General features: G+C 37.2%; 59 protein-coding genes and 2 other annotated features (2 of these 61 cut by a window edge). Of the genes, 49 read left to right on the top strand and 10 right to left on the bottom strand.

Going from position 1 to position 57,671, the window contains the following annotated elements; translation table 11 throughout:
• Both tgt and yajC read left to right on the top strand, forming a co-directional pair.
• A protein-coding gene (gene tgt / locus DN408_RS22915) for a tRNA guanosine(34) transglycosylase Tgt (protein WP_002015319.1) crosses the window boundary here: on the top strand, positions 1-155 show its final stretch. Its footprint begins 985 nt before the window's first position; only the last 155 of its 1,140 coding nucleotides appear in the window; its start codon lies off the left edge, out of view; its stop codon occupies positions 153-155.
• 27 nt (positions 156-182) lie between these two features.
• On the top strand, positions 183-443 hold the full coding sequence (yajC, locus tag DN408_RS22910; RefSeq protein ID WP_002015317.1) for a preprotein translocase subunit YajC: 261 nt from the start codon (positions 183-185) through the stop codon (positions 441-443).
• Between the two features lie 37 nt (positions 444-480).
• On the opposite strand, the gene DN408_RS22905 is transcribed toward yajC, so the two are convergent.
• Positions 481-864: a TIGR04086 family membrane protein gene (locus tag DN408_RS22905; RefSeq protein ID WP_002034133.1), complete on the bottom strand. Its 384-nt coding sequence runs from the start codon at positions 862-864 to the stop codon at positions 481-483.
• A 103-nt stretch (positions 865-967) separates the two neighbouring features.
• Here DN408_RS22905 and DN408_RS22900 point away from each other — a divergent pair, with 103 nt between their 5' ends.
• A complete protein-coding gene (locus tag DN408_RS22900) occupies positions 968-1,624 on the top strand; it encodes a DUF421 domain-containing protein (protein WP_002143230.1) in 657 nt (218 codons plus the stop codon).
• 29 nt (positions 1,625-1,653) lie between these two features.
• Here the strand turns inward: DN408_RS22900 and spoVB are convergent, their stop codons facing one another.
• Positions 1,654-3,213 carry a stage V sporulation protein B gene (gene spoVB, locus DN408_RS22895; RefSeq protein WP_002015313.1) on the bottom strand — a complete coding sequence of 520 codons (1,560 nt, stop codon included), beginning with the start codon at positions 3,211-3,213 and terminating at the stop codon, positions 1,654-1,656.
• A 186-nt stretch (positions 3,214-3,399) separates the two neighbouring features.
• Between spoVB and DN408_RS22890 the strand changes: the two genes are divergently transcribed.
• The 11 genes from DN408_RS22890 to DN408_RS22845 all read left to right on the top strand — a co-directional run bounded on the left by DN408_RS22890 (position 3,400) and on the right by DN408_RS22845 (position 18,129).
• Positions 3,400-3,684 (top strand): post-transcriptional regulator, encoded by a 285-nt coding sequence (locus DN408_RS22890; RefSeq protein WP_002112000.1) that lies wholly within the window; start codon positions 3,400-3,402, stop codon positions 3,682-3,684.
• Between the two features lie 282 nt (positions 3,685-3,966).
• Positions 3,967-6,231 carry a protein translocase subunit SecDF gene (gene secDF, locus DN408_RS22885; protein WP_003191552.1) on the top strand — a complete coding sequence of 755 codons (2,265 nt, stop codon included), beginning with the start codon at positions 3,967-3,969 and terminating at the stop codon, positions 6,229-6,231.
• A 307-nt stretch (positions 6,232-6,538) separates the two neighbouring features.
• A complete protein-coding gene (locus DN408_RS22880) occupies positions 6,539-7,432 on the top strand; it encodes a cation diffusion facilitator family transporter (protein WP_078177929.1) in 894 nt (297 codons plus the stop codon).
• 101 nt (positions 7,433-7,533) lie between these two features.
• Positions 7,534-9,855: a single-stranded-DNA-specific exonuclease RecJ gene (gene recJ, locus DN408_RS22875; protein ID WP_147740405.1), complete on the top strand. Its 2,322-nt coding sequence runs from the start codon at positions 7,534-7,536 to the stop codon at positions 9,853-9,855.
• 65 nt (positions 9,856-9,920) lie between these two features.
• A complete protein-coding gene (locus tag DN408_RS22870; RefSeq protein WP_002015305.1) occupies positions 9,921-10,433 on the top strand; it encodes an adenine phosphoribosyltransferase in 513 nt (170 codons plus the stop codon).
• A gap of 211 nt (positions 10,434-10,644) precedes the next feature.
• Entirely contained in the window at positions 10,645-12,828 is a 2,184-nt protein-coding gene (gene relA / locus DN408_RS22865; RefSeq protein ID WP_078177927.1) for a GTP diphosphokinase, read from the top strand.
• 17 nt (positions 12,829-12,845) lie between these two features.
• On the top strand, positions 12,846-13,286 hold the full coding sequence (locus DN408_RS22860) for a D-tyrosyl-tRNA(Tyr) deacylase (RefSeq protein ID WP_078177926.1): 441 nt from the start codon (positions 12,846-12,848) through the stop codon (positions 13,284-13,286).
• A 289-nt stretch (positions 13,287-13,575) separates the two neighbouring features.
• On the top strand, positions 13,576-13,752 hold the full coding sequence (locus tag DN408_RS31600) for a hypothetical protein (RefSeq protein ID WP_001242605.1): 177 nt from the start codon (positions 13,576-13,578) through the stop codon (positions 13,750-13,752).
• 54 nt (positions 13,753-13,806) lie between these two features.
• Positions 13,807-14,037: a binding site (T-box leader), on the top strand.
• 69 nt (positions 14,038-14,106) lie between these two features.
• Positions 14,107-15,378 (top strand): histidine--tRNA ligase, encoded by a 1,272-nt coding sequence (hisS, locus tag DN408_RS22855; protein WP_033728251.1) that lies wholly within the window; start codon positions 14,107-14,109, stop codon positions 15,376-15,378.
• Between the two features lie 12 nt (positions 15,379-15,390).
• Positions 15,391-17,166 (top strand): aspartate--tRNA ligase, encoded by a 1,776-nt coding sequence (aspS, locus tag DN408_RS22850; protein WP_002015297.1) that lies wholly within the window; start codon positions 15,391-15,393, stop codon positions 17,164-17,166.
• 195 nt (positions 17,167-17,361) lie between these two features.
• Positions 17,362-18,129 (top strand): tRNA threonylcarbamoyladenosine dehydratase, encoded by a 768-nt coding sequence (locus DN408_RS22845; protein ID WP_000903181.1) that lies wholly within the window; start codon positions 17,362-17,364, stop codon positions 18,127-18,129.
• 156 nt (positions 18,130-18,285) lie between these two features.
• On the opposite strand, the gene DN408_RS22840 is transcribed toward DN408_RS22845, so the two are convergent.
• Both DN408_RS22840 and DN408_RS22835 read right to left on the bottom strand, forming a co-directional pair.
• The gene (locus DN408_RS22840; protein ID WP_002034101.1) at positions 18,286-18,927 is read right to left on the bottom strand and encodes an RsfA family transcriptional regulator; all 642 of its coding nucleotides are present in this window, start codon (positions 18,925-18,927) and stop codon (positions 18,286-18,288) included.
• A gap of 37 nt (positions 18,928-18,964) precedes the next feature.
• Positions 18,965-20,251, bottom strand: a complete 1,287-nt coding sequence (locus DN408_RS22835; RefSeq protein WP_002167638.1) for a replication-associated recombination protein A — start codon at positions 20,249-20,251, stop codon at positions 18,965-18,967.
• Positions 20,252-20,646: 395 nt separating this feature from the next.
• On the opposite strand from DN408_RS22835, the gene cymR reads away from it, so the two are divergent.
• The 7 genes from cymR (at position 20,647) to DN408_RS22800 (ending at position 27,053) form a co-directional block, all read left to right on the top strand.
• The gene (gene cymR, locus DN408_RS22830) at positions 20,647-21,063 is read left to right on the top strand and encodes a cysteine metabolism transcriptional regulator CymR (protein ID WP_000704117.1); all 417 of its coding nucleotides are present in this window, start codon (positions 20,647-20,649) and stop codon (positions 21,061-21,063) included.
• 35 nt (positions 21,064-21,098) lie between these two features.
• A complete protein-coding gene (locus DN408_RS22825) occupies positions 21,099-22,244 on the top strand; it encodes a cysteine desulfurase family protein (protein WP_002129219.1) in 1,146 nt (381 codons plus the stop codon).
• Positions 22,245-22,260: 16 nt separating this feature from the next.
• Positions 22,261-23,376 carry a tRNA 2-thiouridine(34) synthase MnmA gene (gene mnmA, locus DN408_RS22820; protein ID WP_002088752.1) on the top strand — a complete coding sequence of 372 codons (1,116 nt, stop codon included), beginning with the start codon at positions 22,261-22,263 and terminating at the stop codon, positions 23,374-23,376.
• 110 nt (positions 23,377-23,486) lie between these two features.
• Positions 23,487-24,146, top strand: coding sequence for a tetratricopeptide repeat protein (locus DN408_RS22815; protein ID WP_002088750.1), 660 nt, complete (start codon positions 23,487-23,489; stop codon positions 24,144-24,146).
• Positions 24,147-24,253: 107 nt separating this feature from the next.
• Entirely contained in the window at positions 24,254-26,590 is a 2,337-nt protein-coding gene (recD2, locus tag DN408_RS22810; RefSeq protein WP_002184924.1) for an SF1B family DNA helicase RecD2, read from the top strand.
• 127 nt (positions 26,591-26,717) lie between these two features.
• Complete coding sequence (locus tag DN408_RS22805) at positions 26,718-26,906, top strand: hypothetical protein (protein WP_002015288.1); 189 nt, start codon at positions 26,718-26,720, stop codon at positions 26,904-26,906.
• Positions 26,907-26,924: 18 nt separating this feature from the next.
• Positions 26,925-27,053 carry a YrzQ family protein gene (locus DN408_RS22800; protein WP_002015286.1) on the top strand — a complete coding sequence of 43 codons (129 nt, stop codon included), beginning with the start codon at positions 26,925-26,927 and terminating at the stop codon, positions 27,051-27,053.
• A gap of 36 nt (positions 27,054-27,089) precedes the next feature.
• Here the strand turns inward: DN408_RS22800 and DN408_RS22795 are convergent, their stop codons facing one another.
• Positions 27,090-27,302: a hypothetical protein gene (locus DN408_RS22795; RefSeq protein ID WP_002015285.1), complete on the bottom strand. Its 213-nt coding sequence runs from the start codon at positions 27,300-27,302 to the stop codon at positions 27,090-27,092.
• Positions 27,303-27,478: 176 nt separating this feature from the next.
• Here DN408_RS22795 and DN408_RS22790 point away from each other — a divergent pair, with 176 nt between their 5' ends.
• On the top strand, positions 27,479-28,546 hold the full coding sequence (locus tag DN408_RS22790) for an AI-2E family transporter (protein ID WP_002129216.1): 1,068 nt from the start codon (positions 27,479-27,481) through the stop codon (positions 28,544-28,546).
• Between the two features lie 38 nt (positions 28,547-28,584).
• On the opposite strand, the gene DN408_RS22785 is transcribed toward DN408_RS22790, so the two are convergent.
• Positions 28,585-28,929 carry a PH domain-containing protein gene (locus tag DN408_RS22785; protein WP_002129215.1) on the bottom strand — a complete coding sequence of 115 codons (345 nt, stop codon included), beginning with the start codon at positions 28,927-28,929 and terminating at the stop codon, positions 28,585-28,587.
• 237 nt (positions 28,930-29,166) lie between these two features.
• Positions 29,167-29,385: a binding site (T-box leader), on the top strand.
• Between the two features lie 41 nt (positions 29,386-29,426).
• Here DN408_RS22785 and alaS point away from each other — a divergent pair.
• The 12 genes from alaS to DN408_RS22725 all read left to right on the top strand — a co-directional run bounded on the left by alaS (position 29,427) and on the right by DN408_RS22725 (position 41,550).
• Positions 29,427-32,069, top strand: coding sequence for an alanine--tRNA ligase (gene alaS, locus DN408_RS22780; RefSeq protein WP_002015283.1), 2,643 nt, complete (start codon positions 29,427-29,429; stop codon positions 32,067-32,069).
• A 78-nt stretch (positions 32,070-32,147) separates the two neighbouring features.
• Positions 32,148-32,414 (top strand): IreB family regulatory phosphoprotein, encoded by a 267-nt coding sequence (locus DN408_RS22775; protein ID WP_000348591.1) that lies wholly within the window; start codon positions 32,148-32,150, stop codon positions 32,412-32,414.
• A 3-nt stretch (positions 32,415-32,417) separates the two neighbouring features.
• Positions 32,418-32,831: a Holliday junction resolvase RuvX gene (ruvX, locus tag DN408_RS22770; protein WP_001221204.1), complete on the top strand. Its 414-nt coding sequence runs from the start codon at positions 32,418-32,420 to the stop codon at positions 32,829-32,831.
• Positions 32,832-32,843: 12 nt separating this feature from the next.
• A complete protein-coding gene (locus DN408_RS22765; protein ID WP_002034112.1) occupies positions 32,844-33,122 on the top strand; it encodes a DUF1292 domain-containing protein in 279 nt (92 codons plus the stop codon).
• 241 nt (positions 33,123-33,363) lie between these two features.
• On the top strand, positions 33,364-34,434 hold the full coding sequence (gene mltG / locus DN408_RS22760; RefSeq protein ID WP_002129212.1) for an endolytic transglycosylase MltG: 1,071 nt from the start codon (positions 33,364-33,366) through the stop codon (positions 34,432-34,434).
• A gap of 215 nt (positions 34,435-34,649) precedes the next feature.
• Complete coding sequence (locus tag DN408_RS22755; RefSeq protein ID WP_002129210.1) at positions 34,650-35,291, top strand: O-methyltransferase; 642 nt, start codon at positions 34,650-34,652, stop codon at positions 35,289-35,291.
• A 7-nt stretch (positions 35,292-35,298) separates the two neighbouring features.
• Positions 35,299-36,228: a peptidase U32 family protein gene (locus DN408_RS22750; protein WP_078177925.1), complete on the top strand. Its 930-nt coding sequence runs from the start codon at positions 35,299-35,301 to the stop codon at positions 36,226-36,228.
• Positions 36,229-36,246: 18 nt separating this feature from the next.
• The gene (locus tag DN408_RS22745) at positions 36,247-37,527 is read left to right on the top strand and encodes a peptidase U32 family protein (protein ID WP_002015275.1); all 1,281 of its coding nucleotides are present in this window, start codon (positions 36,247-36,249) and stop codon (positions 37,525-37,527) included.
• Between the two features lie 17 nt (positions 37,528-37,544).
• A complete protein-coding gene (gene udk, locus DN408_RS22740) occupies positions 37,545-38,183 on the top strand; it encodes a uridine kinase (protein ID WP_002015274.1) in 639 nt (212 codons plus the stop codon).
• Between the two features lie 276 nt (positions 38,184-38,459).
• Positions 38,460-38,936, top strand: coding sequence for a transcription elongation factor GreA (greA, locus tag DN408_RS22735; protein WP_078213491.1), 477 nt, complete (start codon positions 38,460-38,462; stop codon positions 38,934-38,936).
• Positions 38,937-39,028: 92 nt separating this feature from the next.
• Entirely contained in the window at positions 39,029-40,783 is a 1,755-nt protein-coding gene (locus DN408_RS22730; protein WP_078177924.1) for a peptidoglycan D,D-transpeptidase FtsI family protein, read from the top strand.
• Positions 40,784-40,899: 116 nt separating this feature from the next.
• Entirely contained in the window at positions 40,900-41,550 is a 651-nt protein-coding gene (locus DN408_RS22725; RefSeq protein ID WP_002167642.1) for a YrrS family protein, read from the top strand.
• A 36-nt stretch (positions 41,551-41,586) separates the two neighbouring features.
• Here the strand turns inward: DN408_RS22725 and DN408_RS22720 are convergent, their stop codons facing one another.
• Entirely contained in the window at positions 41,587-41,802 is a 216-nt protein-coding gene (locus DN408_RS22720) for a YrzA family protein (RefSeq protein ID WP_002015268.1), read from the bottom strand.
• A gap of 137 nt (positions 41,803-41,939) precedes the next feature.
• On the opposite strand from DN408_RS22720, the gene DN408_RS22715 reads away from it, so the two are divergent.
• From DN408_RS22715 to DN408_RS22655, 13 genes are all read left to right on the top strand, one after another.
• Entirely contained in the window at positions 41,940-42,578 is a 639-nt protein-coding gene (locus DN408_RS22715) for a class I SAM-dependent DNA methyltransferase (RefSeq protein WP_002129200.1), read from the top strand.
• A gap of 14 nt (positions 42,579-42,592) precedes the next feature.
• Entirely contained in the window at positions 42,593-43,288 is a 696-nt protein-coding gene (gene mtnN / locus DN408_RS22710) for a 5'-methylthioadenosine/S-adenosylhomocysteine nucleosidase (protein ID WP_002015266.1), read from the top strand.
• 82 nt (positions 43,289-43,370) lie between these two features.
• Positions 43,371-44,294, top strand: a complete 924-nt coding sequence (locus DN408_RS22705) for an O-acetylserine dependent cystathionine beta-synthase (RefSeq protein WP_002129198.1) — start codon at positions 43,371-43,373, stop codon at positions 44,292-44,294.
• A 3-nt stretch (positions 44,295-44,297) separates the two neighbouring features.
• Positions 44,298-45,431 carry a bifunctional cystathionine gamma-lyase/homocysteine desulfhydrase gene (locus DN408_RS22700; protein ID WP_002067265.1) on the top strand — a complete coding sequence of 378 codons (1,134 nt, stop codon included), beginning with the start codon at positions 44,298-44,300 and terminating at the stop codon, positions 45,429-45,431.
• Positions 45,432-45,692: 261 nt separating this feature from the next.
• Entirely contained in the window at positions 45,693-48,296 is a 2,604-nt protein-coding gene (adhE, locus tag DN408_RS22695) for a bifunctional acetaldehyde-CoA/alcohol dehydrogenase (RefSeq protein ID WP_147740404.1), read from the top strand.
• A 126-nt stretch (positions 48,297-48,422) separates the two neighbouring features.
• Positions 48,423-48,659 carry a YrhC family protein gene (locus DN408_RS22690; RefSeq protein ID WP_078177922.1) on the top strand — a complete coding sequence of 79 codons (237 nt, stop codon included), beginning with the start codon at positions 48,423-48,425 and terminating at the stop codon, positions 48,657-48,659.
• 147 nt (positions 48,660-48,806) lie between these two features.
• Positions 48,807-49,754: an ABC transporter substrate-binding protein gene (locus DN408_RS22685; RefSeq protein ID WP_078177921.1), complete on the top strand. Its 948-nt coding sequence runs from the start codon at positions 48,807-48,809 to the stop codon at positions 49,752-49,754.
• A gap of 5 nt (positions 49,755-49,759) precedes the next feature.
• Positions 49,760-50,788, top strand: coding sequence for a FecCD family ABC transporter permease (locus DN408_RS22680; RefSeq protein ID WP_078177920.1), 1,029 nt, complete (start codon positions 49,760-49,762; stop codon positions 50,786-50,788).
• Positions 50,775-51,593 (top strand): ABC transporter ATP-binding protein, encoded by an 819-nt coding sequence (locus DN408_RS22675; RefSeq protein ID WP_002129193.1) that lies wholly within the window; start codon positions 50,775-50,777, stop codon positions 51,591-51,593. Before DN408_RS22680 ends, DN408_RS22675 begins: the two co-directional genes overlap by 14 nt.
• Positions 51,560-51,955 (top strand): ankyrin repeat domain-containing protein, encoded by a 396-nt coding sequence (locus DN408_RS22670; RefSeq protein ID WP_078177919.1) that lies wholly within the window; start codon positions 51,560-51,562, stop codon positions 51,953-51,955. The genes DN408_RS22675 and DN408_RS22670 overlap by 34 nt, the downstream gene beginning before the upstream one ends.
• A gap of 294 nt (positions 51,956-52,249) precedes the next feature.
• Entirely contained in the window at positions 52,250-52,777 is a 528-nt protein-coding gene (locus DN408_RS22665) for a GNAT family N-acetyltransferase (RefSeq protein WP_078177918.1), read from the top strand.
• Between the two features lie 58 nt (positions 52,778-52,835).
• Positions 52,836-53,294: a GNAT family N-acetyltransferase gene (locus DN408_RS22660; RefSeq protein WP_002129190.1), complete on the top strand. Its 459-nt coding sequence runs from the start codon at positions 52,836-52,838 to the stop codon at positions 53,292-53,294.
• Between the two features lie 110 nt (positions 53,295-53,404).
• Positions 53,405-53,782: a hotdog family protein gene (locus tag DN408_RS22655; RefSeq protein WP_002129189.1), complete on the top strand. Its 378-nt coding sequence runs from the start codon at positions 53,405-53,407 to the stop codon at positions 53,780-53,782.
• Positions 53,783-53,821: 39 nt separating this feature from the next.
• Here the strand turns inward: DN408_RS22655 and DN408_RS22650 are convergent, their stop codons facing one another.
• Positions 53,822-54,367, bottom strand: coding sequence for a helix-turn-helix domain-containing protein (locus DN408_RS22650; RefSeq protein ID WP_002015249.1), 546 nt, complete (start codon positions 54,365-54,367; stop codon positions 53,822-53,824).
• Between the two features lie 156 nt (positions 54,368-54,523).
• Here DN408_RS22650 and DN408_RS22645 point away from each other — a divergent pair, with 156 nt between their 5' ends.
• Together DN408_RS22645 and DN408_RS22640 are read left to right on the top strand one after the other, a co-directional pair.
• Positions 54,524-54,928 (top strand): DoxX family protein, encoded by a 405-nt coding sequence (locus tag DN408_RS22645; protein ID WP_002015248.1) that lies wholly within the window; start codon positions 54,524-54,526, stop codon positions 54,926-54,928.
• A 21-nt stretch (positions 54,929-54,949) separates the two neighbouring features.
• Positions 54,950-55,807, top strand: a complete 858-nt coding sequence (locus DN408_RS22640; RefSeq protein WP_050000293.1) for a VOC family protein — start codon at positions 54,950-54,952, stop codon at positions 55,805-55,807.
• Positions 55,808-55,823: 16 nt separating this feature from the next.
• Here DN408_RS22640 and DN408_RS22635 read toward each other — a convergent pair whose 3' ends face one another.
• Together DN408_RS22635 and DN408_RS22630 are read right to left on the bottom strand one after the other, a co-directional pair.
• Entirely contained in the window at positions 55,824-56,138 is a 315-nt protein-coding gene (locus tag DN408_RS22635; protein WP_002167644.1) for a 4a-hydroxytetrahydrobiopterin dehydratase, read from the bottom strand.
• Positions 56,119-57,671: the 3' portion of an aromatic amino acid hydroxylase gene (locus tag DN408_RS22630; protein ID WP_078177917.1), read on the bottom strand. It continues 202 nt past the right edge of the window; only the last 1,553 of its 1,755 coding nucleotides appear in the window; its start codon lies beyond the right edge, outside the window; it ends in the stop codon at positions 56,119-56,121. The genes DN408_RS22635 and DN408_RS22630 overlap by 20 nt, the downstream gene beginning before the upstream one ends.

Genomic DNA, 57,671 nt, shown 5'->3' with positions numbered 1-57,671 from the left:
TCGGAATTCGTTTAACGTCTTATCACAACCTTCATTTTCTGTTAAACTTAATGGAGCAGGTGAGACAAGCTATTCGTGAAGACCGTCTTGGCGATTTCCGCGAAGAGTTCTTTGAACAGTATGGCTTTAATAAACCGAATGCTAAAAACTTCTAATACATAATTTAAAAGGAGGAACACAAGATGAATGCAGGTATGATGAATATCGTTATGATTGTTGCGATGTTTGCGATTTTCTATTTCTTATTAATTCGCCCGCAACAAAAGCGTCAAAAAGCAGTTGCACAAATGCAAAATGAAATCAAAAAAGGTGATGCTATCGTAACAATCGGTGGTTTACACGCTACAATCGAATCAGTGGATGAAACAAAAATTGTTGTTAAATCTGGTGGTGCACACTTAACTTTCGATCGCAATGCGATTCGTGAAGTTGTGAAAAACTAATGATGAAGGCCCTGCATGAAATGTGCAGGGCCTTTTTTTAACTATTTTGTTTTGACATATTTACACCGAAAATACCTCCGAGTGTACTCGCACCCATTAATGCTAATTGGTAGAGTAACTGTGAGTTCGATAAAGTTTGAGAGAAGCCTAAATAGTTAACGAGAAAGACGAGAATAGCGAATGTAAGGCCTGTTGTGAAACCTACTAGCCATCCTTTTCCTTGTGCCTTTTTACCAGCAATAAATCCAGACATAAGCATAGACAGAAGGGCTATTATAAAAATAATAATTACTAATGTCCCTTCATTAATATTCGTAAATTTTAATAAAAGAGCCATGACCATACTTGTAATAGATGCGAGGATTAATAGGGTAATAATACCGAAGCCGATTGCGCTCGATAATTTTTTCGTTCCATCCATTATGCATTCCCCCTTTTTAATACAAGCATATTTTCATTTTGTTTAAGTTAGACTAGTTTCTTTTTTGTAGGGGAGCCTATAAGTAAAAAAAGGGGATGTAGAAATGGAATGGGTATCAATAATCGGACGAACAATGCTTTTGTATATAATCATTTTAATTATTTTTCGTCTTATGGGTAAACGTGAAATTGGAGAATTAAGTGTATTAGATTTAGTTGTATTCATTATGCTCGGTGAAATGGCTGTAGTGGCAATCGAAAATACAGATAAATCACTTTGGCATCAATTAGTTCCAATGACTTTTCTTATGTGTATACAAATCATTTTGTCGGTCATTTCTTTAAAGTTTCAGCGTTTTCGGCATTTAATAGAAGGGGAGCCTGCGATTCTTGTGAATGCAGGTAAAATTGATGAAAAAAAGATGCGGAAGCAGCGATATAACATAGATGATTTATTGATGCAACTACGTGAGCAAGGAATCGGAGATGTGCGTGATGTAGAATACGCTATTTTAGAACCATCTGGAAAGTTATCTGTCTTTCAAAAACAAAAAAGTAAAAAGAGCAAAAATGATACACCAATTTTTACACTCCCACTAATTATTGATGGAGAAATTCAATACAATCATTTGCAAATGATCGAACATACAGATGGGTGGCTCGTTGAGAAACTGAATAACTTAGGTTATAAAGATGTGAAACGGATTTTATATTGTAGTTTTCAAAATGGACAGTTTTTCGTTGATTTGAAAGAAAATTAGAGGCTTACCATTTTGAATGGCAAGCCTGCTTACTTCAAAAATGAAAGTTTCCGAATGATAGGGAGACGACTTAATTCTTCTTTTCGAATGAGTTTGAAAACGAAGAGGAGAACGATATAAACGATTGTTGTTAAAGTGATTTCCCATAATGTTTGTATGCCAAGTGAATGAGAAAAAACGATATACTTATGAAGATAAAAACCGAAGGTACCAGCAATCCCGATAGCAATTCCGCCGAAAATATAGTCTTTTGCATAAATGGTAAATGCAATTTTCTTTAAAACAGTGGCGTAGTGAAGGAATGTTACGGTTACTATATTTGCTGCGATGGCGAGGGCAACCCCCATCATTTGGAACTCTGGGCGTGAAGCGAGTACAAAGATAACGATTAATTTTACGATAGCGCCAATAAATGTGTTCATCATAGCAGCGCGTGCTAAGTTTAAAGCTTGCAACACAGATGTAAGGGGGCTTTGAAAATAATGAAATAAAAAGCAAGGTGCAAGAAGCTGGATGAAAGCGGCCGCGTTGTCTGATCCGTACATGAGAGTTAAAACTGGAGAAGCAAATACATATAATATAACGACTGACCATCCGCCGGTTATTAAGGAAATTCGAAGTGCTTGTTGTAATCGGTGTTCTACTAATTTGTGTTGTCTCTTTGCCATTGCCTCGCTAATTGATGGGACGAGTGCTGTAGAAAGAGCATATGTAATAAAGGCTGGCAGTGATAGAAGTGGGAACGCATATCCGTTTAATATACCGTATTGCTGAGTTGCGACAGAAGCAGCAACGCCGGCGATCGCTAAGCTTTGCATAACGACGATAGGTTCAAAGAAATAAGAAACGGAACCAATTAAACGGCTTCCTGTAGTTGGTAAAGCAATGTCCATAAGAGAATAAAATGTATTTTTGCTCTCCTTTACAGTAGTGAAAAATCCAGAGCGTATAGATAAATGTTTTTCGCGTTGGAATAAAGTAAGTAAAAATAATAAAGATGCAACTTCACCTAGAACAGCTGATAGCATGGCACCGGCTGCAGCATATTCTACGCCGTAAGGTAAAAATAACCGAATGCATACAGCGATAATTGTAATGCGGACAACTTGTTCTATGACTTGAGCGTAAGCGCTCGGCTTCATGTTTTGTTTCCCTTGGAAATAACCACGTAAAACGGAAGAAACTGCAATAACGGGGACGACAGGTAAAATAGCCATTAATGGATAGTAAGTTCTTTCATCTGTTAATAATGTTTTTGCTAAAATAGGTGTGAGTAGCATAATCCCAATTGTTAAAATGATACTAATAATGGATGTAACGGCTAGTGAGACAGTTAATATTTTTTTAACTCTTTGCTTATCGTTCACTGCTTCTGCTTCTGCTACAAATTTTGCGATTGCAACAGGAAGGCCAATTTGTGTTAATGTAATTGCTAAAATGAAGGTGGGGACAGCCATCATATAAAGGCCGACGCCTTCTTCGCCTAAAATACGTGCCATTACAATGCGGTTAATAAATCCAAGGATTTTTGTAATAAAACCGGCTATCATTAAAATAAATGCGCCTTTTAAAAAGCTTTGTCTCGTCATACTCTTCTCCTACCTTCTCAAAATCAATGGAATGATTTACAATAATTTATATGCACGTATGAGACAAGAATGACAAGCATTTAAGAGAGTGAAGTATGAATGGTACTCTTGAAAGAAGTTATTACTGTCCATTAGAGCGGGATTAAAAGCGACTTTTCGTGCTGAAATAAGAAGGAGATGTTATATATGTTGGATAAAGAGGCTTTGGTAGAATCATACCGCGGACAGTTACAAGTCGTTTTAGAAAGTAAAGTAGAAGAGTTTCAAATGTTCGGTTACGACCGAGTGACAGATAATGATATTTGGAAGTTTCTCAAGGCGAAAAAGTGGAAAAAGATAGATAGTGATGTTAGGTTATATGAATTAGTAAATGATGTATTAAGAGTAAGTACTAATGAATATATGAATTATTTAACTGTTGAAGCATATCAAGCACCACTTTGGTCGTTTGATGAATATGAAAATAAATAACCGACTGTAATTGGTTTGTTCTTCCTTTTGCAGTATAATGATAGGTATTGATAAAGAGGAATTAATTATGTCTAAGATTATATATAAAGGAGGTAGTGAAGAGGAAAAATAAATAATGAATAGTGTAGGTATTGTGAAAAGCTTACCGACACAGCTAGTGATGAACTAGCGGAAATACATGTATTTTATAGAAAGTAAGTCTACTAACTAGGCGTATGCACACGTGCGAAAATGAATCGTAAGAGATTTATTGAAAGTGTTAGTAGCAGAAAGAGGGTACATATGGCAAAGCGTGGTACAAGAATTGCCGCCTTTTTCCTCATCGTTTTATTAATTGGTGGAGTAATTGGTGCGGCAGGAAAAGACATAGCAAAAGGAATTAGTCTAGGACTAGACCTTCGCGGTGGTTTTGAAATTCTGTATGAAGTAAAACCAGCCAAAAAAGGTGATAAAATCGATCGTGATGCACTTGTAAGTACAGTAGGTGCTCTTGAAAATCGTGTCAATGTTCTTGGTGTAAGTGAGCCGAACATTCAAATCGAAGGGGAAGATCGAATTCGTGTACAGCTTGCTGGTGTACAAGATCAGCAAAAAGCACGTGAAATGTTATCAACACAAGCGAAACTAACATTCCGTGATGTGGATGATAACCTTCTTATGGACGGAACGGATTTAAAAGGCGGCGGAGCGAAGCAAACATTTGATGAGCAAGGCCGTGCGAGCGTAGGTCTTACACTAAAAAGCGCTGAAAAATTCCGTGAAGTAACTGAAAAGATTTCAAAAATGCCACCACCAACGAATTTAATGGTAATTTGGCTTGATTTTGAAGAAGGAAAAGATTCATATAAAGCAGAATCTGCAAAACCAAATCCGAAGTTTTTATCAGCAGCAACAGTAAGCCAAGTATTTAACCAAGCTGAAGTATCTATCGTAGGTGGAAACTTTACAGTTGAAAGTGCGAAAGAACTTTCATCTTTATTAAATGCAGGTGCACTTCCTGTTGATTTAAAAGAAATGTATTCAACATCTGTTGGAGCGAAATTTGGTCAACAAGCATTAGAGCAAACGATTTTCGCTAGTGCGATCGGTATTGCTATTATCTTCTTATTCATGCTTGTATTCTACCGTTTACCAGGACTTGTAGCGGTTATTATGTTAGGTTTATACATTTTCGTTACATTACTTGTCTTTAACTGGATGCATGCAGTTCTTACGTTACCGGGTATTGCGGCATTAGTGCTCGGGGTTGGTATCGCAGTTGATGCGAATATCATTACGTACGAGAGATTGAAGGAAGAGCTTAAAATTGGTAAGTCGATGATGTCAGCATTCCGTGCTGGTAACCATCGTTCATTAGCGACAATTTTAGATGCGAACATTACAACAATTGCAGCAGCTGGTGTATTATTCGCTTACGGTAATAGCTCTGTAAAAGGATTCGCAACAAGTTTAATCGTAAGTATTTTAGTTGGTTTCATTACGAACGTATTCGGTACTCGTTTCTTACTAGGTTTACTTGTAAAGAGCCGTTACTTTGATAAGAAACTATCTTACTTTGGTGTTAAGGAAAAGGATATTATTCCATTAACAAAAGGTGTAGTACATCCACCGACGAGATTTGATCGTATTAACTTCGTAAATATCGGTCATAAATTTTTCTTATTCTCAATTGTAGTTGTAATTGCTGGGGCAATTATATTACCGATTTTCAAAATGAATCTTGGTATTGACTTTGCAAGTGGTACACGTATCGACTTGCAATCAAAACAAGCAACTACTGTTTCTAATGTTCATAAAGATTTGAAAGAATTGAACATCGATGTGAAGGAAGAAGATATTGTACCGACCGGAGATGACAATAAAGGTTTCGCAGTTCGTACAGTAGGTGTTCTATCGAAAGATGAAATTGCGAAAACAAAAACATTCTTCCACGATAAATACGGTACAGATCCGAATGTAAGTACAGTTTCGCCGACAATCGGTAAAGAGATTGCACGAAATGCATTTATCGCAGTACTAATTGCTTCTGCAGTAATCGTTTTATACGTAAGTATTCGTTTCCGTCTTACGTACGCAGTATCTGCAGTAATCGCATTATTACATGATGCATTCGTTATGATTGTTGTATTTAGTCTTTTCCAGATAGAGGTAGACTTAACGTTTATCGCTGCGGTATTAACGATTATTGGTTACTCTATCAATGACTCGATTGTTACGTTTGATAGAAACCGTGAGTTATACAAACAGAAAAAACGAGTTCGCGACATAAAAGATTTAGAAGAAATCGTAAACTCAAGTATTCGTCAAACAATTGGTCGTTCAATTAATACAGTGTTAACAGTGTTATTCCCAGTAATCACACTACTTATTTTCGGTAGTGAATCACTGCGTAACTTCTCACTTGCATTATTAATTGGATTAGTTGTAGGTACGTACTCTTCTATTTTCGTTGCTTCTCAAATTTGGTTAATGCTTGAAAACCGTCGTTTGAAAAAGGGCAAAAACAAGAAGAAGGTTGAGAAAGAAGAACCTGAACCGCAAGTATAAAAAAGATGATGTCTCATTATGAGGCATCTCTTTTTTCGTTTGTGGATACAATAAGATAGCAACTTTTGAAAGAATGAAATGGAATAAAGTGGTGATGTTATCGCTGATTTTGTTAAAATAAAGTGAAACTTTAATAAGTGGGGGTTTTGTTCATCCCTACTTATTATTAGCCCTCACCAATCGGGCTTTTACGGGCAGTTGATCTCCCACCTAACTTCCTTGTATTTGCCGGATTTTGAGGTGGGGGGCTTACTGCCCGCAAATAGCGGGATAAAAAGATAGGTTAAGAAAAGAAGGGATTTCAATTATGGAAAAAGATGAACGTTTTAAACAGGCCGAGTTTGGTGCTATTGTCGGAATCGTTGGTAATATTATATTAGCGATTGTAAAAGCGGTAATTGGTTATATTGGAAACAGTAAGGCACTTTTAGCGGATGCAGTGCATTCTGGATCAGATGTAATTGGCTCGTTAGCTGTACTTTTTGGATTACGAGCGGCAAAGCAACCGCCTGATGAAGATCATCCGTATGGTCATGGTAAAGCGGAATCGATTTCAGCGATTATTGTTGCGGTATTATTATTTATTGTTGGAATAGAGATAGCGATTTCGTCTATAAAAGCTTTTTCACAAGATTTGGAACCACCAAAAGGAATTACGATTTTTGCAGTTATTCTTTCGATTGTAGTGAAAGAAGGGATGTTTCAGTATAAATATCGATTAGGGAAGAGGATAAATAGTGCTGCAATTATTGCAAATGCATATGAACATCGTTCGGATGTGTTTTCTTCAATTGCAGCTTTAATCGGCATTTGTGCAGCTATTATCGGCGGTAAGTTAGGTATAGATTGGCTTGTATATGCCGATCCAATTGCGGGATTATTTGTTTCAATTCTCGTTGCTAAGATGGCGTGGAGTATTGGAGCAGAAGCTATTCATGCAACGCTCGATCATGTTCTGCATGAAGAAGATGTTGTTCCGCTTAGGGAGGCAGTTTTTCAAGTGGAAGGTGTGAAAAAAATCGGCTCTTTATATGCAAGAGAACATGGCCACTATGTTATTGTCGATATTAAAGTATCTGTAGATCCATATATCACTGTAGAAGAAGGTCACCGCATCGGAAAACATGTAAAAGAAAAACTTATGGAACAAGATAACGTACAAAACGTTTTTGTACATATTAATCCGTATTCTCCAAATTAAACATAACGAATATTTAATTATATAGATATCTAATCGTAGTTTGCATTATATTGTCACCCCTTAATCTGTCTTGTATAATGGATAGGTTAAGGGGTGATTTCGTGTTACAACCGAAGACGCGTTGGAAAGAAAAAGAATATAATGAGGAACTAGTGAGTGAATTAGCAAATAAATTGCAACTATCACCTCTTGTGACTTCATTATTTCTTGGCAGAGGCTTAAATACAGAAGATAAGATTGTAGACTTTTTAAATACAGCAGATCAAGAATTCCATGATCCATTTTTACTTGAAGGAATGGATCGGACTGTAGAACGTGTGAAAAAAGCTATTGAAAATGGAGAACAAATATTAATATTTGGCGATTACGATGCGGACGGAGTAAGTAGTACGACTGTGTTATATCTTGCTCTCAAAGAATTAGGTACAGAAGTAGAGTTTTATATTCCAAATCGTTTTACTGAAGGCTATGGGCCAAATGAAGAAGCGTTTCGTTGGGCGCACAGTGCAGGGTTCTCACTAATTATTACTGTCGATACTGGTATCGCAGCGGTACATGAAGCGAAGGTAGCGAAGGAACTTGGAATAGATCTTATTATTACAGATCATCATGAGCCACCACCAGAATTACCAGAGGCACTTGCGATTATTCACCCGAAATTAGAAGGCGGTGTTTATCCGTTTCATTATTTAGCGGGTGTTGGTGTTGCATTTAAAGTTGCACATGCACTTTTGGGCCGTGTGCCAGAGCATTTGTTGGAAATTGCAGTAATCGGTACGGTAGCCGATTTAGTATCGCTTCATGGTGAAAATAGATTGTTAGTACAGCGTGGACTGAAGCATATGCGAATGACTCGGAATATCGGTTTAAAGGCGTTATTTAAAGTTGCTAACGTTTCGCAAAGCGAAATTACAGAAGAAAGCATCGGGTTCGCACTCGCACCTCGTATTAATGCAGTTGGTCGTTTGGAAGATGCAACACCTGCTGTACACCTTTTATTATCAGAAGATCCAGAGGAAGCGAAAGAGCTAGCTGAAGGAATTGATGAGCTGAACAAACTTCGAAAAGATATTGTAAAGCAAATTACTGAAGAAGCTATCGCTGAAGTCGAAAATAATTTCCCGCCAGAAGAAAATAAAGTATTAGTCCTTGCAAAAGAAGGTTGGAATCCAGGGGTAATTGGAATTGTCGCTTCTAAGTTAGTCGAACGTTTTTATCGTCCGACGATTGTATTAAGCATTGATCCTCATAAAGAAACAGCAAAGGGATCGGCTCGTAGTATTGCAGGATTTGATTTGTTTGCAAACCTTTCAGATTGCCGTGAATTGTTACCGCATTTCGGAGGTCATCCGATGGCAGCGGGAATGACGCTTAATATGAATGATGTGGATGAATTAAGACGCAGGTTAAATGAACAAGCAGATGTAATTTTAACAGCAGAAGATTTTATTCCGATTACAGCAGTGGATGCATTTTGTAAAGTAGAGGATGTAACGCTTGCCGCGATTGAGGATATGCAAAAGTTAGCGCCATTTGGCGTAGGAAATCCGAAACCGCGTATTGCGGTGAAAGATGCCGACTTAGAAAGTATCCGTGCAATTGGATCTGATGGTTCGCATTTGAAAATGGCTCTTCGTGATGGACAAGCAACACTGGACACGATTGGATTTGGATTTGGTACTTATGCGAAAGAAATCTCTCCAGTTGCGAAGGTTTCTGTAGTAGGAGAAGTGTCCATTAATGAATGGAATAACTTTAAAAAGCCGCAATTAATGGTGCAAGATATTGCTGTAGAGGCATGGCAATTATTTGACTGGCGTAGTATGCGTAATGTAGAAGCAAATTTAGCAAAACTTCCGAAAGAAAAAATAACAATGGTGTATTTTTCTGAAGAGGTATTGAATAAATTTTCTTTAGAAGGCTATAAAGAACAGCTCGTGCATGCATCAGAGGTAGCTCATTTTGATGATCAATACATTGTGCTACTCGATTTGCCGAAAGGAACAGATGAATTAGGTGATGTATTTAAGGCTGGATTCCCAGCTCGAATTTACACGCTATTTTATCAAGAGAATAATCACTTATTTAGTACGGTCCCAACGAGGGAACATTTTAAATGGTACTATTCTTTCTTAAGCCAAAAAACACCATTTTCTTTAAGGCAATATGGGGAACAGCTGTGTCGTCATAAAGGTTGGTCAAAAGATACAGTAAATTTCATGACACAGGTGTTTTTTGAGTTAGAATTTGTTACAATAAAAGACGGTGTCATTTTTATGGCAGACAAAAAACAAAAGCGTGATTTAATTGAATCGAACACATATCGTGAGAAAATGAACCACTTACAATTAGAGAAAGAATTGGTTTATAGCACATATCAGCAACTATATACATGGTTTGAAACGATTCGTGATCATAAATAAGTAGAACAGTTAGGGTAAAGGATTTGTATTTACAAACCTTTTATATCTGAGGAGGATTCAGAAATATGGATTTCAAGCAACATATCGCAATTGTACCAGATTATCCGAAAGAAGGTATTGTGTTTAAAGACATTACACCTTTAATGAACGACGGAAAAGCATATAAAGCAGCAACAGATGCAATCGTTGAGTATGCAAATAAAAGAGACATTGATGTTGTAGTAGGACCAGAAGCGCGTGGTTTTATTATTGGTTGCCCAGTTTCTTATGCATTAGAAGTAGGTTTCGCACCAGTTCGTAAATTAGGGAAATTACCACGTGAAGTAATTACAGTTGACTACGGTAAAGAATATGGAACGGACGTTTTAACAATCCATAAAGATGCAATTAAGCCAGGCCAACGTGTATTAATTACAGATGACTTATTAGCTACAGGTGGAACAATCGAAGCGACAATTAAACTAGTTGAAGAACTTGGTGGAGTTGTAGCAGGAATTGCATTTTTAGTAGAGCTTACTTACTTAGATGGTCGTAAAATGTTAGATGGTTACGATGTATTAGTATTAGAAAAATACTAATCATTATATAGGTGAAACTACGGTGATAAAAAAGTACCCGTGAATCTCTTGGAGAGGAGCGGGTACTTTTGTATAATTGCACAAAAAAACATGGTGAAATGTCAGTGAAATCTTTTCCTTTTCACAATTCACAATCATTGGGTTATAATGATAGAATATAATTTATTCTATTCAATAAAGATAAAGTCAATTTTCAATAAAAGGTGATTCGATGGCAAATGAGCAAGTACTAACAGCTGAACAGGTACTCGAAAAAGCAAGTCAATATTTAGCGGATGGAGATATTGAGCTAGTGGCACGTGCCTATGAATATGCGCGTGATGCACATAGCGAACAATATAGAAAATCGGGTGAACCATATATTATTCACCCAATTCAAGTTGCAGGTATTTTAGTTGATTTACACATGGATCCGGCTACAGTATCGGCAGGTTTCTTACATGATGTAGTGGAAGATACAGAAATTACATTAGAAGACATTGAACGGGAATTTAATAAAGAAATCGCTATGCTTGTCGATGGTGTTACAAAGCTTGGAAAGATTAAATATAAATCCCATGAGCAGCAACAAGCAGAAAACCATCGCAAAATGTTTATTGCAATGGCTCAAGATATTCGAGTTATTTTAATTAAACTAGCTGATCGTCTTCATAACATGCGTACATTGAAACATTTGCCTCAAGAGAAGCAGCGTCGCATTGCGAATGAAACGTTAGAAATCTTTGCACCTTTAGCACATAGACTCGGAATTAGTACTATTAAATGGGAGTTAGAGGATACGTCACTCCGCTATTTAAACCCACAGCAATATTATCGTATTGTAAATTTAATGAAGCGTAAACGTGCAGAGCGTGAAGAATATTTAGATGAAGTAATGACTGGTATTCGTGAGAAATTAAAAGAAGTTTCAATTCAACCTGAGATTTCTGGAAGACCAAAACATATTTACAGTATTTATCGTAAAATGGCATTGCAAAATAAACAATTCAATGAAATTTACGATTTACTAGCTGTACGTGTCGTTGTGAATAGTATTAAAGATTGCTATGCGGTGCTTGGAATTATTCATACGTGCTGGAAACCAATGCCAGGTCGTTTTAAAGATTATATTGCAATGCCGAAAGCAAATTTATATCAATCTCTTCATACGACTGTAATTGGACCAAAAGGTGATCCGCTAGAAGTGCAAATTCGTACGAAAGAAATGCATGAGATTGCAGAATTCGGAATCGCGGCACACTGGGCGTATAAAGAAGGAAAAACAGCAGAAACAACTGGTACATTAGAGAAGAAACTAACTTGGTTCCGTCAAATATTAGAATGGCAAAATGAAGCTTCTAATGCAGAAGAGTTTATGGAATCATTAAAAATTGATTTGTTCTCTGACATGGTATTCGTCTTCACACCGAAAGGCGATGTAATGGAATTACCACTTGGATCTGTTCCAATTGACTTTTCGTATCGTGTCCATTCAGAGATTGGGAATAAAACAATTGGTGCAAAAGTAAATGGGAAAATGGTGACCCTTGATTATAAATTAAAAACGGGTGACATCATTGAAATTTTAACATCGAAACATTCTTATGGCCCAAGTCAAGATTGGGTAAAGCTTGCTCAAACATCTCATGCGAAAAATAAAATACGTCAATTCTTTAAGAAACAACGTAGAGATGAAAATATTGAAAAAGGCCGTGAGCTTGTTGAAAAAGAAGTGCGTGGCTTAGAGTATGAGATGAAAGAAGTATTAGCGCTTGATAATTTAAAACGTGTCGCTGAGAAGTTTAACTTTGCAAATGAAGAAGATATGTTTGCAGCAGTTGGATATAACGGAATTACAGCAGCGCAAATTGTTACGCGACTAACGGACAAGTTCCGTAAACAACGTGAAGAAGAAGACATCGTTGAAGTTAAAGAAGTTCGTAAACCGATGAAAATTCGAAAATGGGATTCTGGTGTAAAGGTAAGTGGTGCAGATAATTTGTTAATTCGTTTATCAAAATGCTGTAACCCAGTTCCAGGTGATGATATCGTTGGTTATATTACGAAAGGTCGAGGCGTATCAATTCATCGTTGCGATTGCGTCAATGTGCATACAGAAGAAGCGATGGAGCGTTTACTAGAAGTAGATTGGGAAGGTAGTCCTGAAAAAGAAATTGAGTACAATGTTGATATTGAAATTTCAGGCTATGATCGTCGTGGTTTATTGAATGAAGTATTACAAGCTGTTACAGAAACGAAGACGTATATCTCAGCTGTTTCTGGTAGAAGTGATCGTAATAAGATGGCAACGATTAACATGTCGATTTCTATTCGAAACTTACAACACTTGAAAAAAGTAGTAGAGCGCATTAAACGTGTTCCAGAAATTTATGCGGTACGACGCATGATGCATTAATAGGGAGTGTAGAAAAGATGAGAGTTGTTTTACAACGATCAAAGGAAGCGTCTGTCACAGTAGATGGCGAGATTGTAGGACAAATTCCATTCGGTTTAACATTACTAGTTGGCATTACGCATGAAGATACAGAAAAAGATGCAACTTATATCGCAGAAAAAATTGTAAACCTACGTATTTTTGAAGATGAGAGCGGAAAGATGAACCACTCTGTACTTGATATGAAGGGACAAGTTCTATCTATTTCGCAATTTACATTATACGGAGATTGCCGTAAAGGAAGACGTCCAAACTTTATGGATGCTGCGAAACCTGATTATGCAGAACATTTATATGATTTCTTTAATGAAGAAGTTCGTAAACAAGGACTGCATGTGGAGACAGGACAGTTCGGAGCAATGATGGACGTTTCTTTAATCAATGATGGTCCGGTGACCTTAATTGTGGATAGTAAATAGTGTTGCTTAAGAAGAGGGGATTATATAATCCTCTCTTTTTTATACATTGTTGTATGTTTTGTTTATTTATCCCGCTATTTGTGGGAGTAAGACTCTCATCTCAAAATTCGGCGACTGCGAGGGAGTTAGATTGGGAGTCGGACGAATAATCAGTGGAGATGGACAAAACCCACTGATTAAAGTTTCACTTTAATTGGAATCAATAGCTGTTTTCAGTTATGTATAACTCTTTCATCAATATGGAACAATAACAAGTAAAACATCCATATTGAATGTGAGGGATATACGTATGCGTATGAATGAAAAAGGGCATTCTGTTACAAATGGTGCAAATCAACTGTTTAACGTGAATTTTCATGATTTTATTTCAAAAGAGCAAAACAATACTTCAATGGAGCTTGCTTCAGAGTTCGGAATTTCACTGCAAGATGTAAAGCGCCTAAAGAAGCAGATTGAGCGCTCTTAGAGTACTTGACAATCCTACTCAACAAACGTATAGTAATTTTATATTTACATATGAATATAACCGTTGATAGAGAAGAGTAAATGAGACACACATGGAAAGAGAAGAAATGTCTTAGGCTGAAAACATTTCTGCATGATGACTGATTGAATGACACTCTAGAGGTTTCAACTTGAACGGCATATATGCTTAGTAGAGATGAACGCAAATTTAAGCGTTATTAAAAAAGTGGAAGCATACGTGCTTCAATTAGGGTGGCACCACGGGTATAATACTCTCGTCCCTACTGTTCAAACAGTAGAGGCGGGAGTTTTTTTATTTTTATTAAGATTAAAACAATTTGAGGAGGAACTGAATATGTCTATTCAAATCCCACGCGGAACGCAAGATATTCTTCCAGGTAGCGTTGAGTTATGGCAGTATATCGAAGGGCAAGCACGCGAAATTTGCCGTCGTTACAATTATAAAGAAATTCGTACACCAATTTTTGAACACACTGAGCTATTTTTACGTGGTGTTGGTGATACGACAGATATCGTACAAAAAGAAATGTACTCATTCCAAGATCGTGGAGAGCGTAGTTTAACATTACGTCCAGAAGGTACTGCACCTGTTGTACGTTCTTACGTTGAAAACAAAATGTTCGGTGATGCAACACAACCAACAAAATTATACTATATCGGCCAAATGTTCCGTTATGAAAGACCACAAGCAGGTCGCTATCGTCAATTCGTACAATTCGGTATTGAAGCAATTGGTAGTAACGATCCAGCAATTGATGCAGAAGTAATTGCACTTGCTGTAGAGTTTTACCGCGGCATGGGCTTAAAAAATATTAAAGTTGTATTAAACAGCTTAGGTGATGCAGCGAGCCGTCAAGCGCACCGTGATGCGTTAATCGCACACTTCGAGCCACGTATCGGTGAGTTCTGTTCTGACTGCCAATCTCGTTTAGAAAAGAACCCTCTTCGTATTTTAGATTGTAAGAAAGACCGTAACCATGAATTAATGGGAACAGCACCATCTATTACAGAATACTTAAACGAAGATTCAGCAGTATACTACGACAAAGTACAAGAACTACTAACGATGATGGATGTTCCATTTGAGAAAGATCCGAATTTAGTACGTGGTTTAGACTACTACCAACACACTGTTTTTGAAATTATGAGTGAGGCAGAAGGTTTCGGTGCTATCACAACATTAAGTGGCGGTGGCCGTTATAACGGACTTGTACAAGAAATCGGTGGACCGGAAATGCCAGGTATCGGTTTTGCGATGAGTATTGAGCGTTTAATTATGGCGCTGAAGGCTGAAAATATTGAGTTACCAATTGAACATAGTATTGATTGTTACGTTGTAGCACTTGGTGAAAAAGCGAAAGACCGTGCTGCAAAAGTTGCGTTCGATCTTCGTAAAGCTGGATTATCAGTTGAAAAAGATTATTTAGATCGCAAAATGAAAGCACAATTTAAATCTGCAGATCGTTTAAATGCGAAATACGTAGCTGTATTAGGGGAAGATGAGCTAGATAAAGGCATCATTAACTTAAAAGATATGGCAACAGGCGGACAAGAAGAAGTAGCGTTAGATGTATTTGCTTCATATGTAGCAGAGAAATTAATATAGGGGGAACTTAAAGTGGCTGAAAGAACACATGCATGCGGAAAAGTAACAGTAGAAGCGGTTGGACAAACAGTTCAATTAAAAGGTTGGGTACAAAAACGCCGTGATTTAGGTGGATTAATCTTTATCGACTTACGTGACCGTACAGGTATCGTACAAGTTGTATTTAATCCAGAAACATCAAAAGAAGCGTTAGAAGTAGCAGAAACGATTCGTAGCGAATACGTATTGCACGTAGAAGGTACAGTTGTTGAACGTGGTGAAGGCGCAATTAATGATAATATGGCAACTGGTCGTATTGAAGTACAAGCATCGAAAGTAAATGTATTAAACGCAGCGAAAACAACGCCAATCATTATTGCTGATGATACAGATGCATCAGAAGATGTGCGTTTAAAATATCGTTACTTAGACTTACGTCGTCCTGCAATGTTTAACACATTCAAAATGCGTCATGACGTAACGAAAACAATTCGTAACTTCTTAGATACAGAAGAGTTCTTAGAAGTTGAAACACCAATTTTAACGAAGAGCACGCCAGAAGGAGCTCGCGACTATTTAGTACCAAGCCGTGTGCATGATGGTGAATTTTATGCATTACCTCAATCTCCGCAGCTATTTAAACAGCTTCTTATGGTCGGTGGATTTGAGCGTTACTATCAAGTAGCACGTTGTTTCCGTGACGAAGATTTACGTGCGGACCGTCAACCGGAATTCACGCAAATTGATATCGAGGCATCATTCTTAACACAAGATGAAATTTTAGAAATGATGGAGCGTATGATGACGAAAGTCATGAAGGATGCAAAAGGTGTAGAAGTTAGTGCACCATTCCCTCGTATGAAATATGCTGATGCAATGGCTCGCTTTGGTTCTGATAAGCCGGATACACGCTTTGAAATGGAACTAAAAGACCTATCTGAATTTGCAGTAGGTTGTGGATTTAAAGTATTTACAAGTGCTGTAGAAAACGGCGGACAAGTAAAAGCGATTAACGCAAAAGGTGCAGCGAGCAAATACTCTCGTAAAGACATCGATGCATTAACTGAATTCGCCAAAGTATACGGTGCAAAAGGTCTAGCTTGGCTTAAAGTTGAAGAAGACGGCTTAAAAGGACCGATTGCGAAATTCTTCGGTGAAGAAGAGGCAAACGTGTTAATGAGTACATTAGAAGCGGATGCTGGTGACTTATTACTATTCGTAGCAGATAAGAAAAGTGTTGTTGCAGATAGCTTAGGTGCACTTCGTTTACGTCTAGGTAAAGAACTTGAGTTAATTGACGAAAGTAAATTTAACTTCCTATGGGTAACTGATTGGCCACTTCTTGAGTACGATGAAGATGCAGATCGTTACTTCGCAGCTCACCACCCATTCACAATGCCATTCCGTGAAGACGTTGAGTTATTAGAAACAGCACCAGAAAAAGCACGTGCACAAGCATATGACCTTGTATTAAACGGTTATGAGCTTGGTGGTGGATCACTTCGTATTTACGAGCGTGACGTACAAGAAAAAATGTTCAAAGCACTTGGATTCTCACAAGAAGAAGCACAAGAACAATTCGGATTCTTATTAGAAGCATTCGAATACGGTACACCACCACACGGCGGAATCGCATTAGGTTTAGACCGTCTTGTTATGTTACTTGCAGGTCGTACGAACCTTCGTGATACAATTGCATTCCCGAAAACAGCAAGCGCAAGCTGCTTATTAACAGAAGCGCCAAGCCCAGTTGCAGAAGCTCAGCTTGAAGAGCTAAGCTTAAAATTGAGCTTGAAAGAAGAGAAGTAAGAATAGAGTCTAGATGGTTATACTAACCCCATCTAGGCTTTTTTTATAGAGGTTGTTTAAAAAGTCCGGTTTACATTATGTTTTCCTTGTTTGAAATATGTATTTTTAGGAATTCTATAACTTTTTCTATACAAATAGTCGGAAAAAGGCTAGAATACATGGTAGACCATTTTTGTAATAGGAGTGTAGAGCTGAATGTTACATCAATTTTCACGTAATGAATTAGCCTTTGGAAAAGAAGGCCTTGAAATATTAAAAAATAGTACAGTCGGTATTTTAGGTATTGGCGGCGTAGGATCATTTTCGGCAGAAGCGTTAGCACGTTCTGGCGTAGGACGTCTTGTATTAGTTGACAAAGATGTTGTAGATATTACAAACGTAAACCGTCAAATTCACGCGTTAGTATCTACTGTAGGACGTTCAAAAGTAGAATTAATGAAAGAGCGTATTGCAGATATTAATCCAGAGTGTGAAGTAATTGGACTAGAGATGTTTTATACAGATGAAACATATGAAGAGTTCTTTAAACACGGTTTAGATTTCGTAGTAGATGCATCTGATACGATTACGTTCAAAATTCATTTAATTAAACAATGTTTACGTCGTAAAATCAAAATTATCTCATGTATGGGTGCGGCAAATAAAATGGACCCAACTCGTTTCCGTATTGCGGACATTTCTAAAACACATACAGATCCAATTGCGAAAGTAATTCGTACGAAGCTTCGTAAAGATGGTATTAAAAAAGGTGTAAAAGTTGTCTTCTCTGACGAAAACCCAATCGTAATTCGTGAAGAAGTACGTAAAGAAATCGTACCAGACGAAAATGCAAAAATTCGTAAAGCGAAATTACCACCTTCTTCAAATGCGTTCGTACCATCTGTGGCTGGTTTAATTATGGCAAGTCACGTTGTACGTGAGCGTATTAAAAACGTAGAAGTGAAGCGTGTAGGGCAAGAATAAAAAGGAAGCATATATCGTTTAGGATATATGCTTTTTGTATGTTTTAAAGAAATGTCGATGTCGAATCGTTAATATAATTTCATTTACTGTGGTGCTTTTTCACTAAGGGAAAATAAACAGGGATGTCACTTAGTTGAAAAAGTGGCATCCCTGTTTTTAGTTTTCTGCAGAATATATAATATCTAAATTTCCATTTTGATCGGTTTTGAAAATCGGAGCAATTTGCTCTTCTTGTTCTTCGACCGAAACAAGTTTTCGAGCACGATCCATAATTCTAACAAGCATTGCATAATCTTCTTCGATTGCTTGTTGTTTTTTTGTGAGAACAGCTAATTTTGCTTCAAGTTCATTATTCATTTTTTGCAGGGAAGTGAGCTGATCTTGTAATACGTCATTTTCAGTTTGTAACTTTGCGAGTGAAGGGTTATTGTGCTCCAAGTTTTGCAAAAATGAGATGACATTTTGCATTGTAAGATCTTGTTTATTTGGGACAATATCTTCTGAAAACTCGGCATCGATTACGAGCTGCCGAGTTTGTGTGAACTGCTCTTTTTCTATTTTAGCTTCCGAACGCTTTAATTCTTTACGTTGTTTTTTTGCGATTTGCACCGCATCTTCATAATATGGTCTTACTTCAGCATTCCATCTAAAGCCACAAGCTGCTGAAGTTCGGTTTAATGTATCACCAACTTCATCGAATGCTTTTATTTGTGTACTTCCGCTGCGAATATGTCGTAAAACAGTTTCTGCTAAAAGGAGATCGTCTTCTTTTGTCCATGCATCTTGACGTGTTTTCATAAGCGAACCCTCCGTAATGGTGACGTTTTCGCTTATATTACCCTTTATTCTTCGTTTTATGCGAACTTTGTAATCTTTCATAAACAGTAGAAAGTACTTGTTCAAATTTTCCTGTCGTTTTCGGTTTATAATATTGCTTGTTTTTAATTTTATCAGGTAAGTATTGTTGTTGTACCCAACCGTTTGGGTGATCGTGTGGATATAAGTATCCGATGCCTCTTCCTAACGATTCGGCTCCTTTATAATGACTATCTTTTAAATGACTTGGAATATCGCCTGTTTGGCCATTACGTAAATCGTGTAGTGCGGCATCGAGTGCTTTATAGGCCGAGTTTGATTTCGGTGATAGACAAAGTTCAATAACAGCATTTGCAAGTGGTATGCGTGCCTCTGGGAAGCCGACCCGTTCAGCTGATTCAATCGCTGCAAGTGTACGTTGTCCAGCTTGTGGGCTAGCAAGTCCGATATCTTCATATGCCATAATAAGCAGACGTCTACCGATGCTTTGTAAGTCACCAGCTTCAATAAGACGTGCTAAATAATGAAGTGCGGCGTTCACATCACTTCCGCGTACTGATTTTTGAAAAGCAGATAAAACGTCATAGTGAGCATCGCCACCTTTGTCGTGAACGAAACTCTTTTTCTGTAAGCATTCTTCTGCGATTTCAAGTGTAATTTCCGCGGCTTTGTCGTCAGTTGTAAAGCTAGATAAAACAGCTAGTTCAAGTGCATTATAAGCTGAGCGCATATCTCCGCCTGACGCATTTGCAAAGTGATGTAATGCTTCATCCGTAACAGTTACATCATATTCCCCAAGCCCTTTTTCTTTATCTTCAAGCGCTCGTTTTAAGCCAATTAAAATATCATCTTCTGTTAATGCGTGTAATTCGAAGATTTGACAACGACTTCGAATAGCAGAATTAATAGCATGGAACGGATTGCTTGTCGTTGCACCAATTAAAGTAAGAAGTCCGCTTTCTAAATGGGGTAATAGAAAGTCTTGCTTCGCTTTATCTAGCCTATGAACTTCATCCAAAATTAAAACGAGGTGCCGATGCATCTTCGCTTCCTGTACGACAACTTCCATATCTTTTTTATTATGAGTAACAGCGTTTAAGAGGCGAAACAGGGTTCCAGTACTTCCTGCAATTGCGCTAGCGATTGATGTTTTTCCTGTGCCTGGAGGACCGTATAAAATCATTGATTGAAAATGATTTGCTTGGACCATACGCCATAAAATCTTGCCTTCACCAACTAAATGCTGTTGTCCGATAATTTCTTGAATATTTGTAGGGCGCATTCGATGTGCGAGTGGTTGTTTCATTTGACCCTCTCCCTTAATGTATAATCTCATTCTATCGTACCATTTTTTTTGATGAACTTTGAAATAGGATGCTGTTTTGTGGGGGGGGATGAATATGAATATTCCTATTTTTCTTTCAATTGTAATAATTTCCGAGTTTTTCAATGTGATTTTATGTTATCATTTTGATACACAAGTTGAAATTTCTTATAATACTATATTATGCTATAATTTCATAGGATTTTAAATTGTGTTCTTTTATAAAGTGAAACTTTAATTAGTGGGGGTTTTGTTCATCCCCCACCTAACTTCTTTGCTCCAGCCGAATTTTGAGGTGGGAGTTTTACTGCCCGCAAATAGCGGGATAAATAAGATATAACCAATAGAAGTGAAAATTTGAAATGAGGTGCAAATAGATGAAGATTTCAACGAAAGGCCGCTACGGCTTAACAATTATGATCGACCTTGCAAAAAAGTTTGGTGAAGGCCCAATTTCATTAAAATCAATTGCACAGGCACATGACCTATCTGAGCATTACTTAGAGCAATTAATTTCACCACTTCGTAACGCTCGTCTTGTAAAGAGTACGCGTGGTGCATATGGCGGATATGTATTATCTGATCAGCCAGTCAACATTACAGCTGGAGATGTAATCCGTGTACTAGAGGGTCCAATTAGTGTTGTAGAAATGATAGAAGAAGAAGAACCAGCACAACGCCAATTATGGATGCGTGTTCGTGATGCAGTGCAAGAAGTATTAGATAGTACAACTTTAGAAGATTTAGTACGTTATGAGGAAGAAAATCACGGGGGCTATATGTTTTACATTTAATTCCTTGTGAAACGATTTGGAAAGAAGGAGATTTAATGGAACGCATTTACTTAGATCATGCTGCGACATCTCCGACTCACCCAGAAGTGGTCGAAAAGATGATTCCATATATGACAGAAACATTTGGAAACCCGTCTAGTATTCACTTTTATGGGCGTCAAACGCGCCATGCGGTAGATGAGGCGAGACGTGTGTGTGCACGTAGCATTCACGCGAGTCCAAATGAAATTATATTCACGAGCGGTGGTACAGAAGCTGATAATTTAGCACTTATAGGTGTAGCGCGTGCGAATCGTCATAAAGGTAACCACGTTATTACAACGCAAATTGAACATCATGCGATTTTGCATACGTGTGAATTGTTAGAGCGTGAAGGATTTGAAGTGACGTATTTACCTGTTGATGAAACAGGGCGTGTTCAAGTTTCGGACATACAAAAGGCACTAACGGAAGAGACGATTCTTGTATCTATTATGTTCGGGAATAATGAAGTAGGGACAATACAACCAATTGTGGAAATAGGTAAGCTGTTAAAAGAGCATCAAGCTTATTTCCACACAGATGCTGTACAAGCTTACGGTTTAATAGAAATAGATGTGAAAGAGTTTGGTATTGATTTATTATCGATTTCCGCTCACAAAATTAACGGCCCAAAAGGTGTAGGGTTCCTATATGCTGGTGCAAATGTGAAATTTGAACCGTTATTAATAGGCGGAGAGCAAGAAAGAAAACGTCGTGCTGGTACTGAAAATGTACCTAGTATTGTTGGACTTCAACATGCAGTTTCGCTAGCAGAAAAAACTCGTGAGCAAAAAAATGCCCAATATGAAGAGTTTAAAGATATAATGGTATCTGTCTTCAAAAATGAGGACATTCATTTCGAGGTAAACGGAGACTTGGAATATCGCTTACCACATGTGTTTAATATAAGTTTTACAGGAATGAATATTGAACCGTTTCTTGTAAACCTAGACTTAGCTGGTATTGCAGTATCAAGTGGTTCTGCTTGTACAGCTGGTTCGATTGATCCATCACATGTATTAGTGGCGATGTTCGGAAAAGACTCCGATCAAATACGTTCATCCGTACGCTTTAGTTTCGGACTTGGAAATACGAAAGAGCAAATTGAAAAAGCGGCGTACGAAACAGTGAAAATCGTGAAGCGATTAACACAAAATTAGCATGGGAGGTGACATGATGAACAAACTACCTCAAGAAACACGCGTTGTCATCGGGATGTCCGGTGGCGTCGATTCATCTGTAGCAGCTCTTTTATTAAAAGAGCAGGGTTATGATGTAATCGGAATTTTTATGAAAAACTGGGATGATACAGATGCAAATGGTGTCTGCACAGCAACAGAAGATTACAATGATGTAATTGAAGTGTGTAACCAAATCGGCATTCCGTATTATGCAGTAAACTTTGAAAAACAATACTGGGATAAAGTATTCACGTACTTTTTAGATGAGTACCGAGCTGGTCGTACACCAAACCCAGATGTAATGTGTAACAAAGAAATTAAATTTAAAGCATTTTTAGAGCATGCAATTGCACTTGGTGCTGATTATGTAGCAACAGGTCATTATGCACGCGTTGCTTATATGGACGGCGAATATAAAATGCTTCGCGGCGTTGATGACAATAAAGATCAAACATATTTCTTAAATCAATTAAGCCAAGAGCAACTATCAAAAACAATGTTCCCATTAGGTGAATTAAAGAAACCACAAATTCGCGAAATGGCGACAGAAGCTGGTTTAGCGACAGCGGCGAAGAAAGATAGTACTGGTATTTGCTTCATCGGTGAGCGTAACTTTAAAGATTTCTTAAGTAACTATTTACCGGCGCAACCAGGTGTGATGCAAACATTATCTGGTGAAGTGAAAGGGAAACATGATGGTTTAATGTATTATACAATTGGACAACGTCATGGCCTTGGTATTGGTGGTAATGGTGATCCGTGGTTTGCTGTGGGGAAAAACTTGAAAGAAAACATTTTATATGTTGATCAAGGATTCCATAACGAACTTCTATATGGTGATGAAGTTATTGCTACGAATGTAGGCTGGGTAAGTAATAAAGCGAAGGAAAAAGAATTTACGTGTACAGCGAAATTCCGTTATCGTCAAGCAGACAATAAAGTAACGGTTCAAATCGTTGATGAAAATACAGTTCGTATTCTTTGTGATGAGCCAATTCGTGCAATTACGCCAGGCCAAGCAGTTGTTTTCTATGATGGAGATGAGTGCTTAGGCGGCGCTACAATTGATGAAGTATATCATAGTGGTAAGAAATTAGATTATTTAGGATAACACGAGAAGCCTCTGCCGATTAGCGGTTAGAGGTTTCTTTTACATAAAGCGAATTTTTGTTCGCTTGGAAAATACATTCTTTGTTATAATTTGTTGTAGAGGTGAAGGATATGTCAAACAAACTTGAAACAGGTATTAAATATATGCAAGAAGGAAACTGGGAAGAAGCAGCTGAAAATTTCACAGAAGCAATCGAAGAAAACCCGAAAGATGCGCTTGGATACATTAACTTTGCGAATTTATTAGATGTATTAGGTGATAGTGAGCGAGCAATTTTATTTTATAAACGTGCATTAGAATTAGATGGTAAATCTGCGGCTGCTTATTATGGCTTAGGAAACGTATATTACGGTCAAGAGCAATTTGCAGAGGCGAAGGCTGTATTTGAACAAGCGATGCAAGTGGGATTACAATCAGCTGACGTAACATTTATGTTAGGTATCACACATGTGCAACTTGGAAATGATCGTCTTGCACTTCCATTTTTACAAAGAGCGACGGAATTAGATGAAGGCGATGTAGAAGCTGTTTTCCAATGCGGACTTTGCTTCGCACGACTAGAACATATTCAAGAGGCAAAACCTTATTTTGAAAAGGTGTTAGAAATGGATGAAGAGCATGCAGATGCGTATTATAATTTAGGTGTTGCGTACGTATTCGAGGAGAATAACGAGAAAGCTCTTACTTTATTTAAGAAAGCGACTGAAATTCAAGCAGACCACTTTTTAGCTGGTAATGGTATTCGTTTATTAGAGCAAGAAGCTGAATAAAGTGAAATTATAGTTTAATGCGCAGTTACCCCTCATCTAAAGATTGTGAAAGAGGTGGGGGATGTACTGCTCATTAAAGTGAAAAGAACTCGGAAAGGAGAGGAAATATGGGAAATCAACATGCAATGGATTTGTTTGAGGAAGAAAAAAAATTTATAAAAGCGCAAGTTCTTCATACCATTTTCCACAACGAAGAAAACCTCTATTCCGTTGTCAGTATGAAAGTCATTGAAACGAATGAAACATACGACGAAAAAAAAGTAATGATAAACGGTCATTTTCCTCGTATGCATGAAGATGAAGTGTTTACATTAACAGGTCATTTTAAAGACCACCCAAAGTATGGAAAACAATATTTAGTTGAAACGTTTAAAAAAGAATTGCCACAAACAAAAGCAGGTATGGTGCAATATTTAGCGAGCGATTTATTTAAAGGGATTGGAAAGCGTACAGCCGAAAAAATCGTGGACCATCTTGGTGAGCATGCGATTTCTAAAATTATGGATGATCCGGATGCGTTAAGTGGTGTTGTAAACAAGCAAAAAGCGCAGGAAATATATGAGACGATTATTGAGCATCAAGGGCTCGAGAAAGTGATGAGTTTTTTAAATGGTTACGGTTTTGGAACAAAACTTTCTATTAAAATTTATCAGCAATATAAAGAGATGACATTAGAAGTGATTCGTAATAATCCGTATAAACTTATTGAAGAAGTGGACGGAATTGGATTTGGAAGAGCAGATGATATAGGGCGTGCAATCGGAATAACGGGCAATCACGACGACCGTGTACGTGCAGGGTGTTTTTATACGTTAGAGAATATTTCATTACAACTCGGTCACGTGTATATGGAAAAAGGTCAGCTTGTAAGAGAAACGATGTCACTTTTAAATAATCAAGAAGGCGGAGTGACTGAGGAAGATATTGTAGGCTGCGTTGAAATGATGCAAGGTGAAGGGAAAGTCATCATAGAAGAAGAGCGTGTGTATTTAGCTTCGTTATTTTACTCTGAAAAAGGCGTTGTAAAGTCCATTCGCAGGCTTATGAATCAAGAGGAAACCCCTGCATTTCCTGAAGCAGAAGTGTTAAAGACATTAGGTGAAATTGAAGAACAGCTAAAGGTACAGTATGCACCGCTTCAGCAAGAAGCAGTTCAAACTGCACTTCATAAGCCGATGATGTTATTAACAGGTGGACCAGGAACGGGGAAAACTACAGTTATTAAAGGAATTGTTGAAATGTATGCGTCGCTTCACGGGCTATCACTAAATCTAAATGAATATAGTGATGACAATCCATTTCCAATACTATTAACGGCTCCAACAGGAAGAGCAGCGAAGCGAATGAGTGAATCGACGGGGCTTCCGGCGTGCACAATTCATCGCCTGCTTGGATGGACGCCAGAAGGGTCTTTCCAGCGCAATGAAACAGACCCTGTTCAAGGGAAGCTCCTTATTATTGATGAGTTTTCGATGGTAGATATTTGGCTGGCAAATCAATTGTTTAAATCCTTGCCGACGAACATCCAAGTAATCGTTGTAGGTGATGAAGACCAATTACCATCGGTAGGACCTGGACAAGTGTTGAAAGATTTATTAAATGCAGGTGCCATTCCAACGGTAAAACTCACAGAAATTTATCGTCAGGCAGAAGGTTCGTCTGTTATTCAGCTTGCCCATGCGATAAAAGACGGGACGCTCCCGCCAGATTTAGCACAAAATAAAAAAGATCGTTCATTTATCAGCTGTGCAGGTGCTCAAATTGTTGAGGTTGTTAAAAAGGTTTGTGAAAATGCTAAGACAAAAGGCTTTAGTGCAAGAGATGTACAAGTATTGGCACCAATGTATCGCGGACCAGCAGGTATTAATGTGTTAAATGAAGCTCTTCAAGAAGTGTTTAATCCGAAAAAAGAAAAGAGTAAAGAAATTGCCTACGGTGACGTTGTATACCGCAGAGGTGATAAAGTACTTCAATTAGTCAATCAGCCGGAAAGCCAAGTGTTTAATGGTGATATTGGAGAAATTGTTTCAGTATTTTATGCGAAAGAAAATGTCGAGCAACAAGATATGATTATCGTTTCATTTGATGGAATTGAAGTAACATATACAAAGCCGGATTTAAATCAAATTACGCATGCCTATTGCTGCTCGATTCATAAATCGCAAGGTAGTGAATTCCCAATAGTTATTATGCCGATTGTAAAGAGCTACTACCGTATGTTACGTCGTAATTTAATTTACACGGGTATTACAAGGAGTAAGAAATTCCTTATTATTTGCGGGGAGGAAGCAGCGTTTCAATCCGGTGTAAATCGCCTTGATGATGCAATGCGTCAAACGACTTTAGCTGGCCGATTGCAAGAATCACAAGGAGAAGTGCAGATGGTGACGGTTAATGGTGAAGAAATGGACGTGGAAAACATTTCACCGTATGATTTCATGTAACAAGGTGAAATTATATAGTGAAACTTTCAAACGTATAACGTTGAAAGGCTTTAGCAATGTATAAATGAATGCAGTTTGGACATAATGGCGAATAGAATCTGGGAGACTGTAAGGAGATGAAAGCCATATGTTCAGTTGTCCAAATTGCAAAGGGAAAGACATCGGAAAAATAGGTGTCAACCAATTTTATTGCTGGAATTGTTATATCGAATTATCGGTTTCAAAGGGGAAAATCCATACACATCAAGTAGAGGAAGATGGTTCATTAAGCTCTCTTGATGATTTATTTGATGATAATGAAAGAACGATCGGATAACGAAAAGGGGGATTTACTTTGAATCTACGCAATTCATTAATCGCATTAGGTGTTGGAGCTGCAGCATATCAATATGCTCGCAAACAAGATGTATTCTCAAAACGCAATGTGAAAAAAGCACGTAAGATGATTAAGTCTTATTTATAAGGCGTAAAAAACTCCCTTCATGATAAGGGAGTTTTTTTATGCGCTTGTATGCAAATATAAAAGTCCGATTTCAGAGAAGAGATAAGATAAACCGTAGCATCCAACGCCAAGCATTCCATAATGCCATAAGTGCTTAGCTCTTTCCTTTCGCGAGGAACGAATAAAGAAGCCTTTCCAAATACCAAACCCGATACAAATCCATTCAAGAAGCATAAAAAGTGCGGATAATGCAAGCATAAATAAGATCATTATGAGCCCTCCTGATTATATTTTGACATTTTGTATTTTCAGGGGTGGTTGTCCTTATTATGTTAAATATATGTACGTCTTTAAAAAACAGTATGGTCTGTATAAAAAGATTTTAAAACTTTTGCACATAACCTAACCTATTTATTTTCAAAATAAAGGTGGAGGAGGTTTTTCGTGTGAAGAATCTTAAAATCATTTGGATATATCGTTTAGGATTATTGTTACTCGTTTTTCTTTGTTTGCTCGTCTTTTTAAAAATCAAGCCACTATGGGCGCCGATTATTTTTGTATTTAAAGTGGCGATCACACCGTTCTTTATTGCTTGTTTTATTGCTTATTTATTACACCCTTTAATTGAAAAAATCCATAAGGAAGGAATGCCACGCACACTTGCTATTTTGCTCATTTATATTCTTTTCTTTGGCGGAATTGGCTATGGAATTTATAAAGGAACGCCAGTTGTTATTAAACAGTTACAAGAAATTAATGAACAATTTCCGCAGTTTACAAAAATGTACGATTCTTGGATGGATGGAGTTACAGAACAAACAGCGAATTTCCCATCATTTATTCATGAAAAGGTGAAACAAATTTTTGGTGGTGTAGAAACGAAGATTCAAGCGCTTTTAAATAAAGTCATGAGCACAGCTCGTGGTGTACTGGATTCATTGCTCATTATTTTCTTAATTCCGTTCATTGTATTTTACATATTAAAAGATTACGGTGAGTTTTATCATATTTTTTGGAAACTAGTTCCGAGTAAGTGGCGTAGTACGGGTCAAATGCTTGCGAAAGAAATTGATAAGTCACTCGGAAGTTATATTCGAGGACAGTTATTTGTTTGCTTAGTATTAGGAGGAGTATCTGTTCTTTCTTTTTGGTTTATCGGTATGAAATATCCGTTATTACTCGGTATTATTATTGGGGTAACGGATATAATCCCGTACTTTGGTCCTATTTTAGGGGCGATTCCGACGTTGATGATTGCAGCAACGGTATCAACGAGTTTACTCATTAAGGCGGGAATTACGATTGCTATTTTGCAATTTTTGGAAAGTAACATTTTATCGCCTTACATCGTTGGTAAGTCGCTTCGTATGCATCCTGTGATCATTATGTTTGCATTACTAGTAGGGGGAGAAGTTGCGGGGATTGTAGGATTACTAATATCGGTTCCTATTTTAGCGGTCATTCGGACAGTGGTCGTTCATGTGAGGCCTCTTTGGAAAAAAGAAGATGTGTAATATGATAGCCCTCTACTTATAAAAGTAGAGGGCTATCATTATTTAGAGAGTTGCTCGTGTATTTGTTGAACGAGAGAGCTTATATCATTTGTTTGAATATGTTTTATTTTTTTCCATTCATTATCGTACATAAATATAATTTGATTGCTGAAAAGACGCTTTTGCTCTTTTAGATTAGAAATGTTTGCAAAAGAGTACTCTTCAAATATTGGGTTCTTACTTACATCTGGTCCATAAAAGAAGAGCCGTTTGTTCGTTAAAATTAACAGTCCTGGTCTTGCGACGGAACGATATATAAATATATTTAATGAGCATGCTGCATAAAAAAGGATTTTTTCATCAGTTGTTAACATTTCTTTAGCTTGATTCAATAAGGTTGTCATTGTAATCGCTCCTTTATTGTTAATAATTTAATTATAAAAAATAATGTAATATTTAGAAATTTACATAAAGTATTTTTTGAGAGGAGATTCCTATTTAGTAATAAATGCATAATATATTTAAAGGCTGTTAAGAATGAATAGTAGAATAACTATGATTAATAAGCAATTGATACAATATAAATGATTATCTACATTGACAAACTTAAGAGAATTCTATTATATTTAGTCATATAATACATTAAATCAATGACGGAACAAGTACGTTACAGTCCATTTGTAGAGAGAAGCTTCCACTGGCTGAAAGGAGCTTTAAATGAAGGGTAACAGAAAGCTAATCCTGAGAGCAGCTAATCACTGCCGTCTTGCCACGTTACGGCACCATGAGGTGATGAATTGATTGTTATAATAATCAATTCATAATTAGGGTGGTATCGCGAGTTAACTCTCGTCCCTTTTATTAGGGGCGGGAGTTTTTTATATTTAAGGAGGAAAATACAATGAAACAACTAACAGGCGCACAAATTCGTCAAATGTTTTTAGACTTTTTCCAAGAAAAAGGACATGCAGTAGAACCAAGTGCATCACTAGTTCCTCATGAAGATCCATCTCTGTTATGGATTAATAGTGGTGTAGCGACATTAAAGAAATATTTTGATGGTCGTGTAATCCCACAAAATCCACGTATTACAAATGCACAAAAATCAATTCGTACAAACGATATTGAAAACGTTGGGAAAACGGCTCGTCACCATACATTCTTTGAAATGTTAGGGAACTTCTCAATCGGTGATTACTTCAAAGAAGAAGCAATTACTTGGGCTTGGGAATTTCTAACGAGCGACAAATGGATCGGATTCGATAAAGAATTACTATCTGTTACAATTCATCCGGAAGATGAAGAAGCATTCACAATTTGGAATGAGAAAATGGGTGTTCCAAAAGAACGCATCATCCGTTTAGAAGAAAACTTCTGGGATATCGGTGAAGGACCAAGTGGACCGAATACAGAAATTTTCTATGACCGCGGTGAATCTTACGGTAATGACTTTAGTGACCCAGAATTATATCCGGGCGGAGAAAACGAGCGTTACTTAGAAGTATGGAACCTTGTATTCTCTCAATTTAACCATAATCCAGACGGTTCATATACGCCACTTCCTAAGAAAAACATCGATACAGGAATGGGGCTAGAGCGTATGACATCTATCGTTCAAGATGTACCTACGAACTTTGATACAGACCTATTCATGCCGATGATTGGTGCAACAGAATCAATTTCTGGTGAGAAATATCGTAATGGCGATTTAGAAAAAGATATGGCGTTTAAAGTAATTGCTGACCATATCCGTACAGTAACATTCGCTGTTGGTGACGGTGCTCTTCCATCTAACGAAGGCCGTGGTTATGTATTACGTCGTTTATTACGCCGTGCTGTTCGTTATTCTAAGAAATTAAACATCAACCGTCCGTTCATGTTTGAATTAGTACCGGTTGTTGGAGAAGTAATGAAAGACTTCTATCCAGAAGTACTTGAAAAGAAAGATTTCATCGCAAAAGTTGTGAAGAATGAAGAAGAGCGTTTCCATGAAACACTTCATGATGGTGAATCAATTTTAGCTGAAGTAATTGCAAAAGCGAAAGAAGAAAAAACAACTGTTATTTCTGGCGTAGATGCGTTCCGCCTATACGACACGTACGGTTTCCCAATTGAATTAACAGAAGAATATGCAGAAGAAGCTGGTATGACAGTTGATCAAGCGGGCTTTGAAAATGAAATGGAGAAACAACGTGAGCGTGCACGTGCTGCTCGTCAAGACGTTGATTCTATGCAAGTTCAAGGCGGTGTACTTGGTGAAGTTAAAGTAGCGAGCGAATTCGTTGGTTACGGTACAGTTGCAACAGAAAGTAACGTTGTTGCCCTTGTGAAAAATGGTGAGTATACAGATAGCTTACAAGCAGGTGAAGAAGGACAATTAATGCTTGATGTAACGCCATTCTACGCTGAGAGCGGTGGGCAAATTGCAGACCGTGGTTACCTTCTTGCTGACGGCGTGAAAGTTGTTGTAAAAGACGTACAAAAAGCACCAAATGGTCAAAACTTACACAAAGTAGTTGTGGAAGAAGGTACATTAACGAAAGAAGCGGCTGTAAAAGCTCTTATCGATACGAAAAACCGTAGTAGCGTTGTGAAAAACCATACAGCAACTCACTTACTGCACCAAGCATTAAAAGATATACTTGGAACGCATGTTAACCAAGCTGGTTCTCTTGTAACATCTGAACGTTTACGTTTTGACTTCTCTCACTTCGGTCAAGTACAAGCTGATGAATTAGAAAAAATTGAGCGTATCGTAAACGAAAAAATTTGGGAAAGTATTGATGTTGCGATTTCTCAAAAAGCAATCGAAGAAGCGAAAGAAATGGGCGCAATGGCATTATTCGGTGAAAAATACGGTGATGTTGTACGCGTTGTGCAAGTAGGCGATTACAGCTTAGAGCTTTGCGGTGGTTGTCACGTTGATAACACAGCTTCTATCGGTATTTTCAAAATCGTTGCTGAGTCTGGTATCGGTGCAGGAACTCGTCGTATTGAGGCGGTAACTGGTAAGTCTGCATACGAATTAATGAACGATCAAGTAGGTTTATTAAAAGAAGCAGCAGGAAAAATGAAAACAAATCCAAAAGATATTTTAACAAGAGTTGATGGTTTATTTACTGAAGTAAAACAACTTCAAAAAGAAAACGAATCTCTTGCTGCGAAATTAAGCAATATCGAAGCTGGAAACTTAACTGATTCAGTAATGACAGTTGATGGCGTGAACGTATTAGCGGCGAAAGTAAATGTTGCAGATATGAACAACTTACGTACAATGATGGATGACCTTAAAAATAAATTAGAGTCTGCAGTTGTTGTATTAGCGTCTGTAAATGACGATAAGGTAAACATTTTAGCTGGCGTAACGAAAGATTTAATTAGTCAAGGTTACCATGCGGGTAAACTTGTGAAAGAAGTAGCTTCTCGTTGTGGAGGCGGCGGTGGTGGCCGTCCTGATATGGCACAAGCAGGCGGTAAAAACCCAGCGCAAGTAGAGGAAGCTTTAGCGTTTGTACAAGAGTACGTTAAATCTGTTTCAAAATAAAGAGATAGTAGTGTACAATGGTAGGGAGAGGAGAAGTTCTTCTCCCTATACTTACTACTTACAAGTGAGGTGCTTGAAATGGACGGTTTTGATAAGACAATGAAGTTTAGCATTCAAGATGAAAAACAGAGTGTCCATGTAAATGATGTACTTTTAACTGTGTATGATGCACTTCAAGAAAAAGGTTATAATCCGATTAACCAAATCGTCGGTTATTTATTAAGTGGAGATCCAGCATACATACCTCGCCATAAAGATGCACGAAGCATCGTTCGCAAGCTTGAACGTGATGAGATAATTGAAGAGCTTGTGAAGTCTTACTTGAAACATCATCGTGAGGAGTAGTTTATGCGGATATTAGGTTTAGATGTTGGTACTAAAACAGTCGGTGTTGCAATGAGCGATGAAATGGGCTGGACAGCACAAGGGCTGGAAACAATCAGGATTAACGAAGAACGAGGCCACTTTGGTTTTGACCGTATTTCTGAGTTGGTAAAACAGTACAATGTGGACAAAATAGTAGTAGGTTTACCTAAAAATATGAATGGTACAATCGGCCCTCGTGGTGAAGCGTGCCAGCAATTTGCAGAAAACCTGCGAAATCTGTTACAATTAGAAGTTGTAATGTGGGACGAGCGTTTGTCGACGATGGCAGCGGAACGTCTGCTCATTTCAGCTGATGTGAGCCGTAAGAAGCGAAAACAGGTAATCGATAAGATGGCTGCAGTCGTGATCTTACAAGGATTTTTAGATAGTAAATAAGAGGTGACCAAAATGGAAGAAAATCAAATTACAATTGTAGACGAAAAAGGAAACGAACATTTATGTGAAATTATTTTCACTTTTGATGCTGAAAAATTCGGCAAAAAATCTTATGTAGTCTTCTCTCCAATCGGTGAAGTAGACGAAGATGGAGACCAAATCTTCGATGCAATGGCATATGAGCAAAGTGAAGAAGAGGGTGGAACATTACTTTCAATTGAATCTGAAGAAGAGTGGGAAATGGTACAAGAAATGTTTAACACTCTTGCTGATGAGCAAGAAGAAGAATAGTAATGGATAAAAAGGCGAACTGTGTACACAGTTCGCCTTTTTTGTATTCATATGCAAAATGACAGATTTTTTGTCGAAACTACTTAATTGTTTATAGTATAATAAGACGGGTTGTATGAAAAAAGGCTTTAAATAAGTAGCTGTCACCGATTATTTAGAAATGATTGGTTTTGCTTTATGTTTGTAGGGCATTGTATAGAGGAAGTGTATACGGTCTACAATTGAATAAGGAGGAAGAATTTTGGTAGAGAATCAAGTGAAGAAGAAGCGTAGACGCATTTTTTTAATTTCGATTATCGCACTGCTTTTAGTTTGTGGATCAGTCTATGCGTATATTTCATCTGCATTAGGGCCAGTTGATAGTGGAAATAAAAAAGAGATTGAGGTAGAGATTCCAAAGGGGTCATCTACAAGTAAAATCGGTGAGATTTTAGAAGAAAAAGGTGCTGTGAAAAGCAGTACAGTTTTTAGTTTTTATACGAAATTTAAGTCGAAAAGCTTACAAGCAGGTACATATTTATTAAATCCTTCGATGAGCGCCAACGATGTCATTGAACAAATGTCATCTGGCAACGTACATCGTCCGGCTCTTTATAAAGTGACGATTAAAGAAGGGGCGCAAGTAACTGAAATTGCTGAAGTGATTGCGGCAGAATTAAAGTGGAATAAAGATGAGGTTGTGCGTCAATTAAACGATAAAGCATTTATCCAAAAAATGCAGCAAAAGTATCCGAAGCTATTAACGGATAAAATTTTTGATAGTAACATTAAATATCCACTAGAAGGATACTTATATCCAGCAACGTATTCTTTCTATAAAAAGGATACAAAATTAGAAGAAATTGTAATCCCGATGCTTGAGAAAACAAATGCAATTATTGTTCAAAATGAGGCGAAAATGAAAGCGAAGAACTGGGATGTTCATCAACTTCTCACGTTGTCTTCACTTATTGAAGAAGAGGCTACTGGCTTTACTGATCGCCAAAAAATCTCTAGTGTTTTCTATAATCGTTTAGCGAAAGGTATGCCGCTTCAAACGGATCCGACGGTATTATACGCGCTTGGAAAGCATAAACAACGTGTATTATACGAAGACTTGAAAGTAAACTCACCGTACAATACGTATGTTGTGAAAGGGTTGCCGGTTGGACCGATTGCAAACTCTGGTAAACATTCAGTGGAAGCAGCGTTAGATCCTGCGCAAACAGATTATTATTATTTCTTAGCTGCACCAAGTGGTGAAGTGTATTATGCGAAAACATTAGAAGAACATAATGCATTAAAGCAAAAATACATTACGAAAAAACAGTGAAATGGGGAGGGATAGCGAAAAGGGTCGCATATCCCTCTTTTTTGTGGTAAAATATATCGGGTTAAAAACTGGCAGAAGAATCGTTTTTAATATCAAAACGGGACGTACAAGCTAAGGGTGAAACTGGCTTGTATTTTTATTGCATTCTATGTGTGAAAAGACAAAGGTTGACGCGTCATAGAGGCACTTCTCCATGTAAATAAGGAGGACCAATTATGGAGGATACAGTTAACGAGTACCTATTATCATTTATTGATCCAAAAGATAAATTAATTCTTGAAATGGAAGAGTATGCAACTGAAAACCATGTGCCGATTATGGATCGACTTGGAATGGAATTTATGCTGCAATTTTTACGTTTAATTGGACCGGAAAGTATTTTAGAACTTGGAACAGCAATCGGTTATTCTAGTATTCGTATGATGCAAGCTATTCCGAACTCTCGCATTGTGACAGTAGAGCGCAATCGTGAACGATATGAAAAGGCACTTGAATATATAGAATGTTCCTCGGTAACAGACCGTATTTCTGTTATTTACGGTGATGCTTTAGAAACGGGCGAACAAGTGAAAGAACATGGAACATTTGATGTTATTTTTATTGATGCAGCGAAAGGGCAGTATCGTCGCTTTTTTGACTTATACGAACCGTTATTAAATCCTGGTGGCGTTATTATTTCAGATAACGTTATGTACCATGGTCTTGTGACGACAAAAGAGAAAATTGAAAATAGACGTACCCGTGGTTTGATTCGTCGTATTAAGACGTACAATGAATGGCTTATGAATCATGAAGGATATGATACAACGATTTTCCCAATTGGCGATGGAGTGGCTGTAAGTAAAAAGAGAGGGTGACAAAAGTATGAAGAAACCTGAATTGTTAGTAACGTCTAGAGCGGTGGCGGATATTGAACCTCTTGCGAAAGCAGGGGCAGATGCAGTAATGGTTGGTGAACAAAAGTTTGGTTTACGTTTGGCAGGAGAGTTTTCACGTGAAGATGTGAAACAAGCTGTAAACATTGCGCATGAAAATGGTGTGAAAGTATACGTTGCAATGAATGCGATGTTCCACAATGATAAAGTAGAAGAATTAACGGACTATGTTGCCTTTTTAAATGAGGTAAATGTAGATGCGATTGTTTTCGGAGATCCAGCGGTATTAATGGCTGTTCGTGAAGTTGCACCAAATATGCAACTTCACTGGAATACAGAAACGACAGCAACAAACTGGTTTACTTGTAACTATTGGGGGCAAAGAGGAGCGAAACGCGCTGTATTAGCTCGTGAGCTTAGCTTAGATGAAATTGCTGAATTAAAAGAAAATGCTGAAGTGGAACTTGAAGTACAAATTCACGGTATGACTTGCATGTTCCAATCGAAGCGTTCACTAGTAGGAAACTACTTTGAGTATCAAGGGCGTAATCTCGACATTGAAAAGAAAAAGTATGAAGAGAATATGTTCTTATACGACCCGGAACGTAATAACAAATATCCAATTTATGAAGATGAAAATGGTACTCACATTATGAGTCCGAATGATATTTGTTTCATCGATGAGTTAGAGGAACTAATCGATGCTGAAGTCGATAGCTTAAAAATTGACGGTGTCCTAAAAAGTTCTGAGTACATTATTGAGGTAACGAAGAAATATCGTAAGGCGATTGATTTATGTGTAGAAGATCGTGATGCGTATTATGACGTGAAAGATGATTTATTTAAAGAGATAGAAGAAATACAACCGGTAAATCGTCCGTTAGATACAGGATTCTTCTTTAAAGAAACGGTTTACTAAACGAGGAGGGTGTAGGAAATGACTGTACAAGAAATTTCACGAGTGATCGATGGCAAACGCGTTATTGTGAAAAAACCTGAACTGTTAATCCCTGCGGGTAACTTAGAAAAATTAAAAGTAGCTATCCATTATGGGGCAGATGCTGTATATTTAGGTGGACAAGAATTTGGTCTTCGTTCTAATGCAGGTAACTTTACGCTGGAAGACATGGCAGAAGGCGTTGAATTTGCAAAGAAATATGGAGCAAAAATATACGTAACAACAAATATTTTTGCACATAATGAAAATATGGATGGGCTAGAGGAATATTTAAAAGGGATTGAAAAAGCTGGCGTAACGGGAATTATCGTTGCCGATCCGCTTATTATTGAGACATGTAAACGTGTGGCGCCTTCTGTTGAGGTGCATTTAAGTACACAACAATCACTATCCAACTGGAAAGCAGCACAGTATTGGAAAGAAGAAGGTTTACATCGTCTTGTATTAGCTCGTGAAGCAAGCTATGAAGAAATGAAAGAAATTAAAGAAAAAGTTGATGTTGAAATTGAAGCATTCGTCCATGGTGCAATGTGTATCGCGTATTCAGGGAGATGTACATTAAGTAACCATATGACAGCGCGTGACTCTAACCGTGGTGGTTGTTGTCAATCTTGCCGCTGGGATTATGATTTAGTTCAAACGGTATCACAACATAAAGATGCAAAAGAGCTTCCTCTATTCCAAGAAGAAGATGCTCACTTTGCGATGAGCCCAAAAGATTTAAATTTAATCTTATCAATTCCGAAAATGATTGAAATTGGAATTGATAGCTTAAAAGTTGAAGGACGTATGAAATCTATCCATTACGTAGCGACTGTAGCAACTGTATATCGTAAAGTAATTGATGCGTATTGTGCGGATCCGGATAACTTTGAGTTTAAACAAGAATGGTTAGATGAACTTGATAAATGTGCAAATCGTGATACAGCTCCTGCATTCTTTGAAGGGGTTCCAGGACATCAAGAGCAAATGTTTGGAAATCATAGTAAGAAAACAACGTATGATTTTGCTGGTTTAGTGTTAGATTATAATGAAGAAACGGGCATCGTAACGCTTGAGCAACGTAATCACTTCAAACCAGGACATGAAGTGGAGTTCTTTGGGCCAGAAATAGAAAACTTTACGCAGACGGTGGAGAAAATTTGGGATGAGGATGGAAACGAATTAGATGCAGCGAGACATCCGTTGCAAATCGTGAAATTCAAAGTGGATCAACCAGTGTATGTGAATAATATGATGCGCAAAAACATACTTCAATAAGAAAGAGTGGTAGTCGAATGGGGACGAATAAGCCTGTTGTAATTGGAATCGCTGGTGGTTCAGGATCAGGAAAAACAAGTGTAACGAAAGCGATTTTTGACCATTTTAAAGGTCATTCCATTTTAATCTTGGAGCAAGATTATTATTACAAAGATCAAAGCCATTTACCAATGGAAGAACGTTTAAAAACAAATTACGATCATCCGTTAGCGTTTGATAATGATTTGTTAATTGACCATTTGCAGCAGTTGCTTGCATATGAGCAAGTGGAAAAGCCTATATATGACTATACATTGCATACGCGTTCAGAAAAAATTATTCCAGTTGAGCCGAAAGATGTAATCATTTTAGAAGGAATTCTTATTTTAGAAGACCCACGTCTTTGTGAGTTAATGGATATTAAGGTGTTCGTTGATACAGATGCAGACCTTCGTATTTTACGCCGCATGCAGCGCGATATTGAAGAGCGCGGTCGTACAATGGATTCAGTTATCGACCAATACGTAAACGTTGTACGTCCAATGCATAATCAATTTATTGAGCCTTCTAAGAAATTCGCGGATATTATTATCCCTGAAGGTGGACAAAACCATGTTGCAATTGATATTATGGTTACAAAAATTGCAACAATTCTTGAACAAAAAGTAAATTTGTAATAGCATAGTAAAAGATATACGATAGGAAGGGATTTTTTCCCTTCTTATCGAATACAATGAAACATGAAACCTCACCTACCAATAGGTGAGGGCATATTTATATCAACTTTCCATACATACCTTCTTTATATAAGGAAGAATTGGAGAATAAGGGGTTGTATGTGACAACTCCACTAGTGCTACGTGTGCTAGAAACCTCCGCTATATAAGCGGAGGAGTTTTCATATGGAACTCCTCTTTTTTTCGGGGGATTGGTATATAAAAGGAGTGGAAAACATGGCAACAGAAAAAACATACCCTATGACGCAAGAGGGTAAGCAAAAACTAGAGAACGAAGTTGAACAATTAAAAACAGTAAGACGTAAAGAAGTTGTAGAGCGTATTAAGATCGCACGTAGCTTCGGAGATCTTTCTGAGAACTCTGAGTACGATGCAGCGAAAGATGAGCAAGCATTCGTAGAAGGACGTATTACACAACTTGAAAACATGATTCGTAATGCGGTTATCATTGAAGACAATGGTGAAGAGTCTACAGTTGTAACATTAGGTAAAACAGTAATATTTAAAGAGTTACCAGGTGGAGACGAAGAAGCGTACATAATCGTAGGTAGCGCAGAAGCCGATCCATTTGAAGGGAGAATTTCTAACGATTCTCCAATCGCAAAAAGCTTATTAGGTAAGCAAATTGGTGAGAAGGTAGCAATCCAAACACCAGGTGGAGAAATGCAAGTAGAGATTATCTCTGTAAAATAACGTAAAAAATCACTCGTGTAAAAACGAGTGATTTTTTATTTGTATAAAAGGTGAAACACCTCGTCTAAACTACAATAGACGAGGTGTTTTTTATGAAAATGAAACGGAGAATTATAATTGTTTTAATTTGTTTTATGGGTGTGATTTTTTTATTACTTTGTCGTTTAATCCAAATACAGATTATAGATACGGAATCATTTACTGACCGAAATATCAATCTGATTGAAAAAAGTGTTACGCAACGAACACAATCACTTACAGTAGATAATGGAAGAGGGCATTTTACAGATCGAAATGGTAAGGAAATTGGTGAAGAGAAATATCCAGTCTTAATTGTTTTTCCATTTTTACAAATAAAAAATGACATGTTAGAGAAAATTGCGCATATCATTGGTGTGTCGAGACAAGAGATAAGACTGCAAATGAAAAATAAGAATCAAGCATTTATATTACGAAGGGAGAATACCCCATTTCAATTAACGCTCGAGCAGATGAAGAAGGTAAATGAATTAGATATTTTAGGTATTGTAGCAGCAGAAGTTCGACTGAAGCAAATGGGAGAGGCAGATCATTTAATTGGTGATGTGGGAGAGAATGAACAGGAATTTCAAAAGCGTTATGGAGAAATGAAAAAAACTTCGAAACAAACGCCAATTGGTATTTCTGGATTACAACAATCATTTGATGAATTTTTACTGACTGATGGAGAAGCGAAAGTACTATATCAAGTGGATCGACAAGGAGAACCGATTTTTGGGAAGCAGGCGAAATACACTTCACCAGGAAATCCATTTTATCCAGTTACTATTCAAACAACAATACATAAAACGTTGCAACGACGAGCAGAGAAGATTATAGATGAAAACGGAATAAAAAAAGGTGGGTTAGTATTACTAGACATAAAGAATAGTGAAGTTGTAGCAATGGTAAGTAGGCCTTCTTTACAGATGAATGATAGGAGGATATATAAAGCTACACTTGAAAATCAAATGTTAATTCCTCATTTTCCGGGGTCTGTTTTTAAAACAGTAGTTGCAGCAGCAGGAATTGATGAGAATTTGGTGCGGTTTAATCGTACATTTAACTGTAATACGGATTTATACGGTGAAAATCTTCCACAAGTTATGATGGGGTCATTAAACTTTAAGGAAAGCTTTGCTAGAAGCTGTAATCGAACGTTTGCCGTATTAGGTGGTGAACTAATGCAAAAGGATAGGGAAGTGTTAGAAACGTATTTAGAGGCCTTAGGAGCACGTGAGAAGGTAGGTTGGAAAGGTTCGGTATTTCATACACCAGAATTTGAGCAATTGCCAGAAGAAAAGAGTGCTATTATGTGGGGAAGCGAAGAAAATAAAGATAGTAGAAAAGCGATTGCTCAAACGATGGTCGGACAAAAAGATGTACGTGTGTCACCTCTAGCTATAGCGAATATGATGGCGACAATTGCTAGAGGTGGAGAGAAGATGGAAGTGAAAGCTGTGAAAAAAATAGTGTATAAAAATGGAACCGACTTTTTTACATTTGAAAATCATAAATTAAATGGGAAACAGCTTTCTTATGAAACGATGAAAAAATTACAACAGTTGTTAAGAGCCGTTGTAACGATGGAGAAAGGAACGGGAACCGCATTCCGTTCGTTGCCACTAACTGTCGCTGGAAAATCTGGGACGGCACAAACAGGAAAAGGAGAGAGGGTGAATCGCTGGTTTGCAGGTTATTTTCCATATGAAAACCCAAGATATGCTTTAGTTGTAGTTGATATAGAAACAGATAGTAATGAAAATGTAGTCACACCAGTTTTTGCAGAAATGGTAGAGGCAATTCATCAATTAGAAATTGAAAAGTAATCTTGCAATTATTTATGAAATGTTTTCATTTCGTGAAAATATTATTGTAAATGTTCAACCTTTCTAGATTTAATGTTACAATAGCAAGTATGAAAAACTGCATGGAGGTTTGAAGAATGGCAGGAGGATCTAGATTCCAACAGAAACAACAAAAACGTCGTCAAAACGGTGTTTTAAATATTGCAATCGCTATTGTATTAGTAGCAGTAGCTATTGTAGCATATCAATTGTTTGTTCCTGACACAAAAGAGCAAGCGTCTTCTAATGATAAAAAGGTAGCTCAGCAAACAACAAAAGAGAATAAAGCTGAGAAAGCTAAAGGTAAAGAAGAGCCGAAGAAGAATGAGCAAGATAAGACAGAGGCTAAGAAGAAGGAAGAAGAAGAGAAGCAAAAGGCTGAGGAAGAAAAGAAAAAAGCTGAAGAAGAAGCGAAAGCTAACGAGAAAGCACCAGCTGAAAAAACACAGTCACAGGCAACAGATGCTTATACGAAATCTTCTTGGAAGCCAGTAGGTACAGAGCAAGGTGCAACACCTGCGATGACGTTTAAAAAAGGTACAGCAGATTGGAATGAGATGAATCAAGCGATTTCAGCTGCAATTGACGTTCCAGTAAATCAATTAGTTATCCATAGAATTGGAAATAACGGTAAGAATAAAGCTTACGGTAACGTACAAGATAAACAATCAGGTAAAAAATATTATGTGAATATTGATTGGGTAGAAAATGAGGGCTGGAAACCAGTACTCGTTCAAACTCTAAACTAAAAAAAGAGAGGCTCTTAAGAGCCTCTCTTTTTTTAGTTAGCGTAATTTCTTTAATTTAAAATGAACAACCGCACTATAATAAGGTCTTTTGCTTTCAGGATCCATAATCATTTGGTGAGAAATATGATGAACTTCGAGCATAAGTGCTTTATTATTATCAATTTGTTCGTTAATTTTTTTTTCTAGAGAAACTAAGTTTGCAGCCTCGAAAAATTCTACTTTATCTTCTAACATTTCAAAGGTAAATGACACGAAGATGCCCCCTCTCCTATGATAATCACCTATAGTGTAACAAAGAAAAGAAGGAAATACTACGTACATTTCAATTGACATTTTTAGAAAGAGAGAATATCATACTGATAAAACCGATAAGAAAAAGGGGAATTTTTATGGGAACAGAATTTAATGGTTTATTTGATGAATGGGCTCATACGTACGACTCATTTGTACAAGGCGAAGATATACAATATAAAGAAGTTTTCGCCCATTATGAGGACATTTTAGAGGATGTAGTTAACAAGTCATTTGGCAACGTATTAGAATTTGGTGTTGGTACTGGCAATTTAACAAATAAATTATTACTTGCTGGTCGCACAGTTTACGGTATAGAACCGTCACGCGAAATGCGTACTATTGCAAAAGAGAAATTACCAAAAGATTTTTCAATTACAGAGGGTGATTTTCTTTCATTTGAAGTCCCAAATTCAATCGATACTATTGTGAGCACTTACGCATTTCATCATTTAATAGATGAAGAAAAAGACGTAGCAATTGCGAAGTATAGTCAATTGCTAAACAAAGGTGGTAAAATAGTGTTTGCTGATACGATATTTGCAGATCAAGATGCATATGATAAAACTGTCGAAGTAGCAAAACAAAGAGGTTTTCATCAGTTAGCAAACGATTTGCAAACAGAATACTATACACGTATTCCGATCATGCAATCTATTTTTGAAAACAATGGCTTCCACGTAACGTTTACGAGATTAAATCATTTCGTTTGGGTAATGGAGGCAACTAAGCAATAGAAAGAGGGATTAGATTGAGAATTGCTGTAATTGGAGCAATGGAAGAAGAAGTACGTATTTTACGTGACAAACTAGAACAAGCAGAAACAGAAACTGTTGCAGGTTGTGAATTTACGAAAGGGCTATTGGCAGGACATGAAGTAATCTTGCTAAAGTCTGGTATTGGTAAAGTAAATGCAGCGATGTCAACGACAATTTTATTAGAAAAATATAAGCCTGAAAAAGTAATTAATACTGGTTCAGCTGGTGGATTCCATCACTCTCTAAATGTTGGTGATGTAGTTATTTCAACAGAAGTTCGTCACCATGACGTAGATGTAACAGCATTTAACTACGAATATGGTCAAGTGCCAGGAATGCCACCTGGATTTAAAGCTGATGAGGCATTAGTTGCATTAGCTGAGAAATGTATGCAGGCAGAAGAAAATATTCAAGTTGTAAAAGGTATGATTGCAACAGGTGATTCATTTATGAGTGATCCGAACCGCGTTGCAGCAATTCGTGATAAATTTGAAGACCTTTATGCAGTAGAAATGGAAGCAGCAGCTGTTGCGCAAGTATGCCACCAATATGAAGTTCCGTTTGTTATTATTCGTGCACTTTCTGATATTGCTGGTAAAGAATCAAATGTTTCATTTGATCAATTTTTAGATCAAGCAGCTCTTCATTCTACAAACTTTATCGTAAAAGTACTAGAAGAGTTAAAGTAATGTAACAAAAAGGCAACTGTCTCATATAAAGAAAATACATACAGTTGCCTTTTCTTTATTGGCAAATAAGGGGGAGAACACGATGAATGTATATCGTGGAGTTCATGAGTTGATTGGCCATACACCAATCGTAGAAATTACTCGTTTTTCACTTCCGAAAGGAGTCCGTTTATTTGCAAAGCTTGAATTTTACAACCCAGGCGGAAGCGTTAAGGATCGTTTAGGAAGAGAATTAATTGAAGATGCGCTAGAAAAAGGGCTTGTTGCAGAGGGCGGAACAATTATTGAACCGACGGCTGGAAATACCGGCATTGGACTGGCACTTGCAGCGTTAGAACATGATTTACGCGTTATTGTTTGTGTACCAGAGAAATTTAGTATTGAAAAACAAGAAATAATGAAAGCGCTAGGTGCAAAGGTCGTGCATACACCGACTGAGCAAGGAATGACCGGCGCAATTGCAAAGGCAAAAGAATTAGTAAATGAAATACCGAATTCATACTCTCCAAGTCAGTTTGCGAATGAAGCAAACCCTCGTGCTTATTTCAAAACATTAGGTCCTGAACTTTGGGATGCATTGAATGGAGAAATTAACATATTTGTTGCAGGGGCAGGAACTGGCGGTACGTTTATGGGAACTGCGTCTTATTTAAAAGAGAAAAACATTGATATTAAGACGGTTATTGTAGAACCAGAAGGATCTATTTTAAATGGTGGTAAAGCTGGTTCACATGAAACAGAAGGGATTGGTCTTGAATTCATCCCGCCATTTTTAAAAACATCTTATTTTGATGAAATTCATACAATTTCTGATCGACATGCATTTTTACGAGTGAAAGAGTTAGCGCAAAAAGAAGGCCTTCTCGTTGGGAGCTCTTCAGGAGCGGCATTTCATGCAAGCTTACTTGAGGCAGAGAAAGCAGCACCAGGTACGAATATTGTAACGATTTTTCCTGATAGTAGTGAGCGCTATTTAAGTAAAGACATATACAAAGGATGGGAATAAAAAATGAGAGCAAAGACAAAATTAATTCATGGTATTCGCATAGGAGAACCTTCAACTGGATCTGTAAACGTACCGATTTATCAAACAAGTACGTATAAACAAGAAGCAGTTGGTAAGCATCAAGGATATGAATATTCACGTACAGGCAACCCAACACGTGCAGCTTTAGAAGAAATGATTGCAGTGTTAGAAAATGGTCATGCTGGATTTGCATTTGGTTCAGGGATGGCAGCTATTACAGCAACTATTATGCTATTCTCAAAAGGAGATCACGTCATTTTAACAGATGATGTTTATGGCGGTACGTATCGCGTTATTACAAAAGTACTAAACCGTTTCGGCATTGAGCATACATTTGTAGATACAACAAACCTAGAGGAAGTTGTAGAAGCAATTCGTCCAAATACGAAAGCGATTTATGTAGAAACACCAACGAACCCATTACTAAAAATTACTGATATTAAGAAAATATCTGCTCTTGCTAAAGAGAAAGATTTATTAACAATTATTGATAACACATTCATGACGCCATATTGGCAGTCGCCAATTTCTTTAGGAGCAGACATTGTGCTTCATAGTGCAACGAAATATTTAGGAGGACATAGTGACGTAGTTGCAGGCCTAGTAGTTGTAAATAGCCCGCAATTAGCAGAAGACCTTCACTTTGTACAAAACTCAACAGGAGGTATTCTTGGCCCACAAGATAGCTTCTTACTACTTCGTGGTTTAAAAACATTAGGAATTCGTATGGAAGAACATGAAACGAATTCACGTGCGATTGCCGAGTTTTTAAATAACCATCCAAAAGTAAATAAAGTATATTATCCAGGTCTTGAATCCCATCAAAACCATGAACTAGCAACAGAACAAGCAAATGGATTTGGTGCTATCATCTCATTTGATGTAGATAGTGCGGAAACGTTGAATAAAGTACTTGAGAAACTGCAATACTTTACACTTGCTGAAAGCTTAGGAGCAGTAGAAAGTTTAATTTCTATACCATCTCAAATGACACATGCATCAATCCCAGCAGATCGCCGTAAAGAATTAGGAATTACAGATACATTAATTCGTATCTCTGTCGGAATTGAAGATGGTGAAGATTTAATTGAAGATTTAGCACAAGCGCTAGCATAATAAAAATGCACTGCTAATGTAGAGCAGTGCATTTTTATTATATTAATTTGTGAAACATTTCACAAATTAGACATACACAAATGAAATGATTTCATGTATATTGAATTCATGAAATGTTATTCACGAATAAACTTGTGAAATATTTCACAAACAATGAGATTCATGTAGGACGGTAACTCTATTTTTTTTTCGCTAATCGGGACTTTTTATGACCTATAGGGACTTATAAAGTCCAGAATAGCAGAATAGGAGGAAATTTACATGGTAGTCAAAGAGAAAGTTGTAAATGAAATGCAAGAGGTAAAAGAGATGATTGATACGTTAGTAGATAACGGTCAAAAAGCTTTACAAGCATTAGAAAGTTTTACACAAGAGCAAATTGACAACATTGTTCATGAAATGGCGCTTGCGGGTGTCGATCAACATATGCCGCTTGCGAAGTTGGCTGTTGAAGAAACGGGCCGTGGCGTATATGAAGATAAATGCATTAAAAATATTTTTGCCACTGAATATATTTGGCATAGTATAAAGAAAGATAAAACGGTAGGAATTATTCATGAAGATCCTCATGAAGAAATAATAGAAATCGCAGAACCTGTCGGTGTAGTAGCTGGGGTAACGCCAGTAACGAACCCAACATCGACAACAATGTTTAAAGCATTAATCGCGATAAAAACGAGAAATCCAATTATTTTCGCATTTCATCCTTCTGCACAAAACTGTTCCGTTGCAGCGGCAAAAACAGTATATGATGCAGCAGTGAAAGCTGGTGCACCAAAGCATTGTATTCAATGGATTGAAAGACCTTCTGTGGAAGCAACGAAACAATTAATGAACCATGATGGTGTCGCACTCATTCTAGCAACTGGAGGGGCTGGTATGGTGAAATCGGCTTATTCTACTGGTAAACCGGCGCTAGGTGTAGGGCCAGGTAATGTACCATGTTATATAGAGAAATCGGCACATGTAAAACGTGCTGTTAATGATTTGATTTTATCGAAAACATTTGATAACGGTATGATTTGTGCGTCAGAACAAGCCATCATTGTAGATAAGGAAATCTATAATGATGTTAAAGCAGAAATGATTGCAAATAATTGTTATTTTGTAACAGAGGAAGAGAGAAAGAAATTAGAAAAGCTTGTTATTAATGAAAATACATGTGCAGTAAATAGTGATATTGTTGGGAAATCAGCACAGTATATTGCTGAATTAGTAGGAATTACTGTACCTGAACATACAAAAATGCTTGTAGCTGAAATTAAAGGCATCGGAGCAGCGTATCCACTATCTCGTGAGAAACTGAGCCCAGTGTTAGCTTGTGTAAAAGCAAATTCATTAGAAGAAGGATTTACATATTGCGAAGAAATGTTAGAGCTTGGTGGCCTAGGGCATTCAGCGGTTATCCATTCTACAAATAAAGAAGTACAAAAACAATTTGGGTTACGTATGAAAGCCTGCCGTCTCATTGTAAATGCACCTTCATCACAAGGTGGAATTGGTGATATATATAATGGATTTATTCCATCACTTACGCTTGGTTGTGGCTCCTACGGGAAAAACTCAGTTTCCCAAAACGTAACGGCGACTCATTTATTAAATATAAAAAGGTTGGCAAATAGAAAAAAGAATATGCAGTGGTTCAAATTACCACCCAAAATTTATTTTGAAAAACATGCGACAGCATATTTAGCAAACATGCCTAACATTTCCCGCGCATTTATTGTAACGGATCCAGGGATGGTTGAGCACGGTTATGTAGATACAGTTACGCACTATTTGCGTAAGCATACAAATGATGTGAAAGTTGAAGTTTTCTTTGAAGTTGAGCCAGATCCATCAGATGAAACTGTATTTAAAGGTGCGGACATGATGAAAAGCTTTAAACCAGATGTAATTATCGCGCTTGGTGGCGGTTCAGCTATGGATGCAGCAAAAGGGATGTGGCTATTCTATGAGCACCCAGAAACGACATTCTATGGAATAAAACAGAAGTTTTTAGATGTAAGAAAACGTACATGTAAGTATCCGAACTTGGGAAGTAAAGCACAATTTGTTGCCATTCCAACAACATCAGGGACGGGATCAGAAGTGACGCCATTTGCGGTTATTACAGATAAGAAAAATAATATTAAATACCCGCTTGCGGATTATGAATTAACACCAGATGTAGCGATTGTTGATCCGCAATTTGTAATGACAGTACCACCTCATGTGACGGCAGATACTGGTATGGACGTATTAACACATGCAATTGAAGCGTATGTGTCTGTTCTGGCAAATGACTATACTGATGGTTTAGCATTAAAAGCAATTGATCTCGTATTTAAATATTTACCGAGAGCATATAAAGATGGAAATGATGAAGAAGCACGAGAAAAAATGCATAATGCTTCCGCAATCGCAGGGATGGCATTTGCAAATGCTTTCCTAGGTATTAATCATAGTTTAGCGCATAAAATTGGACCGGAATTCCATATTCCGCATGGACGTGCGAATGCAATTCTTATGCCGCACGTAGTTCGCTATAATGCTATTAAGCCAAGAAAACACGCATTGTTCCCAAAATATGAGCACTTTGTGGCTGATGAACGCTATGCACATATTGCGAGAATGCTCGGGCTTCCAGCAAGCTCAACAGCGGAAGGTGTGGAATCACTTGTCCAAGCAATTATTGAGCTTGGAAAAAGCTTAAATATAAATATGAGTATTGCAGGACAAGGAGTTGCTAAAGACCAATTTGAAGGAGTTGTTGGATTATTAGCAGAAAGAGCTTTTGAAGATCAATGTACAACAGCTAATCCAAAATTACCGCTCATTTCAGAGCTGAAAGAAATCTATATGGAAGCATATAAAGGCGTATAATAGATAAAAAAGAGCCGCGAGTAAGCGGCTCTTTTTTACTTTGGAAAACATCTCCCAGATTGGTTCTATTTACTTGTCTTTAAGCTTGATAGAATGTGATAAAGTGAGGATGGGAGTGATAAGCAGATGAAAGAATTACAAGAAAAAATAGCAGATTATACCCGGTTTGCACAAGTACTTTTAGCTATAAGTACATTTTTAATGATCGGTTTATTAATTCCAAGTGGAATAAAAAGTATGGTACAGTCTTTTGTTATGATGGGGAATATTATTGTATTTTTAGTTCTTGCTTTTTTCTTCTTTAAGCGTGTTAGAACGATGCGTGATCAATTAGAGGAGAGCGAATATGAAGAAAATTGTTAAATAGGGCGCTACGAAAAGAAGAAATCTTTTTGTAGCGTTTTTTCATTTTTGTAGAAAATGTATGCGTTTCATATTGACAATGATAATCCTTATCAATTAAAGTAGAATAGTAGTTAATGATTATTATTATCAATTAGAGGTGAAAGAATGAACAAATCTATTACGCTGTTCACAGCGATCTTATCTATTTTTTTCTTATTAATAGGTTGCAGTGCAAAAGAAAACGAAAAAGCATCCGCAACAAAAACAGACAAAGGAACAGACAAAATCGAAATTACCGATCTCTCAGACAGAAAGATAACATTCAATAAAGTTCCTGAAAGTTTTGCTACGTTGAGTATGGGAGACATGGATATTATTCATGCTTTAGGTGGAAAAATAGTAGGTCGTCCGGATACAAAATTAACTCTCCCAGAGGAATTAAAGAAAGCACAAGTAATCGGGAATGCACATCAACCGAATTTTGAGCAAATTGCTAGTTTAAAACCGGATGTACTTGTTGCTAACAATGGATTCCAAAAGAACATTCCAACGGTCGAAGGACAAGGAACAAAAGTAATCATTTCTTCAGCCAACTCTGTAAAAGATATTCAAAAGGGTATTGAAATGTATGGAACAGTAATGAAGAAAGAAGATAAAGCAAAAGAGCTTAACAAAAAAATTAATGATCAAATGAAGAAATATGAGAAAAAGAGTGACGTTAAAGCGTTGCTAGTTTATGGAGCACCAGGCACTTATTTAGCAGCATTACCAACATCTCTATCAGGGGATATTTTAGAAAAAACAAGCGGGAAAAATATCGCAGCTAGTTTTCCAGAAATGAAAGAGTATCCGCAATATGCACAGCTAAGTGTAGAACGTATTATTGAAGCAAATCCAGATGTGATTTATTTAATTACACATGGAGATCCCAATAGTGTGAAAAAAGCATTTGAAGGCGAAATGATGAAAAATGAAGCATGGAAAAATTTAGATGCAGTAAAACAAAATCGTGTAGTTATTTTACCACCAGATTTATTTGGATCAAATCCTGGGACAAAAGTTACAGAAGCGATGGACTTTATGTATAAAAGTATACAAGATGTAAGGAAATGATAAGTATGGAGAGTAGTGAAATATTAAGAGAAAAGGAACATCCTTTTGCGAGAAAAAGGTGGATAATAACAGTTACTTTAGTCGTATTAACTGTTCTAGGTCTTTTTTATGGCCTTTTTGCAGGGAGCTTATCTTTTTCTTTACGAGACATTATAGAAGGTATACAAGATGAAGGTTCGACAGTTCATCGAATTGTATGGGATCTTCGTATACCGAGAGTGCTCGTTGGTTTTATAGTAGGAACGTGTTTAGCTGCATCAGGAGCATTATTGCAAGGGGTTATGAGAAATCCTCTTGCAGATCCTGGAATTATCGGAGTTTCATCAGGAGCAGGTCTTGTAGCAATTATAATCATGATTTTATTTCCTCAACATATGGCATTCTTACCACTAGGAGCGTTTTTAGGAGCTTTTATTACAGCAATGGTCATTTACGCACTATCATGGCAAAAGGGGGCGCCACCTTCACGAATTGTATTAGTAGGTGTTTCAATAAACGCATTAATTGGTGCAGCGACTTCAGCGCTAATGTTATTACATAGCGACAAAGTACAATCAGTTTTACCGTGGTTAGCTGGTGGTATTGGTGGTGTTAGTTGGGCACATTTAAATATGATTATTTACTATGCGATATTCGCTATTATATTAGCTTTCTTCGGTATTAAACATATTCGAGTATTAATGCTTGGGGATGAAATGGCAAAATTATTAGGGTATAACGTGGAAAGAAGTCGATTTTATTTAATAGTAGTAAGTACAATGTTAGCTGGAATAGCAGTTAGTGTTTCTGGTCTTATTGGATTTGTCGGTCTTGTTGTACCGCATATGTTACGTTTATTAGTTGGAAATGACTATAAATATTTACTGCCATTATCATGCCTTGGCGGTGGGATATTACTTGTTTTTGCGGATGCGATAGCTCGAAGTTGGTTCGATCCAATCGAATTGCCTGTTGGTATTTTATTGTCCTTCTTAGGTGGTCCGTTCTTCTTATATTTAATCCATAGAGGAGGAAAACAACGTGATTTCCGTTAACAAAGTGTTTTACGCACATTCTGAAAGATTTCAAATGCAAAATATGAATGTACATATTAAAGCTGGAGAAATCGTTAGTTTAATCGGCCCGAATGGATCGGGGAAATCTACTTTGCTTCGTTTAATAGCACGGCTACTTAAACAAAGCGAAGGAGACATCATTTTAGATGGGGAAAATATTTATACGATGAAGAGTGCAGATGTAGCGAAGCAATTAGCGATGTTACCACAAATGCACGATCATCAATTAGATTTAACAGTGAAAGAACTAATAGAGTTCGGAAGAGGTCCTCATAAATCATGGAGTAGTCGCTTAAATAAAGAAGATGAAGAAATTGTTGATTGGGCATTGTCTGTTACAAAGCTTGAAGGGTATGAATATCGTCTTTTACAATCCTTATCAGGAGGAGAAAGGCAACGTGCTTGGATTGCAATGACGCTTGCACAACGCACAAATGTCTTACTATTAGATGAACCAACAACCTTTTTAGATATCGTCCATCAGTTAGAAGTAATGGAACTTGTTAAACGATTAAACGAAGAGTTTGGTATGACGATTGTAATGGTTTTACATGATATTAATCAAGCGGCTCAATATAGCGATCGTTTACTCGTATTAAAACAAGGGAAGATTCAGTATGATGGCGTACCAGAAGAAGTACTATGTCATCAAATGTTTCAGCGTGTATTTGGAATTGAAGTTGATATATTCCAAGGGAGTGACAAGCCATTTTTTACACCGAAACGAATTTGTGAAAAGGGAGAAGAGAGATGCAAACAGACGAGCGTATTACCACTGAGTTAGTAAGGGAATTTGTTATGGCAGCTCACGGAGATCTAGAAAGAGTACAGGAGCTTTTGGCCGAATCATCGAGCTTACTTCATGCTTCTTATAATTGGGGTGGCTCAGATTGGGAAAGTGCCTTAGGAGCAGCGGCCCATGTAGGCCGTAAAGATATTGCTCTTTATTTACTGGAAAAGGGAGCTCGGATGGATATTTTTGCAGCAGCTATGCTGGGTGAACTTGAAGTCGTACAAGCCATTTTAGTAGCACAACCAGAAGCATTACGTGCATCTGGCCCACATGGCATCTCTCTTCTTCAACATGCACGAATGGGTGGAGAAAAAGCTCAGCGTGTATTTGAGTACTTAACAGTGCTTTCTTAATGACCGCAAAGTTCTTATGTGCGGTAAACTTTCCACTCAAAGGATTGGAAGGTTTACCGCCCGTTAGAACGGGATAAGTATCTAGTATATTTGAAAATCCTACACCCCCTCAATTGTAGTTTTCTTTATACTAGTTATGATATGGATGCAGTAGACACTCTTTTGTCTACTGCTTTTTTTTGATATAATACACTTTTATAAGATTGAATTTTCTTTCTTTTTGGTAACTTTCTTGATATGAATTATTCAACACTTACGTAGTTTGAAATATGTTGTTATGTAATGAGGTTCAAAATGATGGGAGTGAATAAAAGAGTGTTCCATACAGATCGCTTACAATTTCGCAAATATACAATGGATGATTTACCATTTTATGCTTCTTTATGGGGGGATGAGAAGGTAATGCGCTATATTGGAAATGGAACGTTAAAAACATTTATGCAATGTAAAAAAAGTTTGGAGGAGAGGGTACTTCCAAATTATAAAAATGGTCTCGGTTTATTTGTAATGATTGAAAAGGAAACAGGGATAAGAATTGGTCATGCAGGACTTGTCAAGCAGACGGTAGATGGAAAAGAGGAAATTGAGATTGGCTATTGGCTACTTCCTAAATATTGGGGGAAAGGGTATGCGAAAGAGGCTGCGGCGGCTTTTCGAGACTATGGTTTTCAAGCATTACAAATGAATAAATTAATTTCACTTATTAATCCGAACCACCCAGCTTCAATATTTGTTGCTAGAAAAACAGGGCTTAGTTATGAGAAAACAACTTCATTTCATGAGATGGAAGTTCTCGTTTATTCCATTAAGCGGGTTGGATGAAAAAAGGTGAATTGCATTTTTTGGAGAATGGTATATAAAAAATAAAGGGAGGGATTACATGTATATTTATCATAATGGATTAATTATTCGTGAAGGAACGAATGGAGTGCCAGCATATGCGATTAAGACATTATTTGAAGATGCTGGCTGGAGTAATGATAATATCCCTTCTTGGCAAATTGAAAAGTTTACGATTGCATTTGAAAATTCAACATGGGCTTTCACAATTTGGGATGAAGAAGAAATGGTCGCGATGGTTAGAGTGATTTCTGATCAAATCATGGTTGCTAACATAGTAAATTTAGTTGTGAAGTGTGAGTATAGGGGGAAAGGGTTAGGTAAGAAACTTGTAGCTCTTTGTTTACAAAAGCTTCCGCATGGCGATTGGTTTGCGCATACGTCCGCTAACAATTTTGATTTTTATAGAAGTTGTGATTTTGAAGTAAGAGAGTTATCAAGAAATGGAACATGTGCGTACTATGGGTATCAAGTGGCCAAAGAGGAAGGGCATCGATAACTTATAAGGTAATAAAGAAAAAGGATTGCTATTTTAATAATATAAACTGAACTGAGACTCATTTTGTGATAAAATAAAAGAAAATTCAGTTTATTAAACGGGGGATAAAAATGAATGTAAAAGTTGGGGATATATTTAAATACGAAAGAAGATTTACCGAGGAAGAAGTTTTTGAATTTGCAAATATTACAGGCGATAAAGGTAGACATCATATGGAATATGATGAGAATGGAAGATTAATGGTCCATGGTTTATTGACTGCTAGCATTGGGACGAAAGTAGGCGAAGAGTTACATTACATAGCGAGGGAATTAGTAAGTGAGTTTATTAGACCAGTTTTTACAGGGGATACGGTTACTTGTGAATTAACTTTAACAAATATTGAGCAAATGGAAGGATATAAAAAAGTTTCAATTGAGTCAGTTTATCGCAATCAACATGAAAAGACCGTACTAGTTGGGACGAGTTATGGAATTATAAGGGGATAAAAAAGAAGCCTGTTACGAAACAGGCTTCTTTTTTATCGTTTAGTAAACACGTTTTCGATTTTCCGCATGACTAGAGATAAGTAATAATGCAGATTCTTCACCTATATTGCGAACAATATGAGGAACGCATGCATTCCAAGAGAAAGAATCACCTTCTTCTACAATCGCAATATCTTCTCCATGTTGAACTTCTAGTTTTCCGCGTAATACAAGATGACACTCTTCACCTTCATGAGCATTTGGTGAGTTTTCTTTCGGGAATCCGGCAGAAATTTCTACTAGAGATAGGCGGAGACCACCTTGCTCCGCAACATGCTCAATTCTTTGTTCATCTTTTCCATACACACTGTATTTACGCTCTTCTTTTTTTACAATTTTCAAACGATCTTTTTGTTCTAACAATAAATATGGAAGGGGGACATTTAAAAAATTAGCGATCATTTCTAAAGTTGAGATAGATGGTGATGTTTTATTGTTTTCAACCTGACTCATAAAGCCTTTAGAAAGACCTGTTCCTTCACAAATTTGGGCAATCGTAATTCCTCTACGTTGACGAATTTCACGAATCGCAGAACCGATATTCATAAAATCATGCTCCTTTTTGTAAACAACTATTTGTATCATAGCAAAAAAAAAATATTTTTTCTCATGAAAAATGAATTGACGAATAAAAATAATTAGTGTATGTTTTGTAATGTAAATAAAAGTTTTGTATAACAAAACTATAAAGGAGAGAAAGAAATGAATCAACATATTGGTAACTTAATTATTCGTATCGTGTTAGGGGTAACGTTCTTTATGCACGGTTTAACAAAATTCCAATCAGGAATTGACAATATTGCAGGGTGGTTTACAAGCATTGGCTTACCAGGAGGACTTGCATACGGTGTAGCAACAGTTGAATTAGTTGGAGGTCTATTGTTAATTCTAGGTTTAGGCGTAAGGTATATTGGCTTATTATTTGCACTTGTTATGGTTGGAGCGATTGTGAAAGTAAAATGGTCAGCTGGTTTGTTAGGAGACGGGAAAAATCCTGGATTTGAGTTAGAACTTGCATTATTAGCGATGGGTGCTTACTTATTTGTTGCGAAAGCTAATGGTTTTGTAGATAATTTCTTAAAAGAGAAAATGTTAAAGAAGAATTAATTAAAATGGGGGTATAACAAAATGGGCTTTCCACTTCATCCCGAAACAACACTTGGGGTTGTTCATTTATATGTATCAAATTTAAAGAAATCGCTAGAGTTTTATACAGAAGTATTGCGTATGAAGGTACTGGAAGAAAAAAGTACAATCGTTACGTTTGGTAATGAGGACAATGAGCCACTTCTCATAATAGAAGAAAAGGAAGACGCTCTTCCGAAGCAAAGAGGTCGAACTGGTTTATATCACTATGCAATTTTATTACCAAACAGACAAGACTTAGCAAATATTCTTCGTCATTTTGTTGAGAGAGTACACCCATTACATGGTGGGGCTGACCATTACTTTAGTGAAGCTCTTTATTTAGCTGATCCAGATGGAAACGGGATTGAAATTTATCATGATCGCCAAAAAGAAGTTTGGCATGATGAAAATGGAGAGCTACCATTTGTTAGTAACCCGTTAGACGGCGAAGGATTATTACAGCAAGGAAGTACATGGAATGGGTTCCCGGCTGGTACTGTGATGGGGCACATTCATTTACATGTAGCTGACTTAGAAGAAGCGAAACATTTCTATGTTGATGGCCTTGGTTTTGATGTAACGATTCCAGCTCGTAATGGAGCGTTGTTCGTATCAGCAGGTGGTTATCATCACCATGTCGGTTTAAATACATGGCAGGGTGAAGGTATACCACCACAAATGCCAAATTCCGTTGGTTTGAAATATTTCACAATTGTACTAGCAGATGAAAAACAAAAAGAGCAAGTGTGTGAAAGTTTAAAATATATTGGCGTAGTTGCTACGTATAAAGATGGAATATTACAGGCCAAGGATCCGTTTGGACATTGTATACATTTTAAAGTGAAAGGAGAAGCCTAAAAAGGCTTCTCTTTTTTCACTTTCTTATAATAGCTTTTTCATTTTGTAAAAATAGTTCATCAAATTGCTTTGCAAGGTCAAAATCTAGTTTCGTTAAACCTTTTGCATTCCATGATGACAAAGTAATAATGACTGCTTTATACTGGATAAGGATAAATGGGTGGTGATTATGTTCTTCTGATAGTTTGGCGGCTTCAGAGACAAATTCGACTCCTTTTAAGTAGTCGGAAAACATATATTTTCTTTCAATCCATTTTTCATCTTTCACTGTCCATTTATCCAGCTTTGTTAATTCCTCTTGTACTTCTTCATTAGTTAATCGTAGCATCATTTTTCACATCCTTTACCTGCAGTAACGCAAGACCATTGTTAATAAGACGTGTTACAGATTCTTCAGTTGTGAAAGTAGAAAGTTGTTGTAATAATGCTGCTGATGCTTCGTGTCCTTTGTTATGTTCTAAAAGCAATTCTAAAATTTCAAGACGAAGCAACCATTCTTTCGGATGAAATTTATTTAATACTTCTTGAATAGCTATTAATTGATCAGTATGAGTATCGTGTAAAATACTATCGTTACGTATATCTCGAACTGTTTGATACATACGTTCAAGCTTATTCAGTACAAGTGGATCAGGCGTTTCTTGTACTTCTTCATTCATCGGGAAAAATGCAGCCGCATCTGCCGCTCCTGGGAATACAGAAGTGATTTGTGAGCCGACAGCCATATCAAATGCTCCCCATGAAGGATCAAATAATAAGCGATCTTTATGAGTAACTGCACAATTTATAAAGGAGATAAGAGCAATTTTTTTATCATTTTTTACAATGTCTGTTACTGTTCCTTTTACATGAATGCCACTTGCAAAAGTAAAATCTGCACTGCTTCCAATTGTAATGCCTAATGATTGTAATTGTTCTTCTGTACAATTTTCTAATGCAATATCTCCATCTAGTAATCCGATTGGTGTCCCGAATCCATCGCTGTGCACAGATGTAGAATGATTTGCTAGTTGTTTATTATGAATTGCTAATGCAGTTGGTGAGCTTGTTCGTGTGTAAATAACTTCACCAGTATCATTTTTAATTGTCTCTGTAAATGTACCCGTAATTTGTAATCCACTACTTAGCTCAGTTGTAGCATGATTTTCGGAGCGGATTGCTTTTTCTAATCCTTCTGTTCCACCTGTTTTAAATGCCATCGTTGTAGAGAACTGCTCAAGGGCCTCAGTCAATTCTTCAAATGATTCACAAACAAATAGCTGTGGTTGCATTTTTGTTACATCATAAGTTGTCCCGGTGCAAGCTTCAATTGAGAATGGGACTTTCTTTACAGCGTTTGTTAAGCAATGCTTACTTTCACCGACAGAGGAAAGGAGACCAGCACCGTAAATTTTCGGATCATTTATATTGCCTATTAAGCCGTATTCCACTGTCCACCAGAATAAACGTGAAATTTGTTCTGCTTCTGATAAACCAGAAACTAAGTTTTGTTTTTCGATTACAGCATTTTCAGCAACTGTAACTTCTTCAGGTGTAGAAGTAGGGCTTTCTTTTACGATCGTTAATGTACGAACGGCTTCAAAAGCATCATGTTCTTCTTTTGTGGAGAAAGCTTTCGCTCCAATTTGTCCAAAGCGTTTCACATATTTTGCATATGTAGAATCAAGCAAAATCGGTGCGTGGCCTGCAGCTTCATGAACGATATCAGGAGCGGGTGTATACTCGATATTTTCTACTTTACGAATATCTGTTGCGATTGGTAGTAATCCATGCCCCTGAAAATCGAAGAATGCGACGCCGGGAATAAGTCCGTCAATCGTTACGGCACCCCAGCCGCTTGGTGCTAAACAGTCATTCATTTCTT

The organism is Bacillus sp. AR13-1 (assembly GCF_008042285.1).
GTDB lineage: Bacteria > Bacillota > Bacilli > Bacillales > Bacillaceae_G > Bacillus_A > Bacillus_A mycoides.
Note: the sequence above shows the minus strand (reverse complement) of the source record. Positions and strands in the feature narration are given on the sequence as shown.

Excerpts from the sequence above, each read along its gene's own strand:
- yajC (WP_002015317.1), top strand. The coding sequence starts at position 183 with ATGAATGCAGGTATGATGAATATCGTTATGATTGTTGCGATGTTTGCG.
- DN408_RS22905 (WP_002034133.1), bottom strand. The coding sequence starts at position 864 with ATGGATGGAACGAAAAAATTATCGAGCGCAATCGGCTTCGGTATTATT.
- DN408_RS22900 (WP_002143230.1), top strand. The coding sequence starts at position 968 with ATGGAATGGGTATCAATAATCGGACGAACAATGCTTTTGTATATAATC.
- spoVB (WP_002015313.1), bottom strand. The coding sequence starts at position 3,213 with ATGACGAGACAAAGCTTTTTAAAAGGCGCATTTATTTTAATGATAGCC.
- DN408_RS22890 (WP_002112000.1), top strand. The coding sequence starts at position 3,400 with ATGTTGGATAAAGAGGCTTTGGTAGAATCATACCGCGGACAGTTACAA.
- secDF (WP_003191552.1), top strand. The coding sequence starts at position 3,967 with ATGGCAAAGCGTGGTACAAGAATTGCCGCCTTTTTCCTCATCGTTTTA.
- DN408_RS22880 (WP_078177929.1), top strand. The coding sequence starts at position 6,539 with ATGGAAAAAGATGAACGTTTTAAACAGGCCGAGTTTGGTGCTATTGTC.
- DN408_RS22870 (WP_002015305.1), top strand. The coding sequence starts at position 9,921 with ATGGATTTCAAGCAACATATCGCAATTGTACCAGATTATCCGAAAGAA.
- relA (WP_078177927.1), top strand. The coding sequence starts at position 10,645 with ATGGCAAATGAGCAAGTACTAACAGCTGAACAGGTACTCGAAAAAGCA.
- DN408_RS22860 (WP_078177926.1), top strand. The coding sequence starts at position 12,846 with ATGAGAGTTGTTTTACAACGATCAAAGGAAGCGTCTGTCACAGTAGAT.
- DN408_RS31600 (WP_001242605.1), top strand. The coding sequence starts at position 13,576 with ATGCGTATGAATGAAAAAGGGCATTCTGTTACAAATGGTGCAAATCAA.
- hisS (WP_033728251.1), top strand. The coding sequence starts at position 14,107 with ATGTCTATTCAAATCCCACGCGGAACGCAAGATATTCTTCCAGGTAGC.
- DN408_RS22845 (WP_000903181.1), top strand. The coding sequence starts at position 17,362 with ATGTTACATCAATTTTCACGTAATGAATTAGCCTTTGGAAAAGAAGGC.
- DN408_RS22840 (WP_002034101.1), bottom strand. The coding sequence starts at position 18,927 with ATGAAAACACGTCAAGATGCATGGACAAAAGAAGACGATCTCCTTTTA.
- DN408_RS22835 (WP_002167638.1), bottom strand. The coding sequence starts at position 20,251 with ATGAAACAACCACTCGCACATCGAATGCGCCCTACAAATATTCAAGAA.
- cymR (WP_000704117.1), top strand. The coding sequence starts at position 20,647 with ATGAAGATTTCAACGAAAGGCCGCTACGGCTTAACAATTATGATCGAC.
- DN408_RS22825 (WP_002129219.1), top strand. The coding sequence starts at position 21,099 with ATGGAACGCATTTACTTAGATCATGCTGCGACATCTCCGACTCACCCA.
- mnmA (WP_002088752.1), top strand. The coding sequence starts at position 22,261 with ATGAACAAACTACCTCAAGAAACACGCGTTGTCATCGGGATGTCCGGT.
- DN408_RS22815 (WP_002088750.1), top strand. The coding sequence starts at position 23,487 with ATGTCAAACAAACTTGAAACAGGTATTAAATATATGCAAGAAGGAAAC.
- recD2 (WP_002184924.1), top strand. The coding sequence starts at position 24,254 with ATGGGAAATCAACATGCAATGGATTTGTTTGAGGAAGAAAAAAAATTT.
- DN408_RS22805 (WP_002015288.1), top strand. The coding sequence starts at position 26,718 with ATGTTCAGTTGTCCAAATTGCAAAGGGAAAGACATCGGAAAAATAGGT.
- DN408_RS22795 (WP_002015285.1), bottom strand. The coding sequence starts at position 27,302 with ATGATCTTATTTATGCTTGCATTATCCGCACTTTTTATGCTTCTTGAA.
- DN408_RS22785 (WP_002129215.1), bottom strand. The coding sequence starts at position 28,929 with ATGACAACCTTATTGAATCAAGCTAAAGAAATGTTAACAACTGATGAA.
- alaS (WP_002015283.1), top strand. The coding sequence starts at position 29,427 with ATGAAACAACTAACAGGCGCACAAATTCGTCAAATGTTTTTAGACTTT.
- DN408_RS22775 (WP_000348591.1), top strand. The coding sequence starts at position 32,148 with ATGGACGGTTTTGATAAGACAATGAAGTTTAGCATTCAAGATGAAAAA.
- ruvX (WP_001221204.1), top strand. The coding sequence starts at position 32,418 with ATGCGGATATTAGGTTTAGATGTTGGTACTAAAACAGTCGGTGTTGCA.
- DN408_RS22765 (WP_002034112.1), top strand. The coding sequence starts at position 32,844 with ATGGAAGAAAATCAAATTACAATTGTAGACGAAAAAGGAAACGAACAT.
- DN408_RS22755 (WP_002129210.1), top strand. The coding sequence starts at position 34,650 with ATGGAGGATACAGTTAACGAGTACCTATTATCATTTATTGATCCAAAA.
- DN408_RS22750 (WP_078177925.1), top strand. The coding sequence starts at position 35,299 with ATGAAGAAACCTGAATTGTTAGTAACGTCTAGAGCGGTGGCGGATATT.
- DN408_RS22745 (WP_002015275.1), top strand. The coding sequence starts at position 36,247 with ATGACTGTACAAGAAATTTCACGAGTGATCGATGGCAAACGCGTTATT.
- udk (WP_002015274.1), top strand. The coding sequence starts at position 37,545 with ATGGGGACGAATAAGCCTGTTGTAATTGGAATCGCTGGTGGTTCAGGA.
- greA (WP_078213491.1), top strand. The coding sequence starts at position 38,460 with ATGGCAACAGAAAAAACATACCCTATGACGCAAGAGGGTAAGCAAAAA.
- DN408_RS22730 (WP_078177924.1), top strand. The coding sequence starts at position 39,029 with ATGAAAATGAAACGGAGAATTATAATTGTTTTAATTTGTTTTATGGGT.
- DN408_RS22725 (WP_002167642.1), top strand. The coding sequence starts at position 40,900 with ATGGCAGGAGGATCTAGATTCCAACAGAAACAACAAAAACGTCGTCAA.
- DN408_RS22715 (WP_002129200.1), top strand. The coding sequence starts at position 41,940 with ATGGGAACAGAATTTAATGGTTTATTTGATGAATGGGCTCATACGTAC.
- DN408_RS22705 (WP_002129198.1), top strand. The coding sequence starts at position 43,371 with ATGAATGTATATCGTGGAGTTCATGAGTTGATTGGCCATACACCAATC.
- DN408_RS22700 (WP_002067265.1), top strand. The coding sequence starts at position 44,298 with ATGAGAGCAAAGACAAAATTAATTCATGGTATTCGCATAGGAGAACCT.
- adhE (WP_147740404.1), top strand. The coding sequence starts at position 45,693 with ATGGTAGTCAAAGAGAAAGTTGTAAATGAAATGCAAGAGGTAAAAGAG.
- DN408_RS22690 (WP_078177922.1), top strand. The coding sequence starts at position 48,423 with ATGAAAGAATTACAAGAAAAAATAGCAGATTATACCCGGTTTGCACAA.
- DN408_RS22685 (WP_078177921.1), top strand. The coding sequence starts at position 48,807 with ATGAACAAATCTATTACGCTGTTCACAGCGATCTTATCTATTTTTTTC.
- DN408_RS22680 (WP_078177920.1), top strand. The coding sequence starts at position 49,760 with ATGGAGAGTAGTGAAATATTAAGAGAAAAGGAACATCCTTTTGCGAGA.
- DN408_RS22670 (WP_078177919.1), top strand. The coding sequence starts at position 51,560 with ATGCAAACAGACGAGCGTATTACCACTGAGTTAGTAAGGGAATTTGTT.
- DN408_RS22665 (WP_078177918.1), top strand. The coding sequence starts at position 52,250 with ATGATGGGAGTGAATAAAAGAGTGTTCCATACAGATCGCTTACAATTT.
- DN408_RS22660 (WP_002129190.1), top strand. The coding sequence starts at position 52,836 with ATGTATATTTATCATAATGGATTAATTATTCGTGAAGGAACGAATGGA.
- DN408_RS22655 (WP_002129189.1), top strand. The coding sequence starts at position 53,405 with ATGAATGTAAAAGTTGGGGATATATTTAAATACGAAAGAAGATTTACC.
- DN408_RS22650 (WP_002015249.1), bottom strand. The coding sequence starts at position 54,367 with ATGAATATCGGTTCTGCGATTCGTGAAATTCGTCAACGTAGAGGAATT.
- DN408_RS22645 (WP_002015248.1), top strand. The coding sequence starts at position 54,524 with ATGAATCAACATATTGGTAACTTAATTATTCGTATCGTGTTAGGGGTA.
- DN408_RS22640 (WP_050000293.1), top strand. The coding sequence starts at position 54,950 with ATGGGCTTTCCACTTCATCCCGAAACAACACTTGGGGTTGTTCATTTA.
- DN408_RS22635 (WP_002167644.1), bottom strand. The coding sequence starts at position 56,138 with ATGATGCTACGATTAACTAATGAAGAAGTACAAGAGGAATTAACAAAG.